This is a genomic window from Blastococcus sp. TF02A-35, from assembly GCF_004571075.1.
In the GTDB taxonomy this organism is placed as follows: domain Bacteria; phylum Actinomycetota; class Actinomycetes; order Mycobacteriales; family Geodermatophilaceae; genus Blastococcus.
The window spans coordinates 1-57,671 of sequence record NZ_SPQP01000021.1 but is presented as its reverse complement, the minus strand read 5'-3'; the positions used below and the strand labels follow the sequence as shown (position 1 = coordinate 57,671).

Here is a 57,671-nt window from a genome sequence, read left to right as displayed (position 1 = left end):
ACCGGTCGCGCGACAGCGCCCAGTCGACGTTGTTGTTCAGCCAGTCGCCGTAGCGGCCGGTCTTGATGTTCTCCGGGAACCAGTTGGTCTTCTGGTTCTCGGCCAGCAGCTGGTCCTTGATCGCGCTGGTGCGGATGTACCAGGACGGCTGCGCGTAGTACATGAGCGGCGTGTGGCAGCGCCAGCAGTGCGGGTAGCTGTGCTCGTACCGGATCTCCCGGAACAGGACGCCGCGGGCCTTCAGGTCCTCGACCAGCGCGGGGTCGGCGGCCTTGAAGAAGTGCCCGCCCACCAGCGGGACCTCGGCCAGGAAGTGGCCGGCCGCGTCGATCGGGTTCACCACCGGCAGGCCGTAGCCGCGGCAGACGGCGAGGTCGTCGGCGCCGAACGCGGGGGACTGGTGCACCAGGCCGGTGCCGTCGTCGGTGGTGACGTACTCGGCCAGGACGACGAAGTGGGCGTCGCCCTCGGGGAACTCGACCAGCTCGAAGGGCCGCTGGTAGTGCGTCCGCTCCCAGTCCCGGCCGGGCGCCCGGCCGAGGACCTCGGCGTCCTCACCGAGGACCGCGGCCAGCAGCGGCTCGGCCACGACCACGGGGACGTCCTCGGTGCCGGCGGCGCGCGCGACGACGTAGGTGACCTCGGGGTGCACGGCGACGGCGGTGTTGCTGGGCAGCGTCCACGGCGTCGTCGTCCACACCAGCAGGTCGGCCCTGCCGGCCCACTCGCCGTCGAGGATCGGCATGCGGACGTACACCGACGGGTCGGTGATCGACTCGTACCCCTGGGCGACCTCGTGGTCGGACAGGCCGGTGCCGCAGCGCGGGCAGTAGGGGGCGACCCGGTGGTCCTCGACGAGCAGGCCCTTGCCGTGCACCTGCTTGAGCGACCACCAGACGCTCTCGATGTAGCTGGGGTCCATCGTCCAGTAGGCGTCGGAGAAGTCGACCCAGTAGCCCATCCGGCGGGTGAGGTCGGCGAAGTCGGCGACGTGCTTCTCCACCGACTCGCGGCACCGGGCGTTGAAGTCGGCGATGCCGTAGCGCTCGATGTCCGGCTTGCCGGCGAAGCCGAGCTGCTGCTCGACGGCGATCTCGACCGGCAGGCCGTGGCAGTCCCAGCCGGCGCGCCGGGGCACGTGCCAGCCCTGCATCGTCTTGAACCGGGGGAAGACGTCCTTGAACGCCCGGGCCTCGATGTGGTGGGTGCCGGGGCGGCCGTTCGCGGTCGGCGGGCCCTCGTAGACGTTCCACTGCGGGCGGCCCTGCGAGGCCTCCAGCGACCGGTCGAAGACCTTCTCGCTCTCCCAGCGCTCGAGGATGCGGTGCTCGAGGGCGGGGAGGTCGACCTGCGGGGGCAGCGCGGCGAAGGGACCGGTGGGGGCGCTCACGCCCCCATTCTCCCCGAACCGGCAAACGGGCTCGCCGGTGCGTCCCCCTCGGCCCGCGACCCGGTACGGGAGACTGCCCCCATGGCGGGGGCGCGGTGAACACGACGGTCACGGTGGCCCTCGCCGTCGGGGCGGTCGTCGTGCTCCTGGCCGCGGTCGCGCTGCGCCTGGCCGACCGGCTGGGGCTGCCCAGCCTGCTGCTCTACCTGGCGATCGGCGTGGCCCTGGGCGAGAGCGGCCTCGGCGTCCAGTTCGAGGACTACTCGCTCACCCAGACCCTCGGCGTCGCCGCGCTGCTGGTCATCCTGGCCGAGGGCGGCCTGACCACGCGCTGGGCCGACGTCCGCCGCGCGCTGGGGCCGGGGCTGAGCCTGGCCACGGCCGGGGTCGTGGTGAGCATCGGCGTCACCGCGGCGGTCACCGTCTGGCTGCTCGGCTGGGAGTGGGGCTTCGCGCTGCTCGTCGCTGCCGTCATCAGCTCCACCGACGCCGCCGCCGTCTTCGCCACCCTGCGCCGGCTGCCGCTGCCGCGGCGGCTGGCCGCCTCCCTCGAGGCCGAGAGCGGGCTGAACGACGCCCCGGTCATCCTCCTCGTCGTCGTGCTCTCCGACGTGCTGACCGGCGAGGTGTCCGGCCCCTGGTGGCAGGTGCCGGTGGTCGTGGTCGCCGAGCTGGTCGGGGGAGCCGTGCTCGGGCTGGCCGTCGGCTACGGCGGGGCGGAGCTGCTGCGCCGGGTCGCGCTGCCGCTGTCGGGCTTCTACCCGCTGGCCACCCTGGCGCTGTGCGTGCTCGCCTTCGCCGGCGCCTCGCTGCTGCACACGTCGGGCTTCGTGGCCGTCTACCTGTGCGGTCTCGTGCTCGGCAACGCGACCCTGCCGCACCGCTCGGCGAGCATCGGCTTCGCCGAGGGCATGGCGTCGCTGGCGCAGATCGGCCTCTTCGTGATGCTGGGGCTGCTCGTCTCGCCGTCCCGGCTGCCCGAGGCGGTCGGCCCGGCCCTGCTGGTCGGTGGTGCGCTGCTGCTGCTGGCGCGGCCGCTGTCGGTGCTGGCCAGCCTGGTGTGGTTCCGCTTCCCGCTGCGGCAGCAGGTCTTCATCTCCTGGGCGGGGCTGCGCGGGGCGGTGCCGATCGTCGTCGCCACCTTCCCGCTGACGGCGCAGGTGCCCGGCGCGACGACCGTCTTCGACACGGTGTTCGTGCTGGTCGTCGTCTTCACCCTGGTGCAGGGCTGGTCGCTGCCGTGGGTCGCCCGGCGGCTGGGCATCGCCGCGCCGGTCGCGCCCCGGGAGATCCAGGTGGAGGCCGCGCCGCTGGAGGAGCTCGACGCCGAGCTGATGCAGATGACCGTGCCGGCCGGGTCGCGGCTGCACGGCGTCTACCTGCCCGAGCTGCGGCTGCCCGAGGACGCCGCCGTCGTGCTGATCGTCCGCCACGGGCGCGCGTTCGTGCCCGACGAGAACACCCGGCTGATGCGCGGCGACCAGGCGCTGCTGGTGTCGGCGCGCCGGTCCCGGGCGGAGGCCGAGCGCCGGCTGCGCGCGGTCAGCCGCGCGGGCCGCCTGGCCATGTGGCGCGGCGAGTCCGGCCGCCCCGACGACTCCGACTGACGAGGGGGCGTCCTGCAGGCGGGGGCGCTCCTCGCGTGGCATCGTGACCACACCGGCACCGGGCGGCGGTCGCCGTGCCGGGACCCCACGGAGCACGTGATGCGCTACCTCTTCCGGCCACCGGCCACGGACGCGACGGGCCTCCTCCCGCTGCCGTGGCACCAGCCGCTGGAGGAGTGGGACCACGAGCTGCTGCTCGACGTCCCCTCCCGCGGTATCTCCCGGCACGTCGTGCGCTTCGTCGCGGTCGAGGGACGGGTCTACGCGCTCAAGGAGATCGACGAGCGGCTGGCGCGGCACGAGTACGCGCTGCTGGCCCAGTTCGAGGGGGAGGGGCTGCCCTCGGTGTCGGTGCTCGGGATCTGCGTCGACCGGCCCGACGAGCAGCCGGCGATCCTGGTGACGCGCTACCTCGAGTACTCGATGTCCTACCGCTGGCTGTTCTCCCGGCCGCGCGGGCACCAGTCGCCCGAGCAGCTGCTCGACACGATGGTCGTGCTGCTGGTCCGGCTGCACCTGGCCGGCGTCTTCTGGGGCGACTGCTCGCTGTCCAACACCCTGTTCCGCCTCGACGCCGGGACCTTCGCCGCCTACCTGGTCGACGCCGAGACCGCCGAGCGCTACCCGTCCCTCTCGCCGGGCCAGCGCCGCTACGACGTCGACCTCGCCCGCGAGCGGGTGGGCGCCGAGCTGCTGGACCTGCAGTTCGGCGGCCTGCTGCCCGAGGACCTCGACCCGATCGAGATCGCCGACAGCCTGCCGCCCCGCTACGAGTCGCTGTGGGACGAGGTGACCCGCGAGGAGGTCTTCCGCACCGACGAGCAGCGCTACCGGGTTGCCGAGCGGCTGCAGCGGCTCAACGAGCTGGGCTTCGACGTCGGCGAGGTGGAGCTCCGGACCACCGCGGAGGGCACCCGGCTGCGGGTCGAGACGCGGGTGGCCGAGCCCGGCCACAACCGCCGGGAGCTGTTCCGGCTCACCGGCCTGGAGGTGCAGGAGCGCCAGGCCCAGCGGCTGCTCAACGACGTCCGTGCCTTCCGGGCCTACCTGGAGCAGAAGTCCGGGCACCCGGTCCCGGACACCATCGCCGGCCACCGCTGGCTCGCCGAGGTCTACCAGCCGGTCGTCGACGCGGTGCCCGAGTCCCTGCAGGGCCGGCTGGAGCCGGCCGAGGTGTTCCACGAGGTGCTCGAGCACCGGTGGTTCCTGTCCGAGAAGGCCGGCCGGGACGTCGGGACGACGAAGGCGGCGCGCTCCTACTTCGAGACCGTCCTGCCCGGCACGCCCGAGGAGCTGACCACGCCCTCGGTCATCGCCGGCCGGGGCTGAGCGGTTCCGGCGCGGCGCGGTCCGCCGCGCCGGAACGGCAGGTGACGGCGGGGTCACGACCGGGTTGCGTTCCGTTTGACAGCCCCTGACGGCGGTACCACGCTCCGAGAACGCCGAGATCATCCCGGCTCACCGGACGCCAACGGAGGCGATGCGTGTGACTGAGGTCCCCGGCCAGCACCCGCCACACCGGCGGGCGACGGCCTCCCGAACCGGACGAGCCCGGGCGCCTCGACGCCTCGCCGGTGCTGCGGCCGGCGTCGTCCTGGCCTCCAGCCTGGCCGCCTGCGGCGGCGGTGGGACCGGGGGAGTGCCGACGCTCACCTGGTACACCAACCCGGACTCCGGAGGCCAGGCCGAGCTCGCCGCCCGCTGCACCGAGGCCGCCGAGGGCCGCTACCGGATCTCCGCCGCCGTCCTGCCGCGCGACGCGGCCGGCCAGCGCGAGCAGCTCGTCCGCCGCCTCGCGGCCAACGACGCGTCCATCGACATCATGAGCCTCGACCCGCCGTTCATCCCCGAGTTCGCGGCGGCCGGCTTCCTGGCCGACATCCCCGACGACGTCGAGGAGCGCGTGACCGAGGGTGTCGTGCAGGGGGCGATCGAGGGCGCGACCTGGGACGACGAGCTCGTCGCCGTCCCGTTCTGGGCCAACACGCAGGTGCTCTGGTACCGCAAGTCCGTCGCCGAGGCGGCCGGCCTGGACATGGACGAGCCGGTCACCTGGGAGCAGATCGTCCAGGCGGCCGAGGACCAGGGGAAGCTCGTCGGCGCCCAGGGCGCCCGGGCGGAGTCCCTGACCGTCTGGCTCAACGCGCTCATCGAGTCCGCCGGCGGCTCGATCATCGAGGAGAACGCCGAGGACCCGGCGGACATCCAGCTCGGCCTCACCACCGAGGCGGCGCAACGCGCGGCAGAGGTGATGGGCATGGTTGCCTCCTCCGACGCCGTGAGCCCCGCGTTCTCCACCGAGAACGAGGACGCGTCGGCCACCGGCTTCGAGGGCGAGCGGGGCGGCTTCCAGGTGAACTACCCCTTCGTCTACCCCCGCGCGCTCGGTGCGGTCGACGCCGGCTCCCTGGACCCGTCGGTGCCCGAGGACTACGGCGCCGCCGTCTACCCGCGGGTCGACCCCGACCAGCCGGCCGCGCCGCCGCTGGGCGGGATCAGCCTGGGGATCAGCGCGTTCAGCCAGAACGTCGACCTGGCCCTGGAGGCCGCCGAGTGCATCACGACGGCGGAGAACCAGGCGTACTACTTCGTGACCAACGGCAACCCGGCGGCGAAGGCGGAGGTCTTCGACGACCCGGAGGTGCTCGAGGCCTTCCCGCAGGCGCCGGTGATCCGGGAGTCTCTGGAGCTGGCGAAGCCGCGGCCGCAGACCCCGTACTACAGCGAGGTCTCCGGAGGTCTCCAGCGCGAGTACCACCCGCCGTCGTCGGTGGGCGAGGGCACCGGGAAGGCAGCCGCCGAGCTGATCAGCGCGGTGCTGCGAGGGGACCAGCTGCTGTGAGGGAGACGGAACGATGACCCAGACGACGCTCCCGCCGGTCGAGAAGACCCAGCCGGTCTCCGCGCCGCACGGCACGATCAGCGACCGGTCGAGGTCCGAGCGCAAGCTCGGCTGGCTGCTCGCCGGGCCGGCCTTCCTGGTCATGCTCGGCGTCACCGCCTACCCGATCATCCAGGCGGTCTACGAGTCGCTGTTCGCCTACCGGCTCACCGACCCCACCAACCGCGAGTTCGTGGGGCTGAGCAACTACGGCGTCATCCTCACCGACCAGCTGTGGTGGACGGCGCTGGGCGTCACGCTGCTGATCACCGTCATCACCGTGGCGGTCGAGCTGGTCCTGGGCTTCGCCCTCGCCCTGGTCATGGCCAAGGCGCTGAAGTCGATCCGGCCGGTGGTGCGGGCGGCGATCCTCATCCCGTACGCCGTCATCACCGTGGTCTCGGCGTTCGCCTGGCAGTTCGCCTTCGACATCAACACCGGGTTCGTGAACTCGTGGTTCGCCTGGATACCGGGCGTCTCCGCGGACACCGACTGGTTCGGCGACACCGGGACCTCGCTCCTGGTGGTCTGCCTCGCCGAGATCTGGAAGACCACGCCGTTCATCTCGCTGCTCCTGCTCGCCGGGCTCGCCCAGGTGCCGGAGGTGCTGCAGGAGGCGGCCAAGGTCGACGGCGCCACCTGGTGGCAGCGGATGGTCAAGGTGACGCTGCCGAACATGAAGGCCGCGATCATGGTGGCCCTGCTGTTCCGCACCCTGGACGCCTTCCGCGTCTTCGACAGCATCTTCGTGATGACCGGCGGTGCCAACAACACCGAGTCCGTGTCGTTCCTGGCCTACCGGCAGACGATCTCCCGGCTGGAGATCGGCCTCGGGTCGGCGGTCTCGGTGCTGCTGTTCCTCAGCGTGGTCCTCATCGCCGCGCTGTTCATCAAGGGCTTCAAGGTGGACCTGGCTTCCGCGAGAGGTGAGCGCTGATGTCCCGCAAGGAGAAGATCTGGTGGTGGGTCGGCGGGCTGGCGATCGTCGTCTACTGCCTGTTCCCGATCGGCTGGATCGTCGCGCTGTCGTTCAAGTCCGCGGGTGACCTGAACTCCGGGGAGTTCCTGCCCAACGGGGCAACGCTGGACAACTACAGCCTGATCCTGACCGGTGATGCCAGCGAGCTCTTCCTGCCGGCGCTGCGCAACAGCTTCGGCATCTGCCTGATCGCCACCGCGATCTCGTGCCTGCTGTCGATGTTCGCGGCCTACGCGATCGCCCGGCTGGACTTCCCCGGCAAGAAGATGGTGCTCTCCACGGCGCTGGTCGTGGCGATCTTCCCGGTCATCTCGATCGTGACGCCGCTGTTCAACGTGTGGCGGCAGATCGGGCTCTACGACACCTGGCCCGGGCTGATCATCCCGTACCTGTCGCTCACCCTGCCGATCTCCATCTGGACCATGTCGGCCTTCTTCCGGGAGATCCCCTGGGAGATGGAGCAGGCCGCGCAGGTCGACGGCGCCACCACCTGGCAGGCGTTCCGCAAGGTGATCGTGCCGCTGGCCGCGCCCGGCGTCTTCACCACGGCGATCATCGCGTTCTTCATCGCCTGGAACGACTTCGTCTACGGCATCTCGCTGACCTCGACGTCGGCGGCCCGGCCGGTCCCCGCCGCGCTCGGCCTCTTCTCCGGCGCCTCGCAGTTCGAGGACCCGACCGGGGCCATCGCCGCCGCTGCGGTGATCGTCACCATCCCGGTCGTCGTCCTGGTCCTGCTCTTCCAGCGGCGCATCGTCGCCGGCCTCACCAACGGCGCGGTCAAGGGCTGACCCGATGAGCGCCGGCACCCGACTCAGCACCGCTCCGACCCGAGGGGACGACTCCTGATGGCCTCCATCGAGATGAAGCACATCGTCAAGCAGTACGGCGACGGCTACCCGGCCGTGAACGACGTCAGCCTGGACATCGCCGACGGCGAGTTCATGATCCTGGTCGGCCCCTCCGGCTGCGGGAAGTCGACGCTGCTGCGGATGATCGTGGGGCTGGAGGACATCACCAGCGGCGACATGGTCATCGGTGGCACCCGCGTCAACGACAAGGCACCGCGGGACCGCAACCTGTCGATGGTCTTCCAGAACTACGCGCTCTACCCGCACATGACGGTGTTCGAGAACATCGCCTTCCCGCTGCGGCTGGCCAAGATGGAGGACGCGGAGGTGCGCCGCCGGGTCACCGAGGCCGCCGACGTCCTGGAGCTCAAGGACCACCTCGAGCGCAAGCCGGCCAACCTCTCCGGTGGCCAGCGCCAGCGGGTCGCGATGGGCCGCGCCATCGTCCGCCAGGCGGAGGCGTTCCTCTTCGACGAGCCGCTGTCCAACCTCGACGCCAAGCTCCGCGGCCAGATGCGCACCGAGATCTCCCGGCTGCAGCGCCGCCTGGGCATCACCACCGTCTACGTCACCCACGACCAGACCGAGGCCATGACCCTAGGCGACCGGGTCTGCGTCCTGCGCAAGGGCAAGATCCAGCAGGTCGCCTCGCCGCGCGAGCTGTACGAGCAGCCGGTGAACCTCTTCGTGGCCGGCTTCATCGGCTCGCCGCCGATGAACTTCCTGCCGGCCACCGTGGAGGGCAACCGCCTGGTGACGCCGTTCGGCCCGATCGAGCTCGACGAGAAGCGCGCCGGCCAGGTCGCCGGCCACGAGCTGCTGCTGGTCGGCATCCGGCCGGAGTACTTCGAGGACGCCTCCCTCGTCGACGAGGCGAAGCGGCCCGTGGGCACCGTGTTCCGCGCCCGCGTCGACGTCACCGAGTGGCTCGGCGACTCGCAGTACGCCTACATCCCCTACGACGCACCCGAGTCGATCACCGCGCAGCTGCGCGAGCTCTCCCGCGAGCTGGACTCCGAGGAGCTGCGCACCCAGGCGATCGTGTCGATCGACTCGACCAGCCGGATCCGCGAGGGGCGCGAGGCCGAGTTCTGGCTCGACACCCGCAAGATCCACGTCTTCGACCCGCACTCGGGCGAGAACCTCACGCGGGACGCCGAGGCAGGTGCGGCGCTGACCCGCATGGCGACCGAGGACCGGCTGGAGCACGCGGAGGCCGCCCGGGGCGGGCAGGCCGAGTCCCGGGGTGGCGCCACCGCCGTCGGCGCCGCGTAACGGGCACCGGGCAGCGCCCCGGCTATCGTCGGTGCACCGGCGGCTCCCCGCCGCCGGTGCCACGACGTCCGAGGAGCCCCACCTGACCGAGCACGCCGACCCGGTGGACGGCTCCACCGGCGGGCCCGCCGCCGTCGAGCCCTCGGGGCGCCCCCGCACGCGGCTGCTGCTGTCGCTGGCCGCCGGCATCCTGCTCGCCGACCTCGTGACCAAGCTGGTCGTCGTCGCGACCATCGAGCCGGGTGAGGACATCCGAACCCTCGGGGGCGCGCTCTACCTGACGAACCTGCGCAACACGGGCGCGGCGTTCTCCCTGGCCGAGGGCTTCACGATCGTGTTCACCCTCATCGCCCTGGTCGTCGCGGTCGTCATCGTCCGCACCGCCCAGCGGCTGTTCTCCACCGGCTGGGCGGTGGCGCTGGGGCTCGTCCTCGGCGGTGCGGTCGGCAACCTGGTCGACCGGGTCTTCCGCGACCCCGGCTTCCTGCGCGGCGGCGTCGTCGACTTCCTGTCGGTCTTCGGGCCCGACGGCGAGGTGTGGCCGGTGTTCAACATCGCCGACTCCGCGATCGTCTGCGGCGGCGTCCTCGGCGTCCTGCTGGCCCTGCGCGGCATCGAGTTCGACGGCACGCGGGCCACCAGCGACGACACCGACTGAGGCGGCTGCGGCGCCCCGTCGGCGGGGACCCGCACAATGGGTCCCGTGATCAGCACTCCTGGCCTGCACCGGGCCCTCCCCGTGCCCGACGGGCTCGAGGGGCAGCGGGTGGACCAGGCGCTCTCCCGGCTCTTCGGCCTGTCCCGGACGACGGCCGCCGAGCTCGCCGACGCCGGCCACGTCGTCGTCGACGGCCGGGTCCGCGGCAAGGGCGACCGCCTGACCGGTGGCAGCTGGCTGGAGGTGGAGCTGCCGCCCCCGCCGGGCGAGCCGGTCGCCCCCAAGCCGGTCGAGGGGATGACCGTCCTGCACGACGACGACGACCTCGTCGTCGTGGACAAGCCGGTCGGGGTCGCCGCCCACCCGAGCCCCGGCTGGGACGGCCCGACCGTCATCGGGGGCCTCGCCGCGGCCGGGTACCGCATCTCCACCTCGGGAGCCGCCGAGCGCCAGGGCGTCGTGCACCGGCTGGACGCGGCGACGACCGGCGTCATGGTGGTCGCCAAGAGCGAGCGGGCCTACACCGCGCTCAAGGCGGCGTTCAAGGAGCGCACCGTCGAGAAGGGCTACAACGCCCTCGTGCAGGGCCACCCGGACCCCTCGCGCGGCACCATCGACGCACCCATCGACCGCCACCCCAAGCACGACTGGCGGTTCGCGGTGGTCCAGGGCGGGCGCCCCTCGGTGACGCACTACGAGGTGATCGAGGCATTCGCCGCCGCCAGCCTGGTCGACATCAAGCTGGAGACGGGCCGGACCCACCAGATCCGCGTGCACTTCTCCGCCCTGCGCCACCCGTGCGTGGGCGACATGACCTACGGCGCCGACCCGACGCTGGCCGCCCGGCTGGGGGTCTCGCGCCAGTGGCTGCACGCCGTGCGGCTGGGCTTCCACCACCCGGCGGACGGCCGGTGGGTGGAGTTCACCAGCGAGTACCCGCCCGACCTCGCCGGCGCGCTGGCAGTCCTGCGCGCCGAGACCTGACCCGCTCTCGGTGACCGGACTGCCGGCCTCCCTCGCCGACTTCGGGCCCGCGGCCCTGGCGGCGGTCGTGGTCGCGGCCTACCTGGTCGTGGGGGAGCCGGTGGTCGGGCACGTCCTGCACCGGAGGTTCGAGGGCCGGCTGCGCACCGACGCCGGTGCGCGCCGGTCGTTCTACCGCCGCCTGCTGGTGCTCGAGTGGGGCCTGGCGGTGCTCGCGGTCATCGTCTGGCTCTTCGCCACCGACGTCCCGGCCGGGGCGGTCGGGCTGCGCTGGCCGCAGGAGTGGCCCGGGCCCCTCACCTGGGTCGTCGTCGTGGTCGTGCTGCTGCTGGTGGTCGCCTCCACCCGCCAGCTGCGGGCCGGCGCGCTGCTGGAGATGGCCCGACCGGCACGCCGGCCGGGGGAGGGGCGGCACGCGGAGCCGCCCGGGCTCTCGACCCTGGCCCTGCTCCCGCGCACCGACGAGGAGCGGCGGCTGTTCTCCGTCGTCGGGGTCACCGCCGGCGTGTGCGAGGAGTGGCTCTACCGCGGGTTCTTCCTGGCGGTGGTGGCAGCGGCCGCCGGCGGGGCGCCGTCGTTCGTGCTGGTGCTCGTCGCCGCCGTGGCCTTCGGGCTGGCGCACGCCTACCAGGGCCGGGCGGGCATCATCACGACCGGCGTGCTGGGCGGGGTCATGGCCGCGCTGTACCTCGACACCGGCTCGCTGCTGCTGCCCGTGCTGCTGCACGCGCTGATCGACCTGCGCTTTCTGCTCGTGCCCGCGAGCGCCCTGCCCACCGAGGAGCACGCGTGAGCGGTCCGCTGCCGCCACGCGTCCGGTTCGCGCACGACCACGGGGGAGGGGTGCCGGTGTGGACCGACATGGGGACGCTCGGCGCCGACGAGCTGGCCGGGGTCGGCGTCCCGGTCGCGTTGATCGAGCGGTTGGTGGAGTGGAACGACCGGGTGTGGCCTGTCTGGAACGCGCGCGTCCCCCGTCCGGTGGAACCGGGCTGGGACCGGGAGGAGCGGCGGCTGGTCGCCGAGCTGCAGAACCAGCTGCCCGATGTCGACGTCGTGATGGCCGAGTCCGACGAGGAGCGCCCCGCCGTGGAGGCCGACCGGCCGGCCGCGCTGACGGTCATGGCGGCGCCGTCGGTCGACGTCCCGCTGTGGAGCTTCCCGTTCGGGCGGTCTCTCGCCGTGGACCCGGCGCCCCTGTTCGTGAGCGAGGAGCTGGTGGAGCAGCTGCGCCGGTGGAACCGGCGTGCCCCGAGGCCGAGCGTGCTCGACCCGCGGTGGTGCGCTGACGGGTTGGTGCTGGCGCGTGCGCTGCAGGACGAGCTGTGGGACGTCGAGGTCTTCTACTACGAGGACGACGACCGGAACCCGGTGCGAGGCCGCCGCCGCTGACCCGCTCCACGGCGGGCAGGATGGGAGACGTGCCGAGCCCCACCGCCAGCGTCGCCACCGCCGAGGACTGGCCGGAGGTGGCCGCGCTTCGCACCCGCGTCTTCGTCGAGGAGCAGGGCGTGCCGGCCGAGATCGAGCAGGACGCCGCCGACGCCACCGCCGTTCACGTGCTGAGCCGGGACGCTGCCGGCCGGGCCGTGGCCACGGGACGGCTGCTGCTCGACGGGCCGGTCGCGCGGATCGGGCGGATGGCCGCCGACGCCGAGGTGCGCGGGCGGGGGCACGGCGCCGCCGTCCTCGCCGAGCTGCACCGCCAGGCCGCCGCCCGCGGGGCGCGGGAGGTCGAGCTGCACGCCCAGCTGCCGGCCCGCCGCTTCTACGAGCGCGAGGGGTACGCGGCGGTCGGCGAGGTGTACGAGGAGGCGGGCATCGCGCACGTCACGATGCGGCGCGCGCTGCCCTGAGGCACCGCTGTGACGGAACGGTCCACTGTGAGAAGACACGTTCTGTCAGACCCTCGAAGTAGACACGTCCCAGTGCGAGGATCGACCCACCGGCCCGCCGGTGCCTGCCGCCCCCGCATGCACTGCCGGTCTTCCCCGCCGGTCGCCCGCCGCGTGACGCCGGCCGGGCACGCACGACCCGTGAGGAGCACAGACCCACTGTGAGCAGCCCGTCCGACTCGTTCGTGCACCTGCACGTGCACACCGAGTACTCGATGCTCGACGGCGCCGCGAAGCTGCCGGAGGTCACGAAGGCGGCGGCCGAGCAGGGGATGCCGGCGCTGGCCATGACCGACCACGGCAACGTGTTCGGCGCCTACGACTTCTACAAGCAGGCGAAGAACGCCGGCGTGAAGCCGATCATCGGCATGGAGGGGTACTACACCCCGGGCTCGCGGTTCGACCGGGCGCCGTTCGACTTCGGCGACAACCTGATCGACGAGGAGGGTGACGGCGGCTCCAACCGGGGCAAGGCGGCCTACACCCACATGACGCTGCTCGCCCGCACCACGGAGGGCATGCACAACCTCTTCCGCATCTCCTCGCTGGCCAGCCTGGAGGGGCAGTACCGCAAGCCGCGCTTCGACCGCGACCTGCTGGAGCGCTACGGCAAGGGCCTGATCGCCACCACCGGCTGCCCGTCGGGCGAGGTGAACATGTGGCTGCGCGCCGGCAAGGAGGACAAGGCCCGCCAGGCCGCCGCCGACTTCCAGGACATCTTCGGGCGGGAGAACTTCTACGCCGAGCTGATGGACCACGGGCTGTCCATCGAGAAGAAGACCCGCCCCGCGCTGCTGGCCATCGCCAAGGACCTCGGGATCCCGCTGCTGGCCACGAACGACCTCCACTACACGCACAAGGAGGACGCCGAGGCCCACGACGCCCTGCTGTGCATCCAGACCGGCTCCCGGCTCAACGAGCCGAACCGCTTCAAGTTCAACGGTGACGGCTACTACCTGAAATCGGCCGCCGAGATGCGGGCGCTGTTCACCGGCGACCTGGCCGAGGCCTGCGACAACACCCTCCTCGTGGCCGAGCAGTGCGACGTGACCTTCACCGAGGGTGCGGACCTGATGCCGCGCTTCCCGCTGCCGCCGGGGGAGGACGAGACCTCCTGGTTCATCAAGGAGGTCGAGCGCGGGCTGCACAAGCGGTACCCCAACGGCATCCCCGACCACGTGCGCAAGCAGGCGGACTACGAGACCGGGATCATCTGCCAGATGGGCTTCCCGGGGTACTTCCTCGTGGTCGCCGACTTCATCAACTGGGCCAAGGACAACGGCATCCGCGTCGGTCCCGGCCGTGGCTCGGCCGCCGGCTCGCTGGCCGCCTACGCCATGGGCATCACCGACCTCGACCCGCTGCAGCACGGCCTGATCTTCGAGCGGTTCCTCAACCCCGAGCGCGTCTCGATGCCCGATGTCGACATCGACTTCGACGACCGCCGCCGCGGCGAGGTCATCCAGTACGTCTCGCAGAAGTACGGCGAGGAGCGGGTCAGCCAGATCGTCACCTACGGCACCATCAAGGCCAAGGCCGCGATCAAGGACGCCGCCCGGGTGCTCGACCGGCCCTACTCCGTCGGTGACGAGCTGACCAAGCTCATGCCGCCGGACGTGATGGGCAAGGGCATCCCGCTGTCCGGGGTGTTCGACCCGGCGCACCCGCGCTACAAGGAGGCGACGGAGTTCCGCGCCCGCTACGAGTCCGACCCGGGCGCGGCCGAGGTCGTGGACCAGGCCCGCAAGCTCGAGGGCCTGAAGCGCCAGTGGGGTGTGCACGCCGCCGGCGTCATCATCGGCCGCTACCCGCTGATCGACTCCATCCCGATCATGCGGCGCGAGGCCGACGGCGCGATCATCACGCAGTTCGACTACCCGACCTGCGAGACGCTCGGCCTGCTCAAGATGGACTTCCTGGGCCTGCGCAACCTCACGGTCATCGACGACGCGCTGCGCAACATCGTGATCAACGGCAAGGAGCCGGTGGATCTCGACGAGATCAGCAAGGACCTCACCGACCCGAACACCTACGCCCTGCTCTCCCGGGGCGACACGCTGGGCGTCTTCCAGTTCGACGGCGGCCCGATGCGGTCGCTGCTGCGGCTCATGCGGCCGGACAACTTCGAGGACATCTCCGCCGTCGGCGCGCTCTACCGGCCCGGCCCGATGGGTGCGAACTCGCACACGAACTACGCGCTGCGCAAGAACGGCCAGCAGGAGATCACGCCGATCCACCCGGAGCTGGCCGAGCCGCTGGAGGAGATCCTCGGCCAGACCTACGGCCTGATCGTCTACCAGGAGCAGGTCATGGCGATCGCGCAGAAGGTCGCCGGGTACTCCCTCGGCAAGGCCGACCTGCTGCGCCGCGCGATGGGCAAGAAGAAGAAGTCGGTCCTGGACGCCGAGTTCGTCGGGTTCGAGGCCGGCATGAAGGCCAACGGGTTCTCCAGCGCCGCGATCAAGACGCTGTGGGACATCCTCGTCCCGTTCGCCGACTACGCGTTCAACAAGGCGCACTCCGCGGCCTACGGCCTGGTCTCCTACTGGACCGCCTACCTCAAGGCGAACTACCCGGCCGAGTACATGGCCGGGCTGCTCACCAGCGTCCAGGACGACAAGGACCGCCGGCCGATCTACCTCGCCGAGTGCCGCCGCATGGGCATCAAGGTGCTCCCGCCGGACGTCAACGAGTCCTCCTGGGACTTCACGGCCGTCGGCACCGACATCCGGTTCGGCCTGGCCTCGGTGCGCAACGTCGGCACCAACGTCGTGGAGTCGATCGTGAAGGCGCGCGAGGAGAAGGGCGCCTTCAAGGACTTCGCCGACTTCATGCGCAAGATCGACACGGTGGCCTGCAACAAGAAGGTCGTCGAGTCCCTCGCCAAGGCCGGCGCCTTCGATTCCCTCGGCCACTCGCGGCAGGGCATCGTGGCCATCCACGCCCAGGCCGTGGAGTCGGCGATGGGGCTCAAGCGCAAGGAGGCCGAGGGGCAGTTCGACCTGTTCGGCAGCTTCGGTGCCGACGGCGTCGACGAGGACCCGTTCGGCGGCGCGCTGGAGATCACCATCCCCACGGCCGACTGGTCCAAGAGCGAGCGGCTGATGTTCGAGCGCGACATGCTCGGCCTCTACGTCTCCGACCACCCGCTGCACGGCGTCGAGCACGTGCTGACCTCGCACGCCGACACCCCGATCGCCGAGATCAACGCAGGTGGGGTGGAGGACGGCGCCAACGTCACCATCGCCGGCATCCTCACCTCCGTCTCGCCCCGCACCAACAAGCAGGGTGCCCCGTGGGCGATCGCGACGGTGGAGGACCTGGAGTCCGGCATCGAGGTGCTGTTCTTCCCCAAGACCTGGGTCGAGGTCTCGGAGAAGGTGGTCCGCGACCAGATCGTCGTGGTCAAGGGACGGATCAGCCGGCGCGACGACCAGCCCTCGCTGTTCGGCTCCGAGGTCACCATCCCCGAGCTCACCGAGGGCCCGCGCGGCCCGGTGCTGGTCTCGATGGCCGCCGCCCGCTGCACGCCGCCGGTGGTCGAGCGGCTGCGCGAGGTGCTGGGCAGCCACCCGGGCACCACCGAGGTCCAGCTCAAGCTGGTCAACGGCAGCCGCGAGACGGTCCTGCGCCTCGACCAGGGGCTGCGCGTCCGGCCGAGCACCGCGCTCATGGGCGACATCAAGGCGCTGCTCGGGCCGACCAGCGTGGCCCTGCTCTGAGCGACCGGTTCGCGGGGGGCGGCGGGGCACGGCTGCCGGGCCCGGGGTTCACTGGACCGGTGAGCACGCCGCCGCTGGAGGCCCCGCCGCTGCCGGCGTCGCCCTCCCGCGTGTTCTGGCAGGGCTGGCCGGAGGTCCGCCAGGACCTCCGCGGTGGCACCGGCCTGCTGCTGGGGCTCGGCCTCGCCGGCCTGCCGGCGGGCGTGCTCTGGTGGCTGCTGGCGCCCAAGGCCGACTACCGCGTGACCGACGCCGGGCCGGTGCCGGTCGGGCCGCCGGTGGGGGAGCTGCAGGCCGGCGACGACGCCGTGCTCGTGCTCCTCCTTCTCGGGCTGGGCCTGCTCGCCGGGCTCGCCGCCTGGCTGCGCCGTCGCACGCGCGGTGTCGGGACGCTCGCCGTGCTGGCCGCGGGCGGGTCGCTCGCCTCGGTGGTCGCCTGGCAGCTGGGGGAGCTGCTCCGCCGCCCGCCGACCGAGGCCGAGCTGGCCGACGTCGGGACCGTCGTCACCACCGGGCTGACGCTCGGCTCCCTGCCGGGGCTGGCCGCCACGCCGTTCGCCGCCCTGCTGGCCTACCTGTGCTGCGCCATCCTCGCGGCCGACGACGGCCTGGGCCGGGAGTAGGCGTCCGCCTCAGTTCACCGTCATGGGGGTGGTGAACTGCTGCAGCGGTGCGGGCACGGCGCCCAGCTCCTGCAGCAGCGTCAGCTCCCGGCGGAGCAGCCGCGACTCCGCGGCCAGCCGCCGCCGCGTGGCGGACTCGGCGAGCAGCGCCTGCCGGTCCTCGGTGGTGAGCAGGGCCGAGGAGGCGACCAGCCAGGACAGCGCCTCCGGGTCGTCGGACGCCGCCGCCAGGCGCACCGCCGCCTCGACACCGTCGCCCTGGGCGCCGGCACCGAGGGCCGACACCTCCGCGACGTAGCGGGTGAAGAGGTCGCCGACGCCGCGCGCCAGCAGGTCCATCGACCCGCGGGCCACCGACGAGGCCAGCTCGTCCGAGGGCAGAGCCAGCGCCGAGCCGTCGGCCACCGACTCGGCGTCCCCGGCCGCCTCCTCGGCGGCCTCCTCCTCGGCCAGCCACTCGACCTCGGCCTGCAGGTAGGGCGGGTCGTCCCCGACGACGACGTCGAGCAGGCGGAACCGCTCGCCGCCCACGGTCACGATCCGGAACCCGCCGTCGGGCTGCGGCTGGACCCGGCGCAGGCGCGCGACGCAGCCGATGTCGTAGAGCGCCGCGGCCGGGGCCACCCGCTCGACCTCCCAGCCCTGCCGGATCGCCACCACACCGAAGAACCGGTGGTCGTCGTGCTCGGGCAGGCTCAGCAGGTCGTGCATCAGCCGGCGGTACCGGGGCTCGAAGATCTGCAGGGGCAGGACGACCCCGGGGAACAGCGGCCGCCCGAGCGGGAACAGCGGGATCAGCTCACCCATCCCGGCAAGACTACGGCCCGCGACCGGGTCGGCCGGTCCGGCGCCCGGGTGCGGCCCGGCGGCTCCGGGACCGCTGGCTACGCTGAGAACCCCTGGTACCACGCGCCCGAACCCCGGAGGCACCCCGTGCTCGCACGCATCGACCTGCGCGGAAACGCCCTGCCCGGAGTCCGCGAGCTCGCCGGGCTGCTGCCGCGGGCCGCCACCGACATCGACTCGGTGCTGGCCACCGTCCGTCCGCTCTGCGAGGACGTCCGCGTCCGCGGGGCGCAGGCCGTCCGCGAGATCACCGCGCGGATCGACGGCGTGGACGCCGAGGACTTCGCCGTCCCCCAGGAGGCGCTGGACAGCGCGCTGGCCGAGTGCGACCCCACCCTGCGGGCGGCGCTCGAGGAGGCCATCTCCCGGGTGCGGAAGGTGCACACCGACCAGCAGCGCACCGACGTCACGACCCAGGTCGTCCCCGGCGGCACCGTGATGGAGCGCTGGCTGCCGGTCCGCCGCGTCGGCCTCTACGTGCCCGGCGGCCTGGCGCCGCTGCTGTCCAGCGTCGTGATGAACGTGGTGCCGGCGCAGATCGCGGGCGTGGAGTCCATCGCCGTCGCCTCCCCGCCGCAGCGCGACAACGGCGGCCTGCCCGACCCGGGCGTCCTGGCGGCGTGCGCGCTCCTCGGCGTCACCGAGGTCTACGCCGTCGGCGGGGCCCAGGCCATCGCCGTCTTCGGCTACGGCGCCGGGTCCTGCGAGCCGGTCGACATGGTCACCGGCCCGGGCAACATCTACGTGACCGCGGCCAAGCGGCTGCTGCGCGGCCTGATCGGCATCGACTCCGAGGCCGGTCCGACCGAGGTGGCCATCCTCGCCGACGACACCGCCGACCCGGCGCACGTCGCCGCCGACCTGATCAGCCAGGCCGAGCACGACCCGCTGGCCGGCGCCGTCCTGGTGACGCCGAGCGAGGAGCTCGCCGACGCCGTCCTCGCGCTCGTGCCGGGCCAGGTCGCGGCGACCAAGCACTCCGACCGCATCACCACCGCCCTCGACGGCACCCAGTCCGGGATCGTGCTCGTCGACGACGTGGAGGCCGGGCTGCGCGTCGTCGACGCCTACGCCGCCGAGCACCTGGAGATCCAGACCCGCGACGCCCGCGAGGTGGCCATGCGGGTGCGCAACGCCGGCGCGATCTTCGTCGGCGCCTGGTCGCCGGTCTCGCTGGGCGACTACGCGGCCGGCTCCAACCACGTGCTGCCCACCGGCGGGTGCGCGCGTCACCAGAGCGGCCTGAGCGTGCAGTCGTTCCTGCGCGGCATCCACGTCATCGAGTACGACGAGCAGGCGCTCGCCGAGGTGGCGCCGCACATCGACGCCCTGGCCGGGGCCGAGGACCTGCCCGCGCACGCCGCCGCGGTGCGGATCCGGCAGCGGTCGTGACCTCCCTGGACGAGCTCCCGCTGCGGCCGGAGCTGCGCGGCCGCACGCCCTACGGCGCCCCGCAGGTGCCGGCGCGGCACCGGCTCAACACCAACGAGAACCCCCACCCGCTGCCCGACGAGCTGCTCGCCGACCTCGGCACGGCGCTCGGGCACGCGGCGCTGGAGCTCAACCGGTACCCCGACCGCGACGCCGTGGCGCTGCGCACCGACCTGGCCGCCTACCTGACCCGCACCAGCGGCGAGGCGGTCGAGCCGGCGCAGGTATGGGCGGCCAACGGCTCCAACGAGGTGCTGCAGCAGATCCTGCAGGCCTTCGGCGGGGCCGGGCGGACCGCGCTGGGGTTCACCCCGTCGTACTCGATGCACCCGATCATCTCGGCGGGCACCGGTACCGGCTGGGTCGACGGGCACCGGTCTGCGGACTTCACCATCGACACCGAGGCCGCCGTCGCGCAGGTGCGCCAGGTGCGGCCCGACGTGGTGTTCGTGACCAGCCCGAACAACCCGACCGGCACCGCGGTCGACCTCGCGACGATCACCGCGCTGTACGACGCGACGTCGGGCGTGGTCGTGGTGGACGAGGCGTACGCGGAGTTCGCCCGCCCCGGCACGCCCTCCGCGCTGACCCTGCTGCCGGGCCGGCCGCGGCTGATCGTCAGCCGCACCATGAGCAAGGCGTTCGGCATGGCCGGGCTGCGGCTGGGCTACCTGGCCGCCGACCCCGCGGTGGTCGACGCGATCCAGCTGGTCCGGCTGCCGTACCACCTGAGCTCGCTGACCCAGGCGGCCGCGCGCGCGGCGCTCGCGCACACCGACGCCCTGCTGGCGACGGTCGCGGCGGTCATGGAGCAGCGGGACCGGATCGTCGCCGCGCTGCCGGGCATGGGGCTGACCAGCGTCGCCAGCGACGCCAACTTCGTGCTCTTCGGGCACTTCGCCGACGCGCCCGCCGCCTGGCAGGCGCTGCTGGACCGCGGCGTCCTGGTGCGCGACGTCGGCCTGCCCGGCTGGCTGCGGGTGACCGCGGGGACCGCCGAGGAGACCGACGCCTTCCTCACCGCGCTGGGTGAGGTCGCGCCTGACCTGCGCACAACTCTGGGAGACTGACGGCATGACCCGCACCGCACGCGTCGAGCGACAGACCAACGAGACCAAGCTCGTCGTCGAGCTCGACCTCGACGGCACCGGCACCAGCTCGATCAGCACCGGCGTGGGCTTCTACGACCACATGCTGACCGCGCTGAGCAAGCACAGCGGCATCGACCTGACCGTGCAGGCCGACGGCGACCTGCACATCGACGCGCACCACACCGTCGAGGACGTCGCGATCGCGCTGGGCCAGGCGTTCGCCGAGGCGCTGGGCGACAAGCGCGGCATCACCCGCTACGGCGACGCCACCATCCCCATGGACGAGGTGCTCGCGCAGGCCGCCGTCGACCTGTCCGGCCGGCCGTACTTCGTGCACGCCGAGCCCGAGAACATGACGCCGATGATCGGCCCGGACTACCCGACCAGCCTGACCAAGCACGTGCTGGAGTCCTTCGCGTTCAACGCGCGGATCAGCCTGCACGTGCGGGTGCTCTACGCCGGCCGGGACGCCCACCACATCGTGGAGGCGCAGTTCAAGGCGCTGGCCCGGGCGCTGCGCGCCGCCGTCGCCATCGACCCGCGGGTCACCGACGTCCCCTCCACCAAGGGCGCGCTGTAACCGGTGAACTCAGGTCTGGCCCTGCTCCTGCTGGGCGGCTTCCTGCTCGGCGGCGCGTGGAGCATCTGGCGCGCCGACTCCGACACCGACGGCCGCACGGGCCCGCAGGTCGTGTTCGCGCTGATCCTGCTGGTCGCGGCGCTGCTGGCGAGCGCGTCGGGCATCCTCCGCATGGTCTGAGCCGGGCGTGCGCACGCCCGCCGAGGAGCGCTTCCTCGGGATCGTGACGGCGGACCCGACCGTCCGGGCGGTGCTGGACCGCGCCCCGGCCCTCGGGCTGGGCGACTGGTGGCTGACCGCCGGCGTGCTCTTCCAGACGGTGTGGAACGAGCTGACCGGTCGCCCACCCGGCACCGGGATCCGCGACGCGGACTTCTTCTACTTCGACGCCGACACGTCGTGGGAGGCCGAGGACGCCGTCATCCGCGCCGGCGCCGAGCTCTTCGCCGACCTGCCTGTCCCGGTCGAGATCCGCAACGAGGCGCGGGTGCACCTCTGGTACGAGGCGAGGTTCGGCGTGCCGGCCGAGCCCTTCCACGACTGCGCCGACGCGATCGACCACTTCGCCGCCGTCTGCTGCTGCTACGGCGTCCGCGTGGACGGCTCCGGTGGGCCCGAGGTGTACGCGCCGCACGGCTACGACGACCTCTTCGGCCTGGTGGTGCGCCCCAACCGGCGGCTGGCGCCCCGGCACGTCTTCGAGGCGAAGACCGCCCGCTGGCAGCAGCAGTGGCCCGAGCTCACCGTGCTGCCGTGGGACGACGCGCCCGCGCGCTGACCACGCCCCCCGCTCGCCCGTGCTCAGCCGGCTCGGGTGGTCACCTGTTCGTCGGTGGGGCGGGGGAGGACGAGGACCTCGGTGCCGTCGGGGCGCCGGGTGCGCCACCGGCCGTCGGGTTGTCGTGCCACCCGGAAGCCGTGGTGGACCTTGGTGTGGTGCCGCTCGCAGAGCAGGCCTGAGTTCTCCAGCGAGGTGTCTCCGCCGTCGGCCCAGTGGACGAGGTGGTGGACGTCGCACCAGTGGCTGGGGGCGTCGCAGCCTGCGAAGACGCAGCCGCCGTCTCGGGCCTCGACGGCGCGGCGGAGGTGGTGGGGGACGACGCGGTGGGAGCGGCCGAGGTCGAGGGGCTGGCCTTCGGGGCCGAGAACGATGCGGGTGACGGTGCTGTCGCAGGCCAGCCAGCGGGCGCGGGCGGCGGAGACGGTGGCCCCGAAGCCGAGGGTGGCGGCTCCCGGGCCGGTGCCGGGGTCGACCAGGTCTGCGATGGGGATGGTGACCACGGCGTGCGGCTTGGAGGTGCGCAGGACCGGCAGATGGCCGGCGGCGAGCTGGTTGTCGCACAGCTGCACGAGTGCGTCGGCCTGCTGCTGGGCGCGGGTTCTCGTGTCCCCGGCGGGGCGGGAGGCCTGCAGGATCGACTCGATCGCGGCCTGCACCTTCTCCCCGCCCACCGCATCCAGTTCCAGCCGGCCGGTGAGGGAGCCGTCGGCGTGCTTGGCCCAGCTCAGCGACCGCTGCTCGGTCGGGTCGGGCTCGGCACCGTCGGGGTCCAGCCGCGCGAGGTAGTGCGCGACCGCCGTGCGCAGCTGCGGGTGGAACTGGGTGCTCGCAATCTCGGCCAGCAGCTCGTCGATCCCGGCGAGGTCCACGCCCTGCTCCGCGGCGGCCACCCGGTTCCTCTCCGCCGCGACGGGCGCGATGACCCCGACCGCCTCGGCCGAGAGCGCACCGGCGGCGAACGCCGCGGCCACCGCCGGCAGGTGCTCCAGCGCCCGCCCCGTGCGCACCAGCGCGTTCGCCGCAGAGGCGGAGAACCGGGCATGCCCCCGGAGCCAGGACTGCATCGAGGCCTTGCCGTCGACCTCCGCGGCGTCGGCCAGCTCGCACTGCCGCACCATGCGCGCCACCTCGGCGTCCAGCCGGTTCTTCAGCACCAGCAGACCACCGAGCCGCTCCAGCGGAGCCAGGCCGAACATGCCGTCGAGCCGCTCGCCCGAGAGCTCGTCGAGCACCGACTCCAGCGCCTCCACGACACCTCCCGGGCGACTCGAACGCATGTACGAATCCTACCGGGAAGAGTCGTCGAACGCACCATGAATCTCCAGGTCAGCGGCTCGTCCACTGGTGCCGCGCGGCCCTTGAGGGGGGACCCTTCGTCGGTCGGACGACCAGAGCCGACCCTGCCGGACCGTCGGCTAGGTCACGCCCGCTCCCCGGGAACACCGCGGACCCCTCCTGCGCTGGTCGGTAGCGTGGCAGGCGTGAAGAAGGTGGCGGTCCTCGACTACGGCTCGGGCAACCTGCGCTCGGCGGAGCGTGCCCTGCAGCGCGTCGGTGCCGACGTCACGGTGACCTCCGACATGGACACCGCGCTGGAGGCCGACGGTCTCGTCGTCCCCGGCGTCGGCGCGTTCGCCGCCTGCATGACCGGTCTGGACGCCGTCCAGGGACGGCGCATCATCGGCCGCCGCCTCGCCGGCGGTCGCCCGGTCCTGGGCATCTGCGTCGGCATGCAGATCCTCTTCGAGCGCGGTGTCGAGCACGGCGTCGACGCCGAGGGCTGCGGCGAGTGGCCGGGCGTCGTCGAGCAGCTGAAGGCGCCGGTGCTGCCGCACATGGGCTGGAACACCGTCCAGGCGGCCCCGGGCAGCACGCTGTTCGCCGGGCTCGAGGACGAGCGCTTCTACTTCGTGCACTCCTACGGCGTCCGCGAGTTCCCCCTCGGCCAGGACGGCGACTCGCCGCTCGCCCCGCCCAAGGTGACCTGGGCCGAGCACGGCGACCGGTTCGTCGCGGGCGTGGAGAACGCCGCGCTCTCGGCCACCCAGTTCCACCCCGAGAAGAGCGGCGACGCCGGCGCCCAGCTGCTGACCAACTGGCTCGGCACCCTCGACTGACCGGGCCGCGCCTCCCCGTAGCGGGGCGCGCCCTCACCTAGGGTTCCCGCGTCCTGTCACGGTGCAGCCCAGGAGGCCGGCGTGCCCGCTCCGCGTCCACCCCGCCCGGACGTCCGGCCGGGGCGTCTCGCGGGCCTGCTCACCGTCGCCGTCCTGCTGGCGCTGACCGCCTGGACCGTGGTGGGCCTGCAGCCGCCGGACCCGCGGCCGGCCGACGCCCCGCCCACCGAGTTCAGCGCCGAGCGCGCCTTCGAGCACGTCCAGCGGGTCGCCGCCGGGGTCCACGTGACCGGCAGCCCGGAGAGCGACGAGGTCGTCGACGGGCTGGTCGCGACGCTGACCGGGCTGGGCCTGGACACCCGGGTGCAGTCAGCGGTGGGCGCGCGGCAGGGGAGCGCGGGAGAGGTCCGCATGGCCCGGGCGCGCAACGTCGTCGCCGTCCTCCCCGGGACCGACCCCACCGGCCGGCTCTACCTGATGGCCCACCACGACTCCGTGGAGGCCGGGCCGGGCGCGGCCGACGACGCCGCCGGCGTGGCCGCACTCCTGGAGTCCGTCCGCGCGCTCACCGCGGGACCGGCGCCGCGCAACGACGTCGTCGTCGTCCTCACCGACGCCGAGGAGGCCTGCCTCTGCGGCGCCGACGCCTTCGTGGCCTCGCACCCGCTGGCCGGGGGCGGCGTGGTGCTCAACTTCGAGGCCCGCGGCACCACCGGGCCGCCGATCATGTTCGAGACGTCGCTGGGCAACGTCGACCTGGCCGCCGTGTTCGCCGACACCGCGCCGCACCCGGTCGGCAGCAGCTTCGCCGTCGAGGTCTACCGCGCGCTGCCCAACGACACCGACTTCAGCGTGCTGCTCGACGACGGTGGCTTCACCGGCATGAACACCGCCTTCATCGACGGCGCGGCGGCGTACCACACCCCGCAGGACACCCCCGAGCGGCTGGACCGCGCCAGCCTGCAGGCCATGGGCGACAACGCCCTCGCCCTGGCGCGGGAGCTGGGCGGCCGCGACCTCGCGGCCCTGGCCGCGCCGGCCGCCGGGGACGCCACGTACTTCCCGCTGCCCGGCCTGCTCGTGCGCTACCCGGACTCGTTCGTCCGGCCGCTGGCGGGAGCGGCGCTGGTCGCCGTCGCCGGGCTGGCCCTGGCCCTCCGCGCCCGCGCCGTCAGCACGTTCCGCCGCACCGCCGGCAGCGCGCTGCTGGCCCTGGTGCCGCTGGCCCTCGGGCCGCTGGCCGCGCAGGGGCTGTGGGCGCTGCTGGTCGCCGTGCGCCCCGGCTACGCCTCGATGCTCGACCCGTGGCGGCCGGGGTGGTTCCGGCTGGCCGCGGTCTCCCTCGTGCTGGCGGTGGTGCTGCTCTGGTACGTCCTGCTGCGCCGCCGCGTGGGCCCGGCGCCGCTGGCCGCCGGCGCGCTGATCTGGCTCGCCGTGGTGGCCGTGGTGCTCGCAGCCGTGGCGCCGGGCGGCTCCTACCTGGCGGCCTGGCCGGCGCTGGTCGGGGGGCTCACCGGGATCGTCGCCACCCTGACCACCTCCCGCGTGGTCCGGGTCCTCGCCGCGCTGCTGACCGGGGCGGCGGCGGTCCTGGTGCTGGCTCCGACCGCGGCGCTGTTCTTCCCGTCGCTGGGGCTGTCGCAGGCGACCACGCCGTCGGTGGTCGTCGTCCTGGCGGCGCTGGCGCTGCTGCCCGCCGTCGAGCTGCTCCTCCCCGGCCCGGACCAGCCCCGGCCGGCACGCCTGGCCGCGGCCCTGGTCCCGGTCGGTGCGCTCGCCGTCGCGGCCGCCTGCGCGCTCACCGGGCTGTCGGTCGACCGGTTCGACGCCGCGCACCCCGTCCCCAGCCGGCTGGCCTACCTCCTGGACGCCGACCGCGGCGAGGCGCGCTGGGTCAGCACCGAGACCACGCCGGGGGAGTGGACCGGCCGGTTCGTCGACGGTCCCGGCACCCTGGGCGCGGACTACCCGTACCTGGCCGGCCGCGACGTGCAGACCGGCCCGGCGGAGGCCGTGGACCTGCCGGCGCCGGAGGTGGCCGTGGTGTCCGACGCCGTGGTCGGTGGGCTCCGGGAGATCACCGTGCGGGTGACCCCACGGCGGGACGACGTCCGGCTCGTGGACCTCGAGCTGAGCGTGGACGGCGGCACCGTCGTGCGCGGCCGGATCGGCGGGCGGGCCTTCCCCGAGGGCGCCCTCGGGCAGGAGCGGCTGCGGGTCACCTTCCACGCGCCGCCGGCCGAGGGGCTGCAGGCGGCCTTCACCGTCGACGGCGAGGGGGCGGTGCGGCTGCGGGCCACCGACGCGGGCGACGGGCTCTCCGGCCTGCCCGGCTACCAGCCCCGGCCCGAGGGCGTCGACGTCGCCGGGACGCACGGCGCGACCTGCTGCTGGTCACGGGGATGACCGAGCTCGGCTGAGCGGTCACCACCTGCCGCGGTGCACGACCTCGTCGACGCCGCGGCGGCCGCGCCGCAGCGACGGCGAGCGCTTGTCCTCCGTGCCCGGGTAGCCGACGGACACGCAGCCGACCGGCCGGTACTCCGGGGGGACGCCGAACGCCGCCCGGAACGCCTCCACCCGCTCGGCCGGTACGCCGAAGAAGCAGGCACCCAGCCCCTCGTCGACCGCGGTGAGCAGCATCAGCAGCGAGGCCATGCCGGCGTCGACGTCCCAGTACGGCACCGGCCAGCGCGCCTCGTCGCGGTCGGTCCACCCCTTGTCCGGCTCGGCGTACCGGTCCAGGTAGGCCGACTTGTTGGCCAGCGGCACGACCAGCAGCGGGGCGCGGCGCATCCGGGCCAGCCAGCCGTCGCGCGCCCCCGTCGGGTGGGCGGGCGCCGGCGCGGTGGCGGCCCAGAAGCGGTCGCGCTCCTCGGGCGTCTCCAGCACCAGGAAGGCCCACCCCTGGCTGAACCCGGCCGACGGCGCACGGATCGCGTGCTCCAGCAGCCGGTCGCGGACCTCCGGCGGCACCGGGCGGTCGGGGTCGTAGTCGCGCACCATGCGGCGACGGCGGACGACGTCGGCGAACTCCACGGCAGCAGCCTGCCGCACGGGCGGCCGGCGGGCTCAGACCGTCCGGCCGAGACGGGCCAGCAGCCGGGTGGCCCGGTCGGCGTCCTCGGGGACGTCGACCGCCGGCCGGCAGATGCCGTCCATGTACAGGGCCGGCCCGAAGCTGTCCGCGCCCGCCTCGATCCGGTCCAGCTCCGCGGCGGTCAGGCCTGGGTCGGCCCCGACCGCGGTGGCGATGTCCCACCGGTGCACGACCATGTCCCAGACGTAGAACTGCTCGAACGCGGCGCCGACCGTCGTCGGCCCGAAGAAGCCCTCGAACCCCGTCGCCGGGACGGCGTCGTCGGCCAGGGCGCCGGCCACCCGCCGGGCGTGGCCGCGCCAGGCGGCGGCCGGGTCGGGGAGGACGTCCGGAGCGGGGCCGAGGTCGACCCCGTGCGTGCCGAGGAAGTCCCGCTGCGTGCTGACCAGGTGCCCGACGACGTCCGCGACGGACCAGCCCTCGCACGGCGACGGGGTGGACCAGGCGTCGGCCGGCAGGGCGTCGAGGATCCCGGTGAGGGCGCGGTCGCTGGTCTCGAACTGCGAGGCGGTGTGGTTCATGCGCCAGAACGTAGGGACGTGCGGCAGGCTCGGTCTTGATGAAACCCGACAGCCGCCGTACCCGGCCCGACGTCATCGAGCGGGCCCACCTCAAGGACCCCGACGACGCGTCCCACGTCATGCACCGGTACCCGGCGCCGATGGAGTTCGACGGGTTCCTGCAGCGCTTCTGGATCCCGGTGTGGTCGGTGCCGCCGGGCCTGGAGGCGCCCCAGCGCGTCCTCCAGTACCCCGTGGCGCTGGTCGTGGTGGCGCAGGACTACGCGCGCTTCTACGGCGTCGTCCCCGGCCTGTCGACGACGACGCTGAGCGGTGCCGGCTGGGCGTTCGGCGTCATGTGCGCGCCGGCCGCCGGCGCGCTGATCGCCGGTGGCCCGATGAGCGCCTACACGGACCGGCACGTCGACGTCGCCGACGTCCTGGGCGTGGCCGGCGAGGAGCTCACCGCCCGGGTCCGGGCCGCGATGGCGACCGACCCGCACGCGGCGGAGTCCCACGCCGTCGGCATGGCCGCGTTCGGGGACGCGCTGCGGCCCCTGCTGCCGGTCGACGACGACGGCCGGCTGGTCAACGAGGTCGTGGCGTTCGTGGAGGGCGACAGCGAGGTGACCCGGGTGGCCCAGGTGTGCGAGCGGTTCGGCCTCTCCGAGCGGGCGCTGCAGCGCCTGGTCCACCGCCGGCTCGGGCTGACCCCGAAGTGGCTGATCCAGCGCCGTCGCCTGCAGGAGGCGGCCGAGCGGCTGCGCGACGGGTCGGCCGCGCTGGGGGAGGTGGCGGCCGTCCTCGGCTACGCCGACCAGGCCCACTTCACGCGCGACTTCGCCCGCGTCACCGCCATGACACCCGGCCAGTTCGCCGCGCGGCACGCGCCGGGGCGCTGACCCGGTCAGCGCGGCGCGACGTCGACGACGGCCTGCACCAGCTCCTCACCGTCGAGCAGCACGAGGTCGTTGTGCCCGGCCCCCGGCACCTCGACGAGGGCGTGCAGCCGCCCGGCGGCCGCGGCCACCCGGCGGCTCTGCGCCGGGGGCACGATCGTGTCGGCGGTGCCCAGGACCACCGTCGTCGGGACGTCGAGGCGGGCGACCTGCTCGGCCACCGGGTAGCGGTCGCGCAGCAGCAGCCGAACCGGCAGGAACGGGTAGTGCTCGCTGCCCACCGCCGCGAGGTCGACGAAGGGTGACCGGAGCACCAGCCCGGCGGGTGGGTGCTCCACCGCGAGGGCGGTGACGACGGCGCAGCCGAGGCTCTCGCCCAGGTAGACGAGGCGCTCCTGCGGCACGCCCGCCTCCTCGACCAGCCACGCCCGTGCCGCCCGCACGTCCAGGCCCAGCCCCGCCTCGTCCGGGCTGCCGGGGTTGCCGCCGTAGCCGCGGTAGTCGAACAGCAGGACGGCCAGCCCCGCCCGCCCCAGCGCACGGGCCAGCAGCGCGCGGTGCTCCCGGTTGCCCCCGTTGCCGGCGGCGACCAGGACGGCGGGGGCGTCGGGCGAGGGACCCGGGAGGAACCAGGCGCCGAGCCGCAGCCCGTCGGCGGTGGTCAGCACCACGTCGCGGCCGCCGTCGAGGACGGTCGCCGCCGCGGGCACCGGCCCGTCGTCGGGCAGGTAGACCAGGCGGCGCTGGAACGCCCACAGCAGTCCCACGAGGACAGCACACACGAGGCCGAGCACCAACGCCGTCCGGAGCAGCCGACGCAGCACACCGGAATGGTCCCGGACGGCCGGCGGTCCGGCGCCCGGGAGCTGGCTCCGGGCCCCGGATCGGCGGTCCCTAGGCTTGTCGTCGTGCCGAAGCTGCAGCTGCTCCCCGCCGTCGACGTCGCCGACGGCCAGGCCGTCCGTCTCGTCCAGGGGGAGGCCGGGAGCGAGACCTCCTACGGCGACCCCCTCGAGGCGGCCCTGCAGTGGCAGCGCGACGGCGCCGAGTGGGTGCACCTGGTCGACCTGGACGCCGCCTTCGGCCGCGGCACCAACCGCGAGCTGCTGGCACGGGTCGTCGGCGAGCTGGACGTCGACGTCGAGCTGTCCGGCGGGATCCGGGACGACGCCTCGCTGGAGGCCGCGCTGGCCACCGGCTGCCGGCGGGTCAACCTGGGCACCGCCGCCCTGGAGTCGCCCGAGTGGTGCGCCCGGGCGATCGCGGAGCACGGCGACCGGATCGCCGTCGGGCTGGACGTGCGCGGCACCCGGCTGGCCGCCCGTGGCTGGACCAAGGAGGGCGGGGAGCTGTACGAGACCCTCGCCCGGCTGGACGCCGAGGGCTGCTCGCGCTACGTGGTCACCGACATCACCAAGGACGGCACGCTGCGCGGCCCGAACCTCGACCTCCTCCGCGAGGTCTGCGCCGCCACCCCGCGGCCGGTGATCGCCTCGGGCGGCGTCAGCTCCCTCGACGACATCCGCGCCCTGGCCGGGCTGACCGCGATCGGCGTCGAGGGCTCCATCGTCGGCAAGGCGCTCTACGCGGGCGCGTTCACCCTCCCCGAGGCGCTGCGGGTGACCGAGGAACTGGCGTGACCGTCATCCGGCTGGGCAGCGGGGCACCGTGGGAGGCCCTCGTCGGCTACAGCCGGGTCCTCGTCCGGGGCGACACCGCCTGGGTGAGCGGCACGACCGCGGTCGTCGACGGCGCGGTCGCCCACCCCGGGGACGCCGCCGCGCAGACCCGGCTGGTGCTGGAGACGGTGGAGCGGTCCCTCGAGCGCGCCGGCTTCGCCCTGCACGACGTCGTCCGCACCCGGATCTACGTCACCGACATCTCCCGCTGGGAGGAGATCGGCCGGGTGCACGGGGAGTTCTTCGGCGACGTCCGCCCCGCGACCACGATGGTGCAGGTCGCCGCGCTGATCGACCCCGAGATGCTGGTCGAGATCGAGGCGGACGCGGTGCGGGAGGGGGCGGCGTGAGCCTCTCCGTGCGCGTCATCCCGTGCCTGGACGTCGACGCCGGTCGCGTGGTGAAGGGCGTCAACTTCGTCGACCTGCGCGACGCGGGCGACCCGGTGGAGATGGCCCGGGTCTACGACGCCGAGGGCGCCGACGAGCTGACCTTCCTCGACATCACGGCCAGCTCCGGCGACCGCGAGACCACCTACGACGTCGTCCGGCGCACCGCGGAGAGCGTGTTCATCCCGCTCACCGTCGGCGGTGGCGTGCGCAGCGTCGACGACGTCGACAAGCTGCTGCGCGCCGGGGCGGACAAGGTCGCGGTGAACACCGCCGCCGTCGCCCGGCCCGAGCTCATCGCCGAGATCGCGCACCGCTTCGGCAGCCAGGTGCTCGTGCTGTCGCTGGACGCGCGCCGCACCCGGGACGGCGCAGTCACCGACTCGGGCTTCGAGATCACCACCCACGGCGGGCGCCGGGGGACCGGCCGCGACGCCGTCGAGTGGTGCGTGCAGGCCGCCGAGCTCGGGGTCGGCGAGATCCTGCTCAACTCGATGGACGCCGACGGGACCCGCGCCGGGTTCGACACCGAGCTGGTCCGCCAGGTCCGCCGGGAGGTCCGCGTCCCGCTGATCGCCAGCGGGGGAGCGGGGGCGGTCGAGCACTTCCCGCCCGCCGTGGAGGCCGGCGCGGACGCCGTGCTGGCCGCGAGCGTCTTCCACTTCGGCCAGCTGCGGGTGGGCGACGTCAAGGCCGGGCTGGCCGCCGCGGGTGTGCCCGTCCGCCAGGGGGCGGACACCCCGCGACGCTGAGCGTCAGGCGGTCCGGCGGTGCAGTGCGGCGCTGCTCGCCATCACGAACAGCGAGAGCCCGGCCTGCACCCAGGTCCACCAGCCCACGGGCGTGTGGCCGGCCAGCGGGCAGATGATGGTCATGACCGCCATCAGCGCGCCGGCCACCAGCCCGAGGCGAGCGGCGTACCGGCTGCCGCGCCACAGGGCGACGACCGCCGCGACGATCGAGCCGACCGCGGCGAGGTCGATCGGCAGCTGCCACAGCGCGTAGTGCACCTCGCCGGTCGGCATCGGCTCGACGGCCGGGCAGGCGATCCAAGCCAGGGCGAAGGCCACCGCCAGCGCCTGCTGCCCGGTCGTGCGGCCGCTGCGCGCGGGCGGCGCCGGCCAGTGCGGCGGAGCGGACGCGTAGGTCGCCACGCCCGCCACCTCTGCCGGACCGGTCGCCGCCGCCGGTGGGACCACGGCCGCGGCGGGCTCCACGGGGACCGGCAGCGGGGCCGGCGCAGGGCCCGCGGGCGTGGTGCCGGGAGCGGCTGACCGGTGGTCGGCGAGGGACATGGCCGCACCGTAGCGCCGTCGGCGCCCCGGGACGAGCAGGTTCCGCCACGGGTCCCCCCAGGGCGGTGGGTGCCGGTCGCGACGCGGCAGGCATGCGGCCGGCTGTCCACCGGGGACCGGTCGCGGGAGGAGCGCGCCCACGTCCCGGTCGGCTGGCCGGGACCGTCGGCGTCAGGCGGTCGTCACCCGGGCGACGTCGCGGCGCCCGGAGGCCCAGAGCAGGAGCTCCAGCGGGTCGCCGGTGACCGTGCGGCCCCCGGCGCCCAGGCGCTTCTCCGCGCCGGGGACGTCGCTGCGCCGCAGGACGAGCCCGCGCCGCCCGGAGACCCGGCGTGCCATGACCGTCGCCGCCGACCAGATCTGGTCGCGGTCGGCGGAGGAGAGCTCCCGCGGCTCCCACCCCGGCCGGGCCCGGCGCACGTCCTCGTGGTGGATCGCGTACTCGGAGACGTTGAGCAGCCGGGCGAGGGCGGGCCACGCCATCGGCGCCCAGGCCGGCGGCCCGGACCGGACCTGGCCGACCACCTCGGGGTAGGGGGTGGAGGTGCGCAGCCGGTCCTCCACCCTGTGCGACCACCAGCCCAGCCGCTCCCCGCCCGGCACCATCTCCAGGCCGTAGCCCGGCAGCGCGTCGGGCCGCCGGTCGCGGACGGCCAGGTGCGCGGCCAGGTGGGCGGTCGTCCACCCCTCGCAGCAGGTGGGCGCGTCGGGCCCGACCTCCTCGAGCAGGTCGGCGAGCGCGGCGCGCTCGCGCTCGGGCAGGGACCGCGGAGAGGCGCTCACCCGGCGAAGCTACCGAGCGCCGCCGTGCGGCGACACCCGAGCGCCCTCAGCGCCCGCGCTTCCCGGTCAGCACCGTGTAGGTGTGCTCGCCGGGCACCACCGGCAGGGTGAGCCCCGCTCGGTCCACCGTCGCGCGCACCGGGCGGCCGTCGCGCAGGACCGTCGCGCCCCTCGGGAACTGCCCGGCCAGGAGGACCCGGCCCTCGCGGTCGGCGGTCGCGACGACGGTGAGCTCCTGGCCCGGGTCCAACCGCGCGCGGGCCAGGTCCAGCGACGCCCTGCCGACGTTGGTCAGCCGGAGGTCGAGCCGGTTGGCCACCGGGATGCGCGGCGACTCGCCCCACGAGCGGTTCACCTCGGTGTAGGGCAGCACGCCGCCGACGACGCCCGCGCCGGTGCCCGGCGAGCTCGGCGCGTCCCCGCGGCCGAAGCCGTGGCTGAACGCGTCGACCAGCGCCTTGGCCGGCAGCGTGCCTCCCGAGCCGGCACCGGGCGCGGTGGACCCGGGCCGCACGCCGGAGACCCAGTACGCGTGGTCGTGCACGAGGCCCAGCTCGGCGTCGTCGGCGGCCGGGACGTAGCCGAAGGAGACGTGGTGCGGGTCGCGGTCGACCCGCGACTCCCCGAGGAACTGCGTCGCGACCGGGATGTCGTAGCTGCGCAGCGCGAGGGCGAAGTGGTCGGCGCCCGGGACGGTGACGAAGCGGTAGCGGTAGCCCAGCTGCTCGAAGCCGCGGACGCCCACCTCCGGGGCGCCGACGTTCTGCGCGCGGGGACCGACGATCGGGACCAGCTGGTCGCCGCCGGCCGCGACGTTGAGGTAGGGCAGGTTGCGCGCGTTCTCCAGCCAGAGGTTCGACAGGGTCTCCACGCCGCCGGTGGGCGGCGCGGGCGGGAGCCAGATGCCGTCCCCGGGCGGGCCGACCGTGGTGAAGGCGCGGCCGAACAGGTCGGGGTAGAGCGTGCCGAGCCGGTAGGTCGCGTAGCCGCCCATCGAGTAGCCGCTGATCGCCGTCCGGTCGGGGTCGAGGGTGAAGTGCCGGGCGACGTCGTTCCACATCTCGAAGACGTCGTACTCGGCCTCGTGCTGGTACCAGCCGTCCGGTCCGCGGGACAGCGAGGTGGCCACGATGTTCTGGCGTGCCTCCCCGATCTGCTGGACGCCGGTCGAGCCGTTGTACTGCCAGTGCTGCTGGCCGAGGGAGTGCAGGGCGAGCGTGAGGCCGGTCCGGGTGCCGGGCCGGTAGCCGCTGGGGACGTAGAGGCTGTAGGGCTGCAGCTGGCCCCCGTACTGCGGGAACGCGGCGTCGAGGTCGCGCCCCTCGGCCAGCGGCAGCCGGCTGGGGAAGATCCGGATCGTCGTGCCGGTCGCCGGCACGGTCGTGCGGTCCCGCTCGGCGGCGAGCGCCGCGAAGTCGATGTCGCGGGCGTAGCGGGTCGGCTCGTCCCCGGTCAGGGCCGGGGCCTGCGCCGTGTCCGGCGGGGTGTTGGCGCCCGTCACCGGCTCGTCGAGGCGGAACCCCAGGTTGAAGATCGCGTTGGGCGCGGGGTCCAGCGCTCCGGCGCCCCCGGGGCTGTCGGCGTCGGCGACCGGCTGCGGGCGCAGCCACCCGCCCGTCGCCCGGTCGTACAGGCCGGCCGCCAGGGTCGCCCGCCACGTGCCGCGGGGGTCGCTGACCGTGCGCGGCACGGTGACCGTCACCTGGTTGGCCCTCAGGTCGGTGTGGACCTCCACCTTCCGGGTGCCCCGCAGCCCGCCGTCCGGGGCGAAGGAGGCGAGCTCGGCGCCGGTGCCCCAGACGGTGAGCACCTCGTCGGTCCCGGGGAACGGCGCACCGGGGTCGCGCGGCAGGGTGGCCGTCCCGGTGGCCGCGTCGCGGTCGGTGTCGAACGCGACGGCGAGGATCGTCGAGTCCTTCTGCAGCAGCGTGTTGAGGGTGAACCGGTAGGACACCCGGTCGCGCTCCGGCGCGATCCGGAACTCCACCAGGTCGGCGGCGTTGCCGCCGTACCGCGCCCGGTCGGTCGGGTAGGTGATGTCGCCGACGCGCTCGACGAGGGAGCCGGGCGGGAGCCCGCCGGTGTCGGAGCCGTAGTCGTCGAAGAGGTGGTCCTGGTACAGGTACTCGCCCCCGACGTAGGCCTCGTGCCCGGAGACCAGGAGCGGCTGGGCGCGGAACCGCCGGTCGCGGTTCTCCAGCTGCGGGGCGGCCGGCGCCGGCGCGTACAGCACGTCGGGCCCGGGGCGCGCCCCGCTCGGGACGGCCGGCAGCGACCCGGCCGCCGGGTCCTGCCCCGGACGGCGCTGGTCACCGGTGGCCGAGGCGGTGCCCGCGGGAACCATGGTCAGGGCGACGAGCGCGGCGCAGCCCACGGCGAGGAACCCTCTGCTCATGCCGACCCAACGAGCGGGGCGGCCGGGAGTTGCGACGCGCGTCACATCCGGTCGGCGGAAGGGGAACAAGCGGGTGCGGGCGGCTGTTGGGCCCAGTTAGCACGCCTAAGGAACCTGGCATGCTGGTCGTGCCGCCGAGCCCGAGGAGTGCCGTGTCCCGCCGCAGAGACGCCGTCGTGCGGCGGGGGTTGCGCCACATCGGCCGGGCCGTGCGGGAGCAGCCGGGCATGTTCACGCTGGCCCTGCTGGCCAGCAGCCTCTACGGCGCCATGACCGTCGCCAGCGCCTGGGTGATCGGCGAGGTCACCGACCGGGTGCTGCTGCCCTCGTTCGACGACGGCGTCACCACGGCCTCGGCGCTCACCCTCGCCGCGCTGGCCATCATCGGCGTCGCCGTCCTGAAGATCGTCGGCATCCTGGGGCGGCGGCTGTTCGCCGGCGTCATGAGCTACCGGCTCCAGGCGGAGTACCGGCGCCGGGTGACCGGCCAGTACCTGCGGCTGCCGCTGTCCTGGCACCAGCGGCACCCGACCGGTCAGCTGCTGTCCAACGCCAACTCCGACGTCGAGTCGGCCTGGTTCTTCGTCGCCCCGCTGCCCTTCGCCTGCGGCGCGCTGGTCATGATCGCGATCACCAGCGTCGCGCTGGTCCTCACCGACCCGCTCCTGGCGGTGGTCGGGCTGGTCGTCTTCCCGCTGGTCTTCGTCGCCAACATCGTCTACTCGCAGGTCATGAGCCCGCGCATGCAGCGGGCGCAGCAGCTGCGCGCCGAGGTCAGCGAGATCGCGCACGAGAGCTTCGACGCCGGGCTCGTCGTCAAGACGCTGGGCCGCGAGGACGGCGAGACCGCCCGCTTCGCCGTCCGCGCCGACGAGCTGCGCGACGGCCTGGTCGCGGTGGGCCGGGTGCGCGGGCTCTTCGACCCGATGATGGAGGCGCTGCCCAACCTGGGCACGCTCGCCGTCCTGCTCATCGGCGCCGGCCGCGTCGCCGACGGCGCCACCGACGCCGGCGAGCTGGTCTCCGTCGCCTACCTGTTCACCCTGCTGGCGCTGCCGATCCGGGCCATCGGCTGGGTCCTGGCCGACCTGCCGCGCGCCCTGGCCGGCTTCGACCGCGTGACCCCGGTGCTCGAGGCGACCGGCGAGACCCCGCACGGGCCCGACGCCGCCGCGGGGACGCCCGGCGGGGCCGCGGTCGCGCTGCGGGACGTCGGGTTCGCCTTCGAGGGGGCGGAGCAGGCCACGCTGCACGGGGTCACCTTCGACGTCCCGGCCGGCCGCACCGTGGCCGTCGTCGGCCCGACCGGGTCGGGGAAGTCGACCCTCGCCGGGCTGCTCGTCCGGCTGGTGGACCCCACCGACGGTGCGGTGCTCCTCGACGGCGTCGACCTGCGCCGGCTGCGCGAGGGCGAGGTGAGCGGCCAGGCCGCCTTCGTCGCGCAGAGCGCCTTCCTCTTCGACGACACAGTGCGCGACAACGTCACCCTCGGCGGCCCCTACGGCGACGACGACGTGTGGGCCGCGCTGCGGGTCGCGGCCGCCGACGGCTTCGTCTCCGCGCTTCCCGACGGCCTCGACACCCGGGTGGGGGAGCGGGGGGCCTCGCTCTCCGGTGGCCAGCGACAGCGCCTGGCGCTGGCCCGCGCCGTCGTCCGCAGGCCCCGGCTGCTGGTCCTGGACGACGCGACCAGCGCCGTGGACCCCGCGGTCGAGGCCCGGATCCTCGACGCCCTGCGCGGCAGCGACACCCCGACGACGGTCGTGGTGGTGGCCTACCGCCAGGCCACGATCGCGCTGGCCGACGAGGTGGTCTGGCTGGAGGACGGGCGGGCCGTGGCGCGGGGGACCCACGACGAGCTGCTGGCCCGGGTGCCGGGCTACGCCGCCCTGGTGCGCGCCTACCAGCAGGCCGAGGTGCCGGCATGACCGGCGGGCTGAGCGCGACCGCCGCCCGGACCGAGGGCAGCCTCGCCACGCTCCGGCGCGGGCTGCGGATGATGCCGGAGTTCCGGCGCGGGCTGCCGGCGACCTTCGCCCTCGCGCTGCTGGCCACCACCGGCCGCGTCGTCGTCCCGATCTCGGTCCAGCAGGTCATCGACCGGGGCCTGGGCGCCCCGGGCGGGCCCGACCTGGACCTGGTCCGCACCGTCGTCCTGCTGTCCGCGGTGGTCGTCGTGGTGACGGCGGTCGCCGTGTACCGGATGAACGTCCGGCTGTTCCGCACCACCGAGACCGCGCTGGCCAACCTCCGGGTCCGTGCCTTCCGGCACGTGCACGACCTGTCGATGCTGCACCAGCAGGGCGAGCGGCGCGGGTCCCTGGTCTCCCGGGTCACCAGCGACGTCGACCAGCTGTCGGTCTTCATGCAGTGGGGCGGCGTCCTCGGCCTGGTCAGCGTGGGGCAGCTCCTGGTCGCCACCGTCGTCATGGCCGTCTACTCGTGGCAGCTGACCCTGCTCGTGCTGGTCTGCTTCGTGCCGCTGGCCATCGCCGTCCGCGCCTTCGCCCGCCGCCTGGTCGTCGTCTACGGGGTGGTCCGGACCCGGGTCGGCGACGTGCTGGCCGCCGTCGCGGAGTCCGTCGTCGGCGCGCCGACCGTGCGCGCCTACGGCGTCCGCGCGCGGACCGCGGCGCGCATCGACGCCGCGATCGCCCGGCACTACCGGGCCCAGGTCGACGCCCAGAAGGTGACCGCGGCGGTCTTCGTCAGCGGCGAGTTCGTGGCCGCCCTCGCCAACGCCGCCGTCGTGGTCGTCGGGGTGCTGCTCGGCCTGGCCGGCGACATCACCGCCGGCACCCTCGTGGCCTTCCTCTTCCTCGTGACGCTGTTCGTGGCTCCGGTGCAGACGGCCAGCGAGGTGCTCAACGAGGCGCAGAACGCCGTGGCCGGCTTCCGGCGCGTCCTCGACGTGCTCGACACCGAGCCCGACGTCCGCGACCCCGCGGTCGCCACGCCCGACCGCGCCCGGCAGCTGCCCGACGGCCCGCTCGGCGTCCGCTTCGAGCACGTGGCCTTCCGGTACGCCCCCGGTGCCCGGCCGGCGCTGGACGGCGTCGACCTCACCATCGAGCCCCGCCGCCGCGTCGCCGTCGTCGGGGAGACCGGCTCGGGCAAGACGACGTTCGCCAAGCTGGTCACTCGGCTCATGGACCCCACGGGCGGCCGGGTGCTGCTCGGCTCGGACGCCGGTGGCTGGGTGCCGCTGACCGACGTGGCGTTCGCCTCGCTGCGCTCGCGCGTGGTGATGGTCCCGCAGGACGGCTTCCTCTTCGACGCCTCCGTCGCCGAGAACGTGCGCTACGGCCGGCCCGGCATGACCGACGACGAGGTCGCCGCCGCCTTCGACGAGCTCGGCCTGCGCGGCTGGGTCGAGGGCCTGCCGGCCGGCGTCGCCACCCCGGTCGGGCAGCGCGGCGAGTCGCTGTCGGCGGGGGAGCGGCAGCTGGTCGCCGTCGCCCGCGCCTACGTGGCCGACCCGCACCTGCTGGTGCTGGACGAGGCCACCAGCGCGGTCGACCCGGCGACGGAGCAGCGGCTCACGCGGGCCCTCGACACGCTCACCGCCGGCCGCACCACGCTGACCATCGCCCACCGGCTGTCCACCGCCGAGCGGGCCGACGAGGTGCTCGTGGTCGACGCGGGCCACGTGGTGCAGCGCGGCCCGCACGCCGAGCTGGTCGACGCCGAAGGGCCCTACGCCCGGCTGCACGCCTCGTGGCGCCGCTCCTCGGCCGGGGAACCGGAACCGGCAGGTCTCACCCCCTAGGCTGCGCGCGTGCAGCCGTTCGAGGTCCCGCGGACCGCGGTCCGCCGCCGTCCGCCCGCGAGCGCGGTGGTCGCCGCGGTCCTCGGCATCCTGAGTGCCGTCGTCCCGGCGGTCGTCGGGTTCCTCGCGCTGGCGTTCTCGACCGAGGACGACGTGCTGGCCCTGGTCGTCGGGGTGCCGCTGACACTGGTCGTCTGGCTGCCCTCGGCGCCGGGCTGCTCCTGGCGGGCCGGTCCTGGCTGGTGCTCGGGCTGCCCGCCGCAGCGATCGCCGCGCTGATGTGGGCCGGCACGCTCCTCGGGGGCATCGGCGGCGGCCCCTACGGCTTCGGCCCCCTGTCGGTCCTGGTGCCCACCCTGGTGGCCGTGCTCTGCGCCCTGCCGTCCACGCGGGCCTGGGTCGCCGCGCGACGGGGGACTCGCCCGGGAGGGGGGACGCGCGACCCGGGCCAGGCCCGCTAGCGTCGGCGGATGTGAGCACGAGCACCGGCTTCGAGGCCGACGTCGTCGTTGTGGGTGCGGGGCTGGCCGGTCTGGTCGCCACCGCCGAGCTGGCCGACGCCGGCAAGCGGGTGATCCTGGTCGACCAGGAGCCCGAGCAGTCCCTGGGCGGTCAGGCGTGGTGGTCCTTCGGCGGGCTCTTCCTCGTCGACTCGCCCGAGCAGCGCCGCCTGCGGGTGCGCGACTCGCTGGAGCTCGCCCGCCAGGACTGGTTCGGCACCGCCGGCTTCGACCGGGAGAGCGACCACTGGCCGCGGCAGTGGGCCGAGGCCTACCTGCAGTTCGCGGCGGGGGAGAAGCGGTCGTGGCTGCGGTCCCAGGGCATCGGGTTCTTCCCCATCGTCGGCTGGGCCGAGCGCGGCGGGTACACCGCCACGGGCCACGGCAACTCCGTGCCGCGCTTCCACATCGTGTGGGGGACCGGCCCCGGCATCGTCGCGCCCTTCGCCCGCCGGGTGCGCGAGGCCGCCGAGCGCGGCCTGGTCCAGCTGCGCTTCCGGCACCGGGTCTCCGAGCTGGTGGTCAGCGACGGCGCGGTCACCGGCGTGCGCGGCGCCGTCCTCGAGCCCAGCGACGTCGCCCGCGGCGAGGCCAGCTCGCGCACCGAGGTGGGCGAGTTCGAGCTCACCGCCCAGGCCATCGTCGTCACCTCCGGTGGCATCGGCGGCAACCACGAGCTGGTCCGCCAGAACTGGCCGGCCCGTCTCGGCCCGGCACCGCAGCGGCTGCTCTCCGGCGTGCCCGCCCACGTCGACGGCCGCATGCAGCAGGCGACCGTGGCGGCCGGGGCCAGCATGGTCAACAGCGACCGCATGTGGCACTACACCGAGGGCGTCGCCAACCACTCGCCGGTGTGGGCGCAGCACGGCATCCGCATCCTCCCGGGGCCGTCGTCCCTGTGGCTGGACGCGACCGGGCAGCGGCTGCCGGTGCCGTTGTTCCCCGGCTTCGACACCCTCGGCACCCTGGCGCACATCGGGCAGACCGGCCACGAGCACACCTGGTTCGTCGCCACGAAGAAGATCGTGGAGAAGGAGTTCGCCCTCTCGGGGTCGGAGCAGAACCCCGACCTCACCGGCAAGGACATCAGGCTCCTGGTCAACCGGGCGCGGGCCGGGGTCGCCGCGCCCGTCCAGGCGTTCCTCGACCGCGGTGAGGACTTCGTCGTGGCGGCGACGCTGCCCGAGCTCGTGGCCGGCATGAACCGGATCACCGGCGGCACCCCGGCGCTGGACCTCGCGCAGGTGGAGCGGGAGATCGTGGCGCGCGACCGCGAGGTCGGCAACGCCTTCACCAAGGACCTGCAGCTCACCGCGATCCGCGGCGCCCGCAACTACCTCGGCGACAAGCTCATCCGCGTCGCCCCGCCGCACCGGCTGCTCGACCCCGAGGCCGGCCCGCTCATCGCCGTCCGGCTCAACATCATCACCCGCAAGACCCTCGGTGGGCTGGAGACCGACCTGTCCGGCCGGGTGCTGCGCCCCGGGGGCGAGGTGTTCCCCGGGCTGTACGCCGCCGGTGAGGTGGCCGGCTTCGGCGGGGGCGGGGTGCACGGCTACCGCTCGCTCGAGGGCACCTTCCTCGGCGGCTGCCTGTTCAGCGGACGGGTGGCCGGGCGGTCGCTCGCGGAAGCCCTGTGAGCGATCCCTGGTCCGACCCCTCGGCCCCGGCGGACCCGCCGTACGCCGGCCCACCGCCGACGGCGCCGCCGCCGGGGCACGGGGCGGCGCCGCCCGGGTACGGCCCGCCGCGCGGGTACGGCCCGCCGCCGCCCGGCTACGGGCCGCGCCCGCCCTACGGCCCGCCGTACGCGCCGCCGCCGTACGGGCCGATGCCCCACGCCCCCATGCCCTACGCCCCGATGCCCTACGGGCCGAACCCCTACGGTGCCGGCCCCTACGGCGCGCCCCGCCCGCCCGGCCGCCCGGGGACGGTCGTCGGTGCCGCCGTGCTGGCGTTCATCCAGGCCTCGGTGGTGCTGGTCGCCTCGCTGTACGTGTGGCTGACCGCCGGGGTCCTCGAGGGCCTCATCGAGGAGAACCCCACCGGCGCGCCCGCGCCGGCGTACGAGTTCGCCGAGCTCGGCAGCACCCTCGGCGTCGTGCAGCTCCTGTCGGTCGTGCTGCTGGTGGCCGGCGGGGTCATGGTCCTCGCCCGGCGCGCGCAGCTGTCCTGGGTGGTGCTCGTCGCCGCCCACGCGGCCCAGGTGCTGATCGCGATCTACTGGGCCGTCCGGCTCGAGGCGATCCTCGGCCGGGTGGAGGACGTCGGCGGCGTGCTGGCCGTGTTCGCGCTGTTCTTCGCCGCGCTGCCGGTGGTCTCCCTGGGCCTGCTGCTGTTCGGCTCGGGGCGCCGCTGGTTCACCGCCGCGCAGGGCTGAGCCGGCAACACGGCAGACTGGCGGTATGCCCGCCGTCCCGCCCCCTGCCCCGGCACTCGACCCGCAGGTCGCCGCGCTGCTGCGCCACGACCCGTCCGGGCTGGTCGCCGCCGTCGTCCAGCAGCACGACACGCTCGAGGTGCTGATGGTGGCCTGGATGGACGACGAGGCGCTCCGCCGCACCCTCACCACCGGCCGGGCCACCTACTGGTCGCGCAGCCGCAACGAGTACTGGGTGAAGGGGGAGACCTCGGGCAACCGGCAGTGGGTGCGCGAGGTCCGGGTCGACTGCGACGGCGACGCGCTGCTCGTGCTGGTCGACCAGGAGGGCGCCGCCTGCCACACCGGCGAGCGGAGCTGCTTCTACCGGGAGCTGCCGGCGGTCCCGGGGGTGCGGTCGTGAGGTTCGGCGTCACCACCCCGAGCCGCGAGGAGTTCGCGGCCCTCGACGCGCCCGTCCTCCCGGTGACCCGGCGGCTGCTCGCCGACGGCCAGACCGCGGTCGGCATCTACCGTGCGCTGGCCGGCAACCGGCCGGGCACCGTGCTGCTCGAGTCCGCCGAGCAGGGCAAGCGCTGGGCGCGGTACAGCTTCGTCGGCGTGCGCAGCGCCGGGGTGCTGACCGAGCGCGAGGGGCGCACGCAGTGGCTGGGGGAGAACCTCCCGGGCCTCACCGACGACCTGCCCGAGGACCCGCTGGACGCCGTGCGGGTCATGGCCCGCCGGCTGCGCTCCCCGCGCACCGAGGGCCTGCCGCCGCTCACCGGCGGTCTCGTGGGCTACCTCGGCTACGACGTCGTCCGGCGGCTGGAGCGGCTGCCCGAGACGAGCACCGACGACCTCGGCATGCCCGAGCTGGCAATGATGCTGGTGACCGACCTCGCCGTGGTGGACCACAGCGACGGCTCGGTGCTGCTCATCGCCAACGCCCTCCGGGGCGGGGGCGGCTACGACGACGCCGTCGCCCGGCTCGACGCGATGGCCGCGGCGCTCACCGGTGCCGCCGCGCCCACCGTGGCGGTGTTCGAGCGCGCGGACGCCCCGCCGGTGCGCAGCAACCTGGCGCCGGGGGAGTTCGAGGCCGGCGTGGAGCGGGTCCGCGAGCACATCCGCGCCGGTGACGCGTTCCAGGTGGTGCTCTCCCAGCGGTTCGAGCTGGCCACCGACGTCGACGCGCTCGACCTGTACCGGGTGCTGCGGGCGACCAACCCCTCGCCGTACATGTACCTGCTGCGCTTCGCCGGGCGGGAGACGCCGTTCGACGTCGTCGGCTCCTCGCCGGAGGCGCTCGTGACGGTGACCGGGAGCTCGGCCGTGGTGCACCCGCCGGCCGGTACGCGCCCGCGCGGCGCCACGCCGGAGGAGGACGTGCGGCTGGCCGAGGGGCTGCTCGCCGACCCCAAGGAGCGGGCCGAGCACGTGATGCTGGTGGACCTGGCGCGCAACGACCTCGGCCGCGTCTGCGTGCCGGGCAGCGTCGAGGTGCCCGACTTCATGCGGGTCGAGCACTACAGCCACGTCATGCACCTGGTCTCCACCGTCGCCGGCGAGGTCAGCGCCGGCTGCGACGCCCTCGACGTGTTCGACGCGACGTTCCCGGCGGGCACCGTCTCGGGTGCGCCCAAGCCGAGCGCGATGACGATCATCGAGACCCTCGAGCCGACCCGGCGGGCCCTCTACGCGGGCACCGTCGGCTACGTCGACGCCAGCGGGGACCTCGACATGGCGATCGCCATCCGCACCGCCGTGCTGCACCAGGGCCGGGCGTACGTGCAGGCCGGCGCCGGTGTCGTGGCCGACAGCGACGCCGCGACCGAGGAGGCCGAGACCCGGCACAAGGCGCGGGCGGTGCTGTCGGCGATCGCGACGGCGGAGAGCCTGCGGGACCTCTCGTGAGCGAGCAGCAGGGCGCCGACCGGCGCGGGCTGACCGTCGCCGTCCTGGGCGCGGCGGGCGCGGGCGCGCTCGCCCTGTCGGCGGCCGCCCAGCGCTGGGCGGCGGTGACCGCCGCGCGACGCGCGCCGCTGCCACCGGTCACCGGGGAGCTCTCCGGCAGCGACGCCGCCCCCCTGGTGACCGCGGCCGGTCTGGTGCTGCTGGCCGCCGCCGTGGCGCTGCTCGCGGTCCGGGGCGTGGGGCGGGCGGTCGTCGGGCTGCTCACCGCGCTGGCGGGCGGTGCCCTCCTGTGGTCGGCCGTGCGGGTCCTCGGTGGGGGCGTGGCCGACGCGGCCGAGGACCTCCCCGGCATCGGCGGCACCGGCGTCACCTCCGTCGACGTCGACCTCTCGCCGGCCTGGCCGGTGCTCGCGCTGGTGGCCGGACTGCTCGGGGTGGCGGTCGGCCTGCTGGCCACCCTCCGCGGCCGGGCCTGGCCGGCGATGGGCCGTCGCTACGAGCGCACCGCGGCCCCGGCGGTCGCCCGCACGGACGAGGAGCGCGCGCAGGAGGCGTGGAAGGCGCTGGACCGCGGGGACGACCCGACCGTCGACCCCGCCGGGGACCGCACCGGGCCGCCGTCGGCCCGGGGGAACGGCCCGGACGTATAGCGGAACCGCGGGGAGCCGGGGCGCCGGCCCCCGGACCGGGAGGGTCACGGCGCCCTTCTAGAGTGGGTCGACCATCCGCGGGGGCGGGTACCGACGTGCGAGAGGCAGGGACGCCGTGAACGTTCTCGACGAGATCGTCGCCGGCGTCCGCGAGGACCTCGCGGCGCGCGAGGCCGCCATGCCGTTCGAGCAGGTCAAGGCCGCCGCCCAGGCCGCCCGCCCGGCGCTGGACGCCCTGGCTGCGCTGCGCGCCCCCGGTGTCGGGGTGATCGCCGAGGTCAAGCGCCGCAGCCCCTCCAAGGGCGACCTGGCCGACATCGCCGACCCGGCCGAGCTGGCCCGCCAGTACGCCGCCGGTGGCGCGCGGGTGATCTCCGTGCTGACCGAGCGCCGTCGCTTCGGCGGCTCGCACGCCGACCTGGCCGCGGTGCGCGCCGTCGTCGACGTCCCGGTGCTCTGCAAGGACTTCATCGTCAGCAGCTACCAGGTGCACGAGGCCCGGGCCCACGGCGCGGACGTCGTGCTCCTGATCGTCGCGGCCCTGGAGCAGAACGTGCTCACCGGCCTGCTGGAGCGGGTGGAGTCCCTCGGCATGACCGCGCTGGTCGAGGTGCACACCGAGGCCGAGGCCGACCGGGCGCTGGACGCCGGCGCGTCGGTGATCGGGGTCAACGCCCGCGACCTGACGACGCTGCAGGTGGACCGGTCCACCTTCGAGAAGATCGCTCCCGGGCTGCCCTCGGAGGTCGTGAAGGTCGCCGAGTCCGGCGTCCGCGGCCCGCACGACCTGATCAGCTACGCCGCGGCCGGTGCCGACGCCGTCCTGGTCGGCGAGGGCCTGGTGACCGCGGGGGACGCCCGCCAGGCGGTGGCCGACCTGGTGACGGCCGGCTCGCACCCCGCCACCCCGCGCACCACCCGGTGACTCGGGGCAGGGCCGGGAGTCAGACCCCGTCCAGGTCCTGCCTGCTGACGAGGGCGGTGACACGACGGAGCCGCGCACGCACGTCGTCGGTCAGCTCGTCGACGACGAGGGAGACGCCGAGGAAGTCCGCTCCTGACCGTCGGACGAGGCCCGCCGCCGCCTCCGCCTGGCTGCCGCGCTCGGCCCAGTCGTCGACGAGGAGGACCCGCGCACCGGGGCGGAGGACCTCCTGCATGCGGAGGTCGTGCGCGACGCCCCGGTAGTCCGGAGCGGAGGTCGTGTCCAGCGTCGGCCCGGGCAGGCTCCCGGCCGCGCCCTTGCGGACGCCGACGAAGCCCGCCCGCAGCGCCACGGCGACCGGTGCCCCGACCACGAAACCGCGCGCCTCGATGCCCACGACGTGCGTGACCCCGGCCCCGGCCCACGGCGCGACCAGCCCGGCGACCACCTCCTGGAAGGCGGGACCGTCGGAGAGCACCCGCCAGATGTCCGCGTGCCCGCCGACCCATTGGAAGGTCTCCAGGACCGCACGCCGGCCCGCGTCGCTCACGGGCACGACCGTAGCGAGGGAACCGCCGGTGCCCGGGCCGCCGCCGTTCTCGCACCGATCCGGGAACGTGGCGGTGACCCCTGCGCCGCTCGCGGGGCGGGACGCGGGACACTAGGCCACATGACGACCACCAGCCCGCCGCAGACCGGAGAACTCCAGCTCCCGGCGCGCCCGGGCTGGCCGGACGAGACCGGGCACTTCGGGGTCTTCGGCGGCCGCTTCGTCCCCGAGGCGCTGATCGCCGCGCTGGACGACCTGACCGCCGCCTACGAGGAGATGCGGGTCGACCCGGCGTTCCTCTCCGAGTTCGCCCGGCTGCAGCGCGACTACACCGGCCGCCCCAGCCCGGTGACCGAGGTGCCGAAGTTCGCCGAGCACTGCGGCGGCGCGCGGGTGCTGCTCAAGCGCGAGGACCTCAACCACACCGGCTCGCACAAGATCAACAACGTGCTCGGGCAGGCGCTGCTCACCAAGCGCATCGGCAAGACCCGCGTCATCGCCGAGACCGGCGCCGGCCAGCACGGCGTGGCCACCGCGACCGCGGCTGCCCTGATGGGGCTGTCCTGCACCGTGTACATGGGCGAGGAGGACACCCGCCGGCAGGCCCTCAACGTCGCCCGCATGCGGCTGCTCGGCGCGGAGGTCATCCCGGTCACCACCGGCTCCCGCACGCTCAAGGACGCGATCAACGAGGCGTTCCGCGACTGGGTGACCAACGTCGAGACGACGAACTACGTGTTCGGCACCGTCGCCGGGCCGCACCCCTTCCCGGCCATGGTGCGCGACTTCCAGCGGGTCATCGGCGACGAGGCCCGCGGCCAGGTGCTCGAGCGGGAGGGCCGGCTGCCCGACGCCGTCCTCGCCTGCGTCGGCGGCGGGTCGAACGCCATCGGCATCTTCACCGCCTTCGTCCCGGACGAGGGCGTGCGGCTGCTCGGCCTGGAGGCCGGCGGCGACGGCGTCGACACACCCCGGCACGCGGCCACCATCACCGGCGGCACGCCGGGCGTCCTGCACGGCGCCCGCTCCTACCTGCTGCAGGACGAGAACGGGCAGACCATCGAGTCGCACTCGATCAGCGCCGGTCTGGACTACCCGGGCGTCGGCCCCGAGCACTCCTACCTGCACGACATCGGGCGGGCCGAGTACCGGGCGGTCACCGACGCCGAGGCGATGGAGGCCTTCGCCCTCCTCTGCCGCACCGAGGGCATCATCCCGGCGATCGAGTCCGCCCACGCCCTCGCGGGGGCCGTGAAGCTGGGGCAGGAGTTGGGCCCGGACGCCCTGCTGCTGGTGAACCTCTCCGGCCGCGGCGACAAGGACGTCGAGACGGCGTCCCGCTGGTTCGGCCTGGGCGACCGCGAGGAGGTCGACCCGGGCCCGGGCCTGGACACCGACCAGCAGCCCACCGAGGGCGCGGTCAGCAACGACGAGGCCGTGGCGGGCCCGGACGCAGGGGAGACGGCGTGACCACCAGCAAGGCGGCCGAGCGCATCGGCGCGGCCAGGGCCGAGGGGCGGGCGGCGCTCGTCGCCTACCTGCCGGTGGGCTACCCCGACGTCGACACCTCGATCGCCGCCATGGTGGCCGCGGTCGAGGCCGGGGCCGACATCGTCGAGATCGGCGTCCCCTACAGCGACCCGGGCATGGACGGCCCGGTGATCCAGGAGGCGGTGGACCGCGCCGTCCGCGCGGGCGTGGGCATCCGCGACGTGCTGCGCGCCGTGGAGGCGGTGGCCGACGCCGGCGCCGTGGCCATGGTGATGAGCTACTGGAACCCGATCGAGCGCTACGGGGTGCAGCGGTTCGCCACCGACCTCGCCGCCGCCGGGGGAGCGGGCGCCATCACCCCCGACCTGATCCCCGACGAGGCCGCCGAGTGGATCGCCGCGAGCGAGGCCGCGGGCCTGGACCGGGTCTTCCTCGTCGCGCCGTCGTCCACCGACGTCCGGGTCGCCAGCACCACCGCTGCCTGCCGCGGGTTCGTGTACGCCGCCTCCACCATGGGCGTCACCGGCACGCGGGCCACCGTGGGTGACGCGGCGGAGACGCTGGTCGCCCGGGCCCGGGCTGCCGCGCCGGACCTGCCCGTCTGCGTGGGCCTCGGGGTGTCGAACGGTGACCAGGCCGCCGAGGTGGCCTCCTTCGCCGACGGCGTCATCGTCGGCTCGGCCTACGTGCGGGAGATGCTGGAGGGCCGCGGCGCCGACGGCGTCCGCGCGCTGACCGCGGACCTCGCCGAGGGCGTCCGCCGGGCGGGGGTCCGGGCATGACCGTGCTCGCCGCCATCCCCAGCCCCACGCAGGGCGTCTGGGAGCTCGGCCCGTTCCCGCTGCGGGCCTACGCGCTGTGCATCGTGGCCGGGATCATCGCCGCGATCGTGCTCACGGAGAGGCGCTGGGTCGCCCGCGGCGGAGCCCCGGGCGACGTCCTCGACATCGCCGTCTGGGCGGTGCCCTTCGGCATCATCGGTGGCCGGATCTACCACGTGGTCTCCAGCCCGCGGCCGTACTTCGGCGAGGGCGGGGACCCGCTCCGGGCCTTCGCCATCTGGGAGGGCGGCCTCGGCATCTGGGGCGCCATCGCCTTCGGTGGCGTCGGCGCGTGGATCGCCTGCCGGCGCCTCGGCATCCCGCTGCCGGCCTTCGCCGACGCCCTGGCTCCCGGCCTGCTGGTCGCCCAGGCGGTCGGTCGGCTGGGGAACTGGTTCAACAACGAGCTGTACGGCGGGGCCACCGACCTGCCGTGGGCGCTGAAGATTTACGAGTGGGACGGCGGCCGTGCGGTCACCGGCGCCGACGGGCAGCCGCTGCTCCTGGGCACCTACCACCCGACGTTCCTCTACGAGCTGCTGTGGAACCTCGCGGCGGCAGCGCTGGTCATCTGGGCCGACCGGCGGTTCCGGCTGGGCCACGGCCGTGCCTTCGCGCTCTACGTGGCGTCCTACTGCGCCGGCCGGCTCTGGATCGAGCTGCTGCGCACCGACCCGGCGGAGACGTTCTTCGGCGTGCGGCTCAACGTCTTCACCTCGATCGTCGTCGGGCTGCTGGCCGTCGCCTACTTCCTCTGGCAGCGCGGGCGGCCGCGCGAGGTCGTCGACCGGTCCGACGTCGCCGCGGAGCGCCGGGACGAGGCCGTCGCACGCCGCTCCTCGGCGGCGCCCGTCACCGCGCGTGAGAACGATCACGAGCCGCCGGCCCCGACCTGACCCCCTGCGAGAACCCTGCTCCGGCCAGGGATCGCGGCGATCCCGCCAGCTTGGCGTGGCGTGTCTTCCGTCATGTCAGAGACGTGTTACGGCTGTGTACCCTTCCGCTTGACTCGCCAGCGATCCTGGCCGGGTCGTAGTGTCGGAACCGGGCCAGCGTCGCCCCGCGGACGACGGCTCGGTGACACCACCCCGCCGGGCTCGCACGCCAGGCTCGGCCCGGGGGATCTGTGTCCGGCCGACCCCCGGCGCTCCGCACGTGCCGCCATCTCCGCCGCCTTCGACCTCCGGCCGGGCCCTCGCCCTCCGTCCGCCCCTCACTCCCGAGGGGACGACGGTGCGCCGACGACGGGAGTGACTGTGACCGACCTTCCCGCCTCCGCCACCGACGGCGCCACGCGCCCCAGCGGTTCGGCTGTCCCGTTCTCGGCCGTGCCTGCTGCGCACGGTCTGTACGACCCGGCGAACGACAAGGACGCCTGCGGTGTCGCCTTCGTGGCCGACGCCCGGGGCCGCCGCACGCGCGCGATCGTGCAGGCCGGCCTGACCGCGCTGCACAACCTCGACCACCGTGGTGCCGCCGGTGCCGAGCCCAACTCCGGCGACGGCGCCGGCATCCTCACCCAGATCCCCGACGCCCTGCTGCGGGCCAGCGTCGACTTCGACCTGCCGCCGGTGGGCGAGTACTCGGTGGGCATCGCCTTCATGCCCGCCGACGCCGACGAGCGCGCCGGCCGGGTGGCCGACGTCGCCCGCCTCGCGGAGGAGGAGGGCCTGACCGTCCTCGGCTGGCGCGACGTGCCGGTCGACCCCGACGGCGCCGACCTCGGCCCCACGGCGCGCGCGGTCATGCCGCACTTCGCCCAGCTGTTCGTCGCCGAGACCATGGGCGCCCGGGCCGACGCGACGGCCTTCGGCGGCAACGTCGAGTGCCACGGCGTGACGCGCCTGGAGCGGCGCTCCTTCGTGCTGCGCAAGCGGGCCGAGCGGGCCGCCGTCGACGCCGGCAGCTCGCTCTACATCGCCTCGCTGTCCTCGCGCACCATCACCTACAAGGGCATGCTGACCACCGACCAGCTGCCGCTGTTCTTCCCCGACCTGCGCGACGAGCGCTACGAGTCGGCGATCGCGCTGGTGCACAGCCGGTTCTCCACCAACACCTTCCCGAGCTGGCCGCTGGCCCACCCGTTCCGCTTCATCGCGCACAACGGCGAGATCAACACGATCAAGGGCAACCGCAACCGCATGCGGGCCCGCGAGGCCAAGCTCGAGACCCAGATGTTCGACGGCCCGGCGGGCCCGGCGTCCGAGCTCGGCCTGGAGCGGATCTTCCCGGTCACCGCCAGCGACTTCAGCGACTCGGCGACCTTCGACGAGGTGCTCGAGCTGCTGCACCTGTCGGGCCGCTCGCTGCCGCACGCCGTGCTGATGATGATCCCGGAGGCGTGGGAGAACCACGACGAGATGGACCCGGCCCGCCGGGCCTTCTACCGGTTCCACTCCTCGATCATGGAGCCGTGGGACGGGCCGGCCGCGGTCTGCTTCACCGACGGCACCCTGATCGGCGCGGTCCTGGACCGCAACGGCCTGCGCCCGGGCCGCTGGTGGCACACCAAGGACGACCTGGTGGTCATGGCCAGCGAGGTCGGCGTGCTCGACATCCCGGCGGCCGACATCGTCGCCAAGGGCCGGCTGCAGCCGGGCCGCATGTTCCTCGTCGACACCGCCTCCGGGCGGATCGTGTCCGACGAGGAGGTCAAGGGCGCCCTGGCCACCGCCGAGCCGTACGAGGACTGGCTGCACGCCGGGCTGGTGCACCTGCCCTCGCTGCCGGAGCGCCGCCGCTCCCGGCCGAGCCACGAGTCCGTCGTCCGCCGTCAGCTGCTCTTCGGCTACACCGAGGAGGACCTGCGCCTGCTCGTCACGCCGATGGCGGCCACGGCCGCCGAGCCGATCGGCTCGATGGGCACCGACACGCCGATCGCGGCGCTCTCGGACCGCTCGCGGCTGCTCTACGACTACTTCGGGCAGCTGTTCGCCCAGGTCACGAACCCGCCGCTGGACGCCATCCGCGAGGAGCTGGTCACCAGCCTGGGCCGCACCTTCGGCCCGGAGCAGAACCTGCTGACGGCGTCCCCGGCGTCCTGCCGGCAGGTGCACCTGCCGTTCCCGGTCATCGACAACGACGAGCTGGCCAAGATCCTGCACATCGACGACGACGGCGACCTGCCCGGTTTCGCCGCGGTGCGGATCACGGGGCACTTCGACGTCAACGGCGGCGGGACCGCGCTGACCGAGGCGATCGAGCAGCTGCGCACCAAGGTCTCCAAGGCCATCGCCGCCGGGGCCCGGATCATCGTGCTGTCCGACCGCGACTGCGACGAGCAGCGCGCGCCGATCCCGTCGCTGCTGATGACCGCCGCGGTGCACCACCACCTGGTGCGCGAGAAGACCCGCATGGAGGTCGGCCTCGTCGTCGAGTCCGGCGACTGCCGCGAGGTGCACCACGTCGCGCTGCTGCTCGGCTACGGCGCGGCCGCGGTCAACCCGTACCTGGCGTTCGAGTCGATCGAGGACCTGATCCGCGACGGCGAGCTGACCGGCATCGAGCCGGCGCAGGCCGTCCGCAACGTGGTCAAGGCGCTCGGCAAGGGCGTCCTGAAGGTCATGAGCAAGATGGGCATCAGCACCGTCGGCTCGTACACGATGGCGCAGATCTTCGAGGCCGTCGGGCTGTCGAAGGACGTCGTCGACGAGTACTTCACCGGGACCTCCGCGCCCCTGGGCGGCGTCGGCATCGACGTCCTCGCCGAGGAGGTGGCCCTGCGCCACCGCCGCGCGTACCCCGAGAACCCGACCGAGCGGGCGCACCGCCGGCTGGAGACCGGTGGCGAGTACCAGTGGCGCCGCGAGGGCGAGGTGCACCTGTTCAACCCCGAGACGGTGTTCCTGCTCCAGCACGCCACCCGCTCGCGGCAGTACGAGGTCTTCGAGAAGTACACGCAGTCGGTCGACAAGCTGTCCGAGGACGCCGCCACGCTGCGCGGGCTCTTCACGCTCAGGACCGGCGTGCGCCCGCCCGTGCCGCTCGAGGAGGTCGAGCCGGCCAGCGAGATCGTCAAGCGGTTCAACACCGGCGCGATGAGCTACGGCTCCATCTCGCAGGAGGCCCACGAGACCCTCGCCATCGCGATGAACCGGCTCGGCGGCCGGTCCAACACCGGTGAGGGCGGCGAGGACCCCGACCGCTTCACGCCCGACCCGAACGGCGACCTGCGCCGCTCGGCCATCAAGCAGGTGGCCTCGGGCCGGTTCGGCGTCACCAGCGAGTACCTGGTCAACGCCGACGACATCCAGATCAAGATGGCGCAGGGCGCGAAGCCCGGCGAGGGCGGGCAGCTGCCCGGCGGCAAGGTCTACCCGTGGGTGGCCCGCACCCGGCACTCGACGCCGGGCGTCGGCCTGATCAGCCCGCCGCCGCACCACGACATCTACTCGATCGAGGACCTCAAGCAGCTCATCCACGACCTCAAGAACGCGAACAACGAGGCGCGGGTGCACGTCAAGCTGGTCGCCGAGGTCGGCGTCGGCACGGTCGCGGCGGGTGTGAGCAAGGCGCACGCCGACGTCGTCCTGATCTCCGGGTTCGACGGCGGCACCGGTGCGGCGCCGCTGACCTCGCTCAAGCACGCCGGCTCCCCGTGGGAGCTGGGGCTGGCCGAGACCCAGCAGACGCTGCTGGCCAACGGCCTGCGGGACCGCATCACCGTGCAGGTCGACGGGCAGATGAAGACCGGCCGCGACGTCATCGTCGCCGCGCTGCTCGGTGCCGAGGAGTTCGGTTTCGCGACCGCGCCCCTGGTGGTCTCCGGCTGCGTGATGATGCGGGTCTGCCACCTCGACACCTGCCCGGTGGGCGTGGCCACGCAGAACCCGGAGCTGCGGAAGCGGTTCACGGGGCGCCCGGAGTTCGTCGTCACCTTCTTCGAGTTCCTGGCCGAGCAGGTGCGCCACTACCTGGCCGAGCTGGGCTTCCGCTCGATCGACGAGGCCGTCGGCCACGCCGAGCTGCTGGACACCCGCAAGGCCGTCGGGCACTGGAAGGCCCAGGGCCTGGACCTCTCGCCGGTCCTGGTCGTGCCGGAGCTGCCCGAGGGCGCGCCGCTGCGCCGGGTCCGCGGGCAGGACCACGGTCTCGACGTCGCCCTGGACCAGACGCTCATCCAGCTGTGCGAGGGCGCGCTGCTCGACGCGCGGCCGGTGAGCCTCGAGCTGCCGGTCCGCAACGTCAACCGCACCGTCGGCACGATGCTGGGCTCGATGGTCACCCGCCGGTTCGGCGGCGAGGGCCTGCCCGACGGCACGATCGACCTCACCTTCGGGGGGTCGGCCGGCCAGTCGTTCGGCGCCTTCGTGCCCCGCGGCATCACCATGCGGCTGTTCGGTGACGCCAACGACTACGTCGGCAAGGGCCTGTCGGGTGGGCGGATCATCGTCCGGCCGTCCCGCGAGGCGCCGTTCCTGGCCGAGGACAACGTCATCGCCGGCAACGTCATCGGCTACGGCGCCACCAGCGGCGAGATCTTCCTGCGCGGCCGGGTGGGGGAGCGGTTCTGCGTCCGCAACTCCGGCGCGCTGGCGGTCGTCGAGGGCGTGGGCGACCACGCGCTCGAGTACATGACCGGTGGCCGGGCGGTGATCCTCGGGCCGACCGGCCGCAACATCGCGGCGGGCATGTCCGGCGGGGTCGGCTACGTGCTGGACCTGGCCCGGCACCGGGTCAACACCGAGATGGTCGACGTCGAGCCGCTGGACGGCGAGTCGTCGCAGTGGCTGCGCGAGGTCCTCGTGCGCTACGCAGCGGACACCGAGTCGACCGTGGCGGCCGCGCTGCTGGCCGACTGGGGCCGCTGGTCCGAGCAGTTCAGCGTGATCATGCCGCGCGACTACCGGCGGGCGCTGGAGGCACGGCGCGCCGCCGAGGCCGCCGGTATCGATGTGGATCGAGCAGTGATGGAGGCCGCACGTGGCTGACCAGACCGGTTTCCTGAAGTACGAGCGGGCCCTGCCGCCGCGTCGTCCGGTCGAGCTCCGTCTCATGGACTGGAAGGACGTCTACAGCCGGCGCGAGAACGGCGAGGACCCCCTCTTCCCGACGGCGGAGGTGCGCACCCAGGCCGCCCGCTGCATGGACTGCGGCATCCCGTTCTGCCACCACGCCTGCCCGGTGGCGAACCTGATCCCGGAGTGGAACGACCTCGCCCGCCGTGACGACTGGCAGGACGCCATCGAGCGGCTGCACGCGACGAACAACTTCCCGGAGTTCACCGGGAAGCTCTGCCCGGCGCCGTGCGAGGGCTCCTGCGTGCTGAACCTGCAGGAGTCGCCGGTCACGATCAAGCAGATCGAGTGGGAGATCATCGACCGGGCCTGGGACGAGGGCTGGGTCACCCCGCAGACCCCGGCCGAGCGCACGGGCAAGAAGGTCGCCGTCGTCGGCTCCGGCCCCGCCGGGCTGGCCGCCGCCCAGCAGCTGACCCGGGCCGGGCACGACGTCACCGTGTTCGAGCGGGCCGACCGCGTCGGTGGCCTCCTGCGCTACGGCATCCCCGAGTTCAAGATGGAGAAGTCCGTCCTGGACCGGCGGCTGGACCAGATGCGCGCCGAGGGCACCCGGTTCGTCACCGGGGTCGAGGTCGGGGGCAGCGCCGAGGCCGACCTGTCGGTCGAGCAGCTGCGCGGCGACTTCGACGCCGTGGTCCTCGCCGGTGGCGCGACCATCGGCCGCGACCTGCCGGCGCCGGGCCGCGAGCTGGCCGGCATCCACCTGGCGATGGAGTACCTGCCCTACGGCAACCGCCAGGCGATCGGCGAGCTCGACGAGCCGCCGATCAACGCCCGCGGCAAGCACGTCGTGATCATCGGTGGCGGTGACACCGGTGCCGACTGCCTCGGCACCTCCCACCGCCAGGGCGCGGCCTCGGTCACGCAGCTGGAGATCATGCCGGCGCCGCCGGACCGCCGGGACCAGGGCAGCAACCCGTGGCCGACCTACCCGATGATCATGCGCGTCTCCAGCGCGCACGAGGAGGGCGGCGAGCGCCTGTACTCGGTCAACACCGAGCGTTTCCTGGACGACGGGAACGGCCACGTGCGGGCGCTGCTGCTGCACGAGGTCGAGCGGGTCGAGGGCCGGTTCCAGAAGGTCGAGGGCACCGAGCGCGAGCTGCCGGCGGACCTCGTCTTCCTGGCCATGGGCTTCACCGGTGCGCAGACCGAGGGCCTGGTCGACACCCTCGGGGTCGAGGTCGACGGCCGCGGCAACGTCTCCCGCGACGGCGAGTTCATGTCCACGGTGCCCGGCGTCTTCGTGGCCGGGGACATGGGCCGTGGGCAGTCGCTGATCGTGTGGGCGATCGCCGAGGGCCGCGCGGCGGCCGCCTCCGTGGACACCTGGCTGACCGGCAGCTCCATGCTGCCCCGGCCGGTCACCCCCACGGCCGTCGCCCTGCGCTGACACCGCGCTCCCCGGGGCCGGGTCTACTGATCGGTAACACCGACACGTGGGACCCGGCCCCGGGTCGCTCCGCCACCGGGTTCGTCGTGGCACTAGCGTTATCGCCATGTCCCGCCGCGCGAAGATCGTCTGCACCCTGGGTCCGGCCACGAGCTCCGCGGAGCAGATCACCGCACTCGTCGAGTCCGGCATGGACGTGGCCCGGCTGAACTTCAGCCACGGCGCCCACGCCGACCACGCCTCCTCCTACCGGCTGGTCCGCGAGGCGTCGGACGCCACCGGCCACGCCGTCGCCGTCCTGGCCGACCTCCAGGGCCCCAAGATCCGGCTCGGCACCTTCGCCGACGGCCCCGTCGTCTGGGCGACCGGCAGCCAGATCTGCATCACCGTCGAGGACGTCGCCGGCACCGCCGAGCGGGTCTCCACGACCTACAAGAACCTTGCCAACGACGTCCGGGTCGGCGACCGGCTGCTCGTCGACGACGGCAACCTCTCGCTGAGCGTCGTGCGGGTAGAGGGGCCCGACGTCTTCTGCCTCGTCGTCGAGGGCGGGAAGGTCTCCAACAACAAGGGCCTGTCGCTGCCCGGCGTCGCCGTGAGCGTCCCCGCGCTGTCGGACAAGGACGAGGAGGACCTCCGCTTCGCCCTGCAGCTGGGCGTGGACTTCATCGCGCTGTCCTTCGTGCGCTCGCCCACCGACGTCGCGCTGGTCCGCGACATCATGCGGCAGGAGGACATCTACGTCCCCGTGATCGCGAAGCTGGAGAAGCCCGAGGCGGTGCGCAACCTCGACGCGATCGTCGAGGCGTTCGACGGCATCATGGTCGCCCGCGGCGACCTCGGCGTCGAGCTGCCGCTGGAGCAGGTGCCGCTGGTGCAGAAGCGCGCCATCCAGGCCGCCCGCGAGCGCAACAAGCCGGTCATCGTCGCCACCCAGATGCTCGAGTCGATGATCACCAACTCGCGCCCGACGCGGGCCGAGGCCTCCGACGTCGCCAACGCCGTGCTCGACGGCGCGGACGCGGTCATGCTCTCGGGGGAGACGTCGGTCGGCGCGTACCCGATCGGCGCCGTGCGCACGATGGAGCGGATCATCGACGCCGTCGAGAGCGACCACCTGTGGGTGCCCGAGGTGGCCCGCCGGTCCCGCTCCCGCTCCGGCGCCATCGTCCGGGCGGCGCGGGACATCGGCGAGTCGCTGGACGTCAAGGCGCTGGCGACCTTCACGCAGACCGGCGAGACCGCCCGCCGGCTGGCCGCGCTGCACCCGCGCCAGCCGCTCCTGGCCTTCACCGTGGACGCGCGGGTGCGCAGCCAGCTGGCGCTGTCCTGGGGTGTGGAGACGTTCCTGGTGCCGGCCGTCGAGCACACCGACGACATGGTCGAGCAGGTGGACTTCTCGCTGCTGTCCATCGGCCGGCTCAAGGTCGGCGACCGCGTCGTCGTCGTCGCCGGCAGCCCGCCGAACACCGTGGGCTCGACCAACCTGATCCGCGTGCACGAGGTGGGTACCGACTCGTGAGCCAGGGACGGGGCGACAGCCAGGCGGCCGCGCTGCTGGCCGTGCTCGACCTCGAGGAGCGCGACACCGACGTCTTCGTCGGCAAGACCCCGAGCACCGAGCGGCAGCGGATCTTCGGCGGGCAGGTCGCCGGGCAGGCGCTCGTGGCCGCCGGCCGCACCGTCCCGGCCGACCGCGGCGTGCACTCCCTGCACGCCTACTTCCTCCGCCCGGGGGACCCGTTCGCCGAGATCCGCTACGCCGTCGACCGGATCCGCGACGGGCGGTCGTTCACGACCCGCCGGGTGGTCGCCTGGCAGGAGCGCAAGGGCGAGGAGGTCGCGATCTTCGCGCTGACCGCCGACTTCCACGCGGGGGAGAGCGCGGTCGCCGAGCACAGCGCCCCGATGCCGGTGGTCCCCGCCCCCGAGGACGCCCTCGGCACCGCCGACGTCGTCGCGCGGCACGGGGACAAGGCCGCCTGGATGCAGGCGATGGGCAACGTCGTCGAGCAGCGCTTCCTGCAGGACCCGTTCTCGGCGCCGCCGAAGTCCCCGCCGCACACCGAGACCCGGACCTGGTTCCGGGTCTCGGGGAACCTCGGCGAGGACCCGGCGGTGCACGCCGCGGCCCTGACGTTCGTCAGCGACCTGACGCTGCTGTCCGCGGGGTTCGCCCGCCTCGGCGGCGGCTGGCCGGACTTCGCCGGGGCGAGCCTCGACCACGCCGTCTGGTTCCACCAGCCGGTGCGGGCCGACGACTGGCTCCTCTACGAGACCGACAGCCCGGCGGCGTCCGCCGGGCGGGCGCTGTGCTTCGGCAAGATCTGGTCCGCCGACGGCACGCACGTGGCCACGGTGGCCCAGGAGGGCCTCATCCGCCCGGCCGAGGGCTAGGTGTGATGACCAGGCACGTTGGTCGAGGACCTGTGATCACAGTGTCTGACTTGTAGATGGGCGAAGGCCTCCCGGTGTGGAGTGGAGCTGTCGAGGAACCGCTCCGCCACCAGAGGAGGCCTTCGTGG

The 57,671-nt window shown here is 74.1% G+C and carries 51 protein-coding genes (1 of these 51 running past the window's edge); 41 read left to right on the top strand and 10 right to left on the bottom strand.

What is annotated here, in order from left to right; all coding sequences use genetic code 11:
* A protein-coding gene (gene ileS, locus E4P43_RS11690; protein WP_209313846.1) for an isoleucine--tRNA ligase crosses the window boundary here: on the bottom strand, nt 1–1,390 show its beginning. The gene continues 1,760 nt to the left of window position 1, outside the view; 1,390 of the gene's 3,150 nt are visible here — the first part of the coding sequence; its start codon is at nt 1,388–1,390; the stop codon falls past the left edge of the window.
* A gap of 95 nt (nt 1,391–1,485) precedes the next feature.
* Between ileS and E4P43_RS11685 the strand changes: the two genes are divergently transcribed.
* From E4P43_RS11685 to E4P43_RS11625, 13 genes are all read left to right on the top strand, one after another.
* Complete coding sequence (locus E4P43_RS11685) at nt 1,486–2,997, top strand: potassium/proton antiporter (protein WP_135145623.1); 1,512 nt, start codon at nt 1,486–1,488, stop codon at nt 2,995–2,997.
* Between the two features lie 99 nt (nt 2,998–3,096).
* Nucleotides 3,097–4,326, top strand: coding sequence for a DUF4032 domain-containing protein (locus E4P43_RS11680; RefSeq protein ID WP_135145622.1), 1,230 nt, complete (start codon nt 3,097–3,099; stop codon nt 4,324–4,326).
* 157 nt (nt 4,327–4,483) lie between these two features.
* Nucleotides 4,484–5,839 carry an extracellular solute-binding protein gene (locus tag E4P43_RS11675; protein ID WP_245159096.1) on the top strand — a complete coding sequence of 452 codons (1,356 nt, stop codon included), beginning with the start codon at nt 4,484–4,486 and terminating at the stop codon, nt 5,837–5,839.
* Between the two features lie 13 nt (nt 5,840–5,852).
* On the top strand, nt 5,853–6,815 hold the full coding sequence (locus E4P43_RS11670; protein WP_135145620.1) for a sugar ABC transporter permease: 963 nt from the start codon (nt 5,853–5,855) through the stop codon (nt 6,813–6,815).
* Nucleotides 6,815–7,648: a carbohydrate ABC transporter permease gene (locus E4P43_RS11665; RefSeq protein WP_135145619.1), complete on the top strand. Its 834-nt coding sequence runs from the start codon at nt 6,815–6,817 to the stop codon at nt 7,646–7,648. Before E4P43_RS11670 ends, E4P43_RS11665 begins: the two co-directional genes overlap by 1 nt.
* Before the next feature lie 57 nt (nt 7,649–7,705).
* Entirely contained in the window at nt 7,706–8,983 is a 1,278-nt protein-coding gene (gene ugpC, locus E4P43_RS11660; protein ID WP_135145618.1) for a sn-glycerol-3-phosphate ABC transporter ATP-binding protein UgpC, read from the top strand.
* 31 nt (nt 8,984–9,014) lie between these two features.
* Nucleotides 9,015–9,641, top strand: a complete 627-nt coding sequence (lspA, locus tag E4P43_RS11655) for a signal peptidase II (RefSeq protein ID WP_135145617.1) — start codon at nt 9,015–9,017, stop codon at nt 9,639–9,641.
* A 36-nt stretch (nt 9,642–9,677) separates the two neighbouring features.
* A complete protein-coding gene (locus E4P43_RS11650) occupies nt 9,678–10,625 on the top strand; it encodes an RluA family pseudouridine synthase (RefSeq protein WP_135145616.1) in 948 nt (315 codons plus the stop codon).
* A gap of 10 nt (nt 10,626–10,635) precedes the next feature.
* The gene (locus tag E4P43_RS11645) at nt 10,636–11,418 is read left to right on the top strand and encodes a CPBP family intramembrane glutamic endopeptidase (RefSeq protein WP_135145615.1); all 783 of its coding nucleotides are present in this window, start codon (nt 10,636–10,638) and stop codon (nt 11,416–11,418) included.
* Nucleotides 11,415–12,017, top strand: a complete 603-nt coding sequence (locus E4P43_RS11640; RefSeq protein ID WP_135145614.1) for a hypothetical protein — start codon at nt 11,415–11,417, stop codon at nt 12,015–12,017. The genes E4P43_RS11645 and E4P43_RS11640 overlap by 4 nt, the downstream gene beginning before the upstream one ends.
* Before the next feature lie 29 nt (nt 12,018–12,046).
* Nucleotides 12,047–12,481, top strand: a complete 435-nt coding sequence (locus tag E4P43_RS11635) for a GNAT family N-acetyltransferase (RefSeq protein ID WP_135145613.1) — start codon at nt 12,047–12,049, stop codon at nt 12,479–12,481.
* 200 nt (nt 12,482–12,681) lie between these two features.
* Nucleotides 12,682–16,242 (top strand): DNA polymerase III subunit alpha, encoded by a 3,561-nt coding sequence (dnaE, locus tag E4P43_RS11630; protein ID WP_209313845.1) that lies wholly within the window; start codon nt 12,682–12,684, stop codon nt 16,240–16,242.
* A gap of 59 nt (nt 16,243–16,301) precedes the next feature.
* Entirely contained in the window at nt 16,302–16,865 is a 564-nt protein-coding gene (locus E4P43_RS11625; protein WP_135145612.1) for an LPXTG cell wall anchor domain-containing protein, read from the top strand.
* A 9-nt stretch (nt 16,866–16,874) separates the two neighbouring features.
* Here the strand turns inward: E4P43_RS11625 and E4P43_RS11620 are convergent, their stop codons facing one another.
* Nucleotides 16,875–17,672 (bottom strand): LON peptidase substrate-binding domain-containing protein, encoded by a 798-nt coding sequence (locus tag E4P43_RS11620; RefSeq protein WP_135145611.1) that lies wholly within the window; start codon nt 17,670–17,672, stop codon nt 16,875–16,877.
* 126 nt (nt 17,673–17,798) lie between these two features.
* Between E4P43_RS11620 and hisD the strand changes: the two genes are divergently transcribed.
* Genes hisD through E4P43_RS11600 form a run of 5 tightly spaced genes read left to right on the top strand, consistent with a single transcriptional unit; the run spans nt 17,799 to nt 21,591 of the window.
* On the top strand, nt 17,799–19,103 hold the full coding sequence (hisD, locus tag E4P43_RS11615) for a histidinol dehydrogenase (RefSeq protein ID WP_135145610.1): 1,305 nt from the start codon (nt 17,799–17,801) through the stop codon (nt 19,101–19,103).
* A complete protein-coding gene (locus tag E4P43_RS11610; protein WP_135145609.1) occupies nt 19,100–20,212 on the top strand; it encodes a histidinol-phosphate transaminase in 1,113 nt (370 codons plus the stop codon). The genes hisD and E4P43_RS11610 overlap by 4 nt, the downstream gene beginning before the upstream one ends.
* Nucleotides 20,213–20,216: 4 nt before the next feature.
* Nucleotides 20,217–20,813 carry an imidazoleglycerol-phosphate dehydratase HisB gene (hisB, locus tag E4P43_RS11605; protein ID WP_135145608.1) on the top strand — a complete coding sequence of 199 codons (597 nt, stop codon included), beginning with the start codon at nt 20,217–20,219 and terminating at the stop codon, nt 20,811–20,813.
* A 3-nt stretch (nt 20,814–20,816) separates the two neighbouring features.
* Nucleotides 20,817–20,993, top strand: a complete 177-nt coding sequence (locus E4P43_RS19915) for a hypothetical protein (RefSeq protein WP_167759158.1) — start codon at nt 20,817–20,819, stop codon at nt 20,991–20,993.
* 7 nt (nt 20,994–21,000) lie between these two features.
* Entirely contained in the window at nt 21,001–21,591 is a 591-nt protein-coding gene (locus tag E4P43_RS11600; RefSeq protein WP_135145607.1) for a nucleotidyltransferase family protein, read from the top strand.
* Nucleotides 21,592–21,614: 23 nt separating this feature from the next.
* On the opposite strand, the gene E4P43_RS11595 is transcribed toward E4P43_RS11600, so the two are convergent.
* Nucleotides 21,615–22,871, bottom strand: a complete 1,257-nt coding sequence (locus tag E4P43_RS11595) for an HNH endonuclease signature motif containing protein (protein WP_245159095.1) — start codon at nt 22,869–22,871, stop codon at nt 21,615–21,617.
* Nucleotides 22,872–23,075: 204 nt separating this feature from the next.
* Here E4P43_RS11595 and hisH point away from each other — a divergent pair, with 204 nt between their 5' ends.
* Nucleotides 23,076–23,711: an imidazole glycerol phosphate synthase subunit HisH gene (gene hisH, locus E4P43_RS11590; RefSeq protein WP_135145606.1), complete on the top strand. Its 636-nt coding sequence runs from the start codon at nt 23,076–23,078 to the stop codon at nt 23,709–23,711.
* 81 nt (nt 23,712–23,792) lie between these two features.
* Entirely contained in the window at nt 23,793–26,117 is a 2,325-nt protein-coding gene (locus tag E4P43_RS20850; RefSeq protein WP_135145605.1) for a M20/M25/M40 family metallo-hydrolase, read from the top strand.
* 18 nt (nt 26,118–26,135) lie between these two features.
* Here the strand turns inward: E4P43_RS20850 and E4P43_RS11580 are convergent, their stop codons facing one another.
* Nucleotides 26,136–26,750 carry a nitroreductase family protein gene (locus E4P43_RS11580; protein ID WP_135145604.1) on the bottom strand — a complete coding sequence of 205 codons (615 nt, stop codon included), beginning with the start codon at nt 26,748–26,750 and terminating at the stop codon, nt 26,136–26,138.
* Nucleotides 26,751–26,783: 33 nt separating this feature from the next.
* A complete protein-coding gene (locus E4P43_RS11575; RefSeq protein WP_135145603.1) occupies nt 26,784–27,332 on the bottom strand; it encodes a TIGR03086 family metal-binding protein in 549 nt (182 codons plus the stop codon).
* Nucleotides 27,333–27,370: 38 nt separating this feature from the next.
* Here E4P43_RS11575 and E4P43_RS11570 point away from each other — a divergent pair, with 38 nt between their 5' ends.
* On the top strand, nt 27,371–28,213 hold the full coding sequence (locus E4P43_RS11570; RefSeq protein ID WP_135145602.1) for a helix-turn-helix transcriptional regulator: 843 nt from the start codon (nt 27,371–27,373) through the stop codon (nt 28,211–28,213).
* 5 nt (nt 28,214–28,218) lie between these two features.
* Here the strand turns inward: E4P43_RS11570 and E4P43_RS11565 are convergent, their stop codons facing one another.
* On the bottom strand, nt 28,219–29,034 hold the full coding sequence (locus E4P43_RS11565) for an alpha/beta hydrolase (RefSeq protein ID WP_245159094.1): 816 nt from the start codon (nt 29,032–29,034) through the stop codon (nt 28,219–28,221).
* Between the two features lie 84 nt (nt 29,035–29,118).
* Between E4P43_RS11565 and priA the strand changes: the two genes are divergently transcribed.
* From priA to hisF, 3 genes are read left to right on the top strand one after another with little or no spacing between them, the layout of a single operon-like run.
* Complete coding sequence (gene priA / locus E4P43_RS11560; RefSeq protein ID WP_135145601.1) at nt 29,119–29,850, top strand: bifunctional 1-(5-phosphoribosyl)-5-((5-phosphoribosylamino)methylideneamino)imidazole-4-carboxamide isomerase/phosphoribosylanthranilate isomerase PriA; 732 nt, start codon at nt 29,119–29,121, stop codon at nt 29,848–29,850.
* Nucleotides 29,847–30,239: a RidA family protein gene (locus E4P43_RS11555; RefSeq protein WP_135145600.1), complete on the top strand. Its 393-nt coding sequence runs from the start codon at nt 29,847–29,849 to the stop codon at nt 30,237–30,239. The genes priA and E4P43_RS11555 overlap by 4 nt, the downstream gene beginning before the upstream one ends.
* Nucleotides 30,236–31,030 carry an imidazole glycerol phosphate synthase subunit HisF gene (hisF, locus tag E4P43_RS11550; protein ID WP_135145599.1) on the top strand — a complete coding sequence of 265 codons (795 nt, stop codon included), beginning with the start codon at nt 30,236–30,238 and terminating at the stop codon, nt 31,028–31,030. Before E4P43_RS11555 ends, hisF begins: the two co-directional genes overlap by 4 nt.
* Nucleotides 31,031–31,033: 3 nt before the next feature.
* On the opposite strand, the gene E4P43_RS11545 is transcribed toward hisF, so the two are convergent.
* From E4P43_RS11545 to E4P43_RS11535, 3 genes are all read right to left on the bottom strand, one after another.
* Nucleotides 31,034–31,573, bottom strand: coding sequence for a hypothetical protein (locus E4P43_RS11545; protein WP_135145598.1), 540 nt, complete (start codon nt 31,571–31,573; stop codon nt 31,034–31,036).
* A 171-nt stretch (nt 31,574–31,744) separates the two neighbouring features.
* Nucleotides 31,745–32,356, bottom strand: a complete 612-nt coding sequence (locus tag E4P43_RS11540) for a TIGR03085 family metal-binding protein (protein WP_135145597.1) — start codon at nt 32,354–32,356, stop codon at nt 31,745–31,747.
* Nucleotides 32,357–32,402: 46 nt separating this feature from the next.
* A complete protein-coding gene (locus tag E4P43_RS11535) occupies nt 32,403–34,751 on the bottom strand; it encodes a hypothetical protein (protein ID WP_135145596.1) in 2,349 nt (782 codons plus the stop codon).
* Nucleotides 34,752–34,903: 152 nt separating this feature from the next.
* Between E4P43_RS11535 and E4P43_RS11530 the strand changes: the two genes are divergently transcribed.
* The 10 genes from E4P43_RS11530 (at nt 34,904) to trpC (ending at nt 44,871) form a co-directional block, all read left to right on the top strand.
* Nucleotides 34,904–36,679: an ABC transporter ATP-binding protein gene (locus E4P43_RS11530; protein WP_245159093.1), complete on the top strand. Its 1,776-nt coding sequence runs from the start codon at nt 34,904–34,906 to the stop codon at nt 36,677–36,679.
* A complete protein-coding gene (locus E4P43_RS11525; RefSeq protein ID WP_135145594.1) occupies nt 36,676–38,520 on the top strand; it encodes an ABC transporter ATP-binding protein in 1,845 nt (614 codons plus the stop codon). Before E4P43_RS11530 ends, E4P43_RS11525 begins: the two co-directional genes overlap by 4 nt.
* A gap of 9 nt (nt 38,521–38,529) precedes the next feature.
* A complete protein-coding gene (locus tag E4P43_RS11520) occupies nt 38,530–38,799 on the top strand; it encodes a hypothetical protein (RefSeq protein ID WP_135145593.1) in 270 nt (89 codons plus the stop codon).
* Nucleotides 38,763–38,981 carry a hypothetical protein gene (locus E4P43_RS11515; RefSeq protein ID WP_135145592.1) on the top strand — a complete coding sequence of 73 codons (219 nt, stop codon included), beginning with the start codon at nt 38,763–38,765 and terminating at the stop codon, nt 38,979–38,981. Before E4P43_RS11520 ends, E4P43_RS11515 begins: the two co-directional genes overlap by 37 nt.
* Before the next feature lie 11 nt (nt 38,982–38,992).
* The gene (locus E4P43_RS11510; RefSeq protein WP_135145591.1) at nt 38,993–40,660 is read left to right on the top strand and encodes an FAD-binding dehydrogenase; all 1,668 of its coding nucleotides are present in this window, start codon (nt 38,993–38,995) and stop codon (nt 40,658–40,660) included.
* Complete coding sequence (locus E4P43_RS20220) at nt 40,657–41,400, top strand: hypothetical protein (RefSeq protein WP_209313844.1); 744 nt, start codon at nt 40,657–40,659, stop codon at nt 41,398–41,400. Before E4P43_RS11510 ends, E4P43_RS20220 begins: the two co-directional genes overlap by 4 nt.
* Before the next feature lie 25 nt (nt 41,401–41,425).
* A complete protein-coding gene (gene hisI / locus E4P43_RS11500) occupies nt 41,426–41,803 on the top strand; it encodes a phosphoribosyl-AMP cyclohydrolase (protein ID WP_135145590.1) in 378 nt (125 codons plus the stop codon).
* Complete coding sequence (locus tag E4P43_RS11495; RefSeq protein WP_135145589.1) at nt 41,800–43,296, top strand: anthranilate synthase component I; 1,497 nt, start codon at nt 41,800–41,802, stop codon at nt 43,294–43,296. The genes hisI and E4P43_RS11495 overlap by 4 nt, the downstream gene beginning before the upstream one ends.
* On the top strand, nt 43,293–43,946 hold the full coding sequence (locus E4P43_RS11490; protein ID WP_135145588.1) for a Trp biosynthesis-associated membrane protein: 654 nt from the start codon (nt 43,293–43,295) through the stop codon (nt 43,944–43,946). Before E4P43_RS11495 ends, E4P43_RS11490 begins: the two co-directional genes overlap by 4 nt.
* A 115-nt stretch (nt 43,947–44,061) precedes the next feature.
* Nucleotides 44,062–44,871: an indole-3-glycerol phosphate synthase TrpC gene (gene trpC, locus E4P43_RS11485; protein ID WP_209313843.1), complete on the top strand. Its 810-nt coding sequence runs from the start codon at nt 44,062–44,064 to the stop codon at nt 44,869–44,871.
* A 19-nt stretch (nt 44,872–44,890) separates the two neighbouring features.
* On the opposite strand, the gene E4P43_RS11480 is transcribed toward trpC, so the two are convergent.
* Nucleotides 44,891–45,421, bottom strand: a complete 531-nt coding sequence (locus E4P43_RS11480) for a phosphoribosyltransferase (RefSeq protein ID WP_167759157.1) — start codon at nt 45,419–45,421, stop codon at nt 44,891–44,893.
* Nucleotides 45,422–45,541: 120 nt separating this feature from the next.
* Here E4P43_RS11480 and trpB point away from each other — a divergent pair, with 120 nt between their 5' ends.
* The 7 genes from trpB to E4P43_RS11445 all read left to right on the top strand — a co-directional run bounded on the left by trpB (nt 45,542) and on the right by E4P43_RS11445 (nt 57,543).
* Complete coding sequence (trpB, locus tag E4P43_RS11475) at nt 45,542–46,891, top strand: tryptophan synthase subunit beta (protein ID WP_135145585.1); 1,350 nt, start codon at nt 45,542–45,544, stop codon at nt 46,889–46,891.
* Entirely contained in the window at nt 46,888–47,694 is an 807-nt protein-coding gene (gene trpA, locus E4P43_RS11470; protein ID WP_135145584.1) for a tryptophan synthase subunit alpha, read from the top strand. Before trpB ends, trpA begins: the two co-directional genes overlap by 4 nt.
* On the top strand, nt 47,691–48,629 hold the full coding sequence (lgt, locus tag E4P43_RS11465) for a prolipoprotein diacylglyceryl transferase (protein ID WP_135145583.1): 939 nt from the start codon (nt 47,691–47,693) through the stop codon (nt 48,627–48,629). The genes trpA and lgt overlap by 4 nt, the downstream gene beginning before the upstream one ends.
* Before the next feature lie 360 nt (nt 48,630–48,989).
* Entirely contained in the window at nt 48,990–53,663 is a 4,674-nt protein-coding gene (gene gltB / locus E4P43_RS11460) for a glutamate synthase large subunit (protein ID WP_135145582.1), read from the top strand.
* A complete protein-coding gene (locus E4P43_RS11455; RefSeq protein WP_135145581.1) occupies nt 53,656–55,146 on the top strand; it encodes a glutamate synthase subunit beta in 1,491 nt (496 codons plus the stop codon). The genes gltB and E4P43_RS11455 overlap by 8 nt, the downstream gene beginning before the upstream one ends.
* Before the next feature lie 106 nt (nt 55,147–55,252).
* Nucleotides 55,253–56,668 carry a pyruvate kinase gene (gene pyk, locus E4P43_RS11450; RefSeq protein WP_135145580.1) on the top strand — a complete coding sequence of 472 codons (1,416 nt, stop codon included), beginning with the start codon at nt 55,253–55,255 and terminating at the stop codon, nt 56,666–56,668.
* Entirely contained in the window at nt 56,665–57,543 is an 879-nt protein-coding gene (locus tag E4P43_RS11445) for an acyl-CoA thioesterase II (RefSeq protein WP_135145579.1), read from the top strand. Before pyk ends, E4P43_RS11445 begins: the two co-directional genes overlap by 4 nt.
* Nucleotides 57,544–57,671 lie beyond the last annotated feature (128 nt).

Coding starts and splice junctions, on each gene's coding strand:
- E4P43_RS11680 (WP_135145622.1), top strand. CDS start 3,097: ATGCGCTACCTCTTCCGGCCACCGGCCACGGACGCGACGGGCCTCCTC.
- E4P43_RS11670 (WP_135145620.1), top strand. CDS start 5,853: ATGACCCAGACGACGCTCCCGCCGGTCGAGAAGACCCAGCCGGTCTCC.
- E4P43_RS11665 (WP_135145619.1), top strand. CDS start 6,815: ATGTCCCGCAAGGAGAAGATCTGGTGGTGGGTCGGCGGGCTGGCGATC.
- ugpC (WP_135145618.1), top strand. CDS start 7,706: ATGGCCTCCATCGAGATGAAGCACATCGTCAAGCAGTACGGCGACGGC.
- E4P43_RS11650 (WP_135145616.1), top strand. CDS start 9,678: ATGGGTCCCGTGATCAGCACTCCTGGCCTGCACCGGGCCCTCCCCGTG.
- E4P43_RS11620 (WP_135145611.1), bottom strand. CDS start 17,672: ATGGGTGAGCTGATCCCGCTGTTCCCGCTCGGGCGGCCGCTGTTCCCC.
- hisB (WP_135145608.1), top strand. CDS start 20,217: ATGACCCGCACCGCACGCGTCGAGCGACAGACCAACGAGACCAAGCTC.
- E4P43_RS11595 (WP_245159095.1), bottom strand. CDS start 22,871: ATGCGTTCGAGTCGCCCGGGAGGTGTCGTGGAGGCGCTGGAGTCGGTG.
- E4P43_RS11575 (WP_135145603.1), bottom strand. CDS start 27,332: ATGAACCACACCGCCTCGCAGTTCGAGACCAGCGACCGCGCCCTCACC.
- E4P43_RS11570 (WP_135145602.1), top strand. CDS start 27,371: ATGAAACCCGACAGCCGCCGTACCCGGCCCGACGTCATCGAGCGGGCC.
- E4P43_RS11545 (WP_135145598.1), bottom strand. CDS start 31,573: ATGTCCCTCGCCGACCACCGGTCAGCCGCTCCCGGCACCACGCCCGCG.
- E4P43_RS11535 (WP_135145596.1), bottom strand. CDS start 34,751: ATGAGCAGAGGGTTCCTCGCCGTGGGCTGCGCCGCGCTCGTCGCCCTG.
- E4P43_RS11525 (WP_135145594.1), top strand. CDS start 36,676: ATGACCGGCGGGCTGAGCGCGACCGCCGCCCGGACCGAGGGCAGCCTC.
- hisI (WP_135145590.1), top strand. CDS start 41,426: ATGCCCGCCGTCCCGCCCCCTGCCCCGGCACTCGACCCGCAGGTCGCC.
- trpB (WP_135145585.1), top strand. CDS start 45,542: ATGACGACCACCAGCCCGCCGCAGACCGGAGAACTCCAGCTCCCGGCG.
- lgt (WP_135145583.1), top strand. CDS start 47,691: ATGACCGTGCTCGCCGCCATCCCCAGCCCCACGCAGGGCGTCTGGGAG.
- pyk (WP_135145580.1), top strand. CDS start 55,253: ATGTCCCGCCGCGCGAAGATCGTCTGCACCCTGGGTCCGGCCACGAGC.